Origin of the sequence: Enterococcus sp. DIV0806c (assembly GCF_051710905.1) — a bacterium.
GTDB lineage: Bacteria > Bacillota > Bacilli > Lactobacillales > Enterococcaceae > Enterococcus_B > Enterococcus_B mundtii.
Window position 1 is genome coordinate 3143015 of sequence record NZ_JBIOLO010000001.1, and the last position, 57671, is coordinate 3200685.

The 57671-nt window shown below is 38.7% G+C and carries 39 protein-coding genes, 10 tRNA genes, 3 rRNA genes and 1 other annotated feature (2 of these 53 running past the window's edge); of the genes, 11 read left to right on the plus strand and 41 right to left on the minus strand.

Annotation, left to right across the window (positions count from 1 at the left end; genetic code table 11):
- On the minus strand, positions 1 to 99 hold the start of the coding sequence (gene rpoC, locus IGK77_RS14505) for a DNA-directed RNA polymerase subunit beta' (RefSeq protein WP_019722521.1). Its footprint begins 3555 nt before the window's first position; only the first 99 of its 3654 coding nucleotides appear in the window; it begins with the start codon at positions 97 to 99; its stop codon lies beyond the left edge, outside the window.
- A gap of 80 nt (positions 100 to 179) precedes the next feature.
- Positions 180 to 3797, minus strand: coding sequence for a DNA-directed RNA polymerase subunit beta (rpoB, locus tag IGK77_RS14510; RefSeq protein WP_010733925.1), 3618 nt, complete (start codon positions 3795 to 3797; stop codon positions 180 to 182).
- A 475-nt stretch (positions 3798 to 4272) separates the two neighbouring features.
- Between rpoB and IGK77_RS14515 the strand changes: the two genes are divergently transcribed.
- Entirely contained in the window at positions 4273 to 5256 is a 984-nt protein-coding gene (locus tag IGK77_RS14515) for a biotin--[acetyl-CoA-carboxylase] ligase (protein ID WP_074800989.1), read from the plus strand.
- Between the two features lie 774 nt (positions 5257 to 6030).
- Here IGK77_RS14515 and IGK77_RS14520 read toward each other — a convergent pair.
- Positions 6031 to 6264: a hypothetical protein gene (locus tag IGK77_RS14520; RefSeq protein WP_071867572.1), complete on the minus strand. Its 234-nt coding sequence runs from the start codon at positions 6262 to 6264 to the stop codon at positions 6031 to 6033.
- A 303-nt stretch (positions 6265 to 6567) separates the two neighbouring features.
- On the opposite strand from IGK77_RS14520, the gene IGK77_RS14525 reads away from it, so the two are divergent.
- The 3 genes from IGK77_RS14525 (at position 6568) to IGK77_RS14535 (ending at position 10160) form a co-directional block, all read left to right on the plus strand.
- Positions 6568 to 7929 carry a hypothetical protein gene (locus IGK77_RS14525; protein ID WP_438713230.1) on the plus strand — a complete coding sequence of 454 codons (1362 nt, stop codon included), beginning with the start codon at positions 6568 to 6570 and terminating at the stop codon, positions 7927 to 7929.
- Between the two features lie 287 nt (positions 7930 to 8216).
- Positions 8217 to 9089 carry a hypothetical protein gene (locus IGK77_RS14530; RefSeq protein ID WP_071867575.1) on the plus strand — a complete coding sequence of 291 codons (873 nt, stop codon included), beginning with the start codon at positions 8217 to 8219 and terminating at the stop codon, positions 9087 to 9089.
- Positions 9090 to 9314: 225 nt separating this feature from the next.
- Positions 9315 to 10160: a hypothetical protein gene (locus IGK77_RS14535; RefSeq protein WP_071867576.1), complete on the plus strand. Its 846-nt coding sequence runs from the start codon at positions 9315 to 9317 to the stop codon at positions 10158 to 10160.
- Between the two features lie 626 nt (positions 10161 to 10786).
- Here IGK77_RS14535 and IGK77_RS14540 read toward each other — a convergent pair.
- From IGK77_RS14540 to IGK77_RS14555, 4 genes are all read right to left on the minus strand, one after another.
- A complete protein-coding gene (locus tag IGK77_RS14540) occupies positions 10787 to 11776 on the minus strand; it encodes a polyprenyl synthetase family protein (protein ID WP_074800996.1) in 990 nt (329 codons plus the stop codon).
- 22 nt (positions 11777 to 11798) lie between these two features.
- Positions 11799 to 12365 (minus strand): Gx transporter family protein, encoded by a 567-nt coding sequence (locus IGK77_RS14545; RefSeq protein ID WP_010733918.1) that lies wholly within the window; start codon positions 12363 to 12365, stop codon positions 11799 to 11801.
- 12 nt (positions 12366 to 12377) lie between these two features.
- Positions 12378 to 12788 (minus strand): NusG domain II-containing protein, encoded by a 411-nt coding sequence (locus tag IGK77_RS14550; RefSeq protein WP_010733917.1) that lies wholly within the window; start codon positions 12786 to 12788, stop codon positions 12378 to 12380.
- 242 nt (positions 12789 to 13030) lie between these two features.
- Positions 13031 to 14962: an NAD(P)/FAD-dependent oxidoreductase gene (locus IGK77_RS14555; RefSeq protein WP_074800999.1), complete on the minus strand. Its 1932-nt coding sequence runs from the start codon at positions 14960 to 14962 to the stop codon at positions 13031 to 13033.
- A gap of 305 nt (positions 14963 to 15267) precedes the next feature.
- On the opposite strand from IGK77_RS14555, the gene pplA reads away from it, so the two are divergent.
- From pplA to menA, 3 genes are all read left to right on the plus strand, one after another.
- Positions 15268 to 16206 carry an extracellular electron transfer flavoprotein PplA gene (gene pplA / locus IGK77_RS14560; RefSeq protein WP_071867579.1) on the plus strand — a complete coding sequence of 313 codons (939 nt, stop codon included), beginning with the start codon at positions 15268 to 15270 and terminating at the stop codon, positions 16204 to 16206.
- Between the two features lie 229 nt (positions 16207 to 16435).
- Positions 16436 to 17533 (plus strand): FAD:protein FMN transferase, encoded by a 1098-nt coding sequence (locus tag IGK77_RS14565; protein WP_071867580.1) that lies wholly within the window; start codon positions 16436 to 16438, stop codon positions 17531 to 17533.
- A gap of 12 nt (positions 17534 to 17545) precedes the next feature.
- The gene (gene menA / locus IGK77_RS14570) at positions 17546 to 18499 is read left to right on the plus strand and encodes a 1,4-dihydroxy-2-naphthoate polyprenyltransferase (protein WP_071867581.1); all 954 of its coding nucleotides are present in this window, start codon (positions 17546 to 17548) and stop codon (positions 18497 to 18499) included.
- Between the two features lie 55 nt (positions 18500 to 18554).
- On the opposite strand, the gene IGK77_RS14575 is transcribed toward menA, so the two are convergent.
- From IGK77_RS14575 to IGK77_RS14625, 11 genes are all read right to left on the minus strand, one after another.
- Positions 18555 to 19178 carry a hypothetical protein gene (locus IGK77_RS14575; protein WP_074801002.1) on the minus strand — a complete coding sequence of 208 codons (624 nt, stop codon included), beginning with the start codon at positions 19176 to 19178 and terminating at the stop codon, positions 18555 to 18557.
- On the minus strand, positions 19179 to 20114 hold the full coding sequence (locus IGK77_RS14580; RefSeq protein ID WP_074801005.1) for a hypothetical protein: 936 nt from the start codon (positions 20112 to 20114) through the stop codon (positions 19179 to 19181).
- Positions 20115 to 20173: 59 nt separating this feature from the next.
- Positions 20174 to 23263 (minus strand): lysozyme family protein, encoded by a 3090-nt coding sequence (locus tag IGK77_RS14585; protein ID WP_438713231.1) that lies wholly within the window; start codon positions 23261 to 23263, stop codon positions 20174 to 20176.
- Between the two features lie 27 nt (positions 23264 to 23290).
- The gene (locus IGK77_RS14590) at positions 23291 to 25633 is read right to left on the minus strand and encodes a VirB4-like conjugal transfer ATPase, CD1110 family (RefSeq protein WP_071867584.1); all 2343 of its coding nucleotides are present in this window, start codon (positions 25631 to 25633) and stop codon (positions 23291 to 23293) included.
- A complete protein-coding gene (locus IGK77_RS14595; protein ID WP_071867585.1) occupies positions 25630 to 25980 on the minus strand; it encodes a PrgI family protein in 351 nt (116 codons plus the stop codon). Before IGK77_RS14595 ends, IGK77_RS14590 begins: the two co-directional genes overlap by 4 nt.
- Positions 25981 to 25989: 9 nt before the next feature.
- Entirely contained in the window at positions 25990 to 26814 is an 825-nt protein-coding gene (locus tag IGK77_RS14600) for a hypothetical protein (protein WP_071867586.1), read from the minus strand.
- A 34-nt stretch (positions 26815 to 26848) separates the two neighbouring features.
- Complete coding sequence (locus IGK77_RS14605) at positions 26849 to 27076, minus strand: hypothetical protein (RefSeq protein ID WP_019722809.1); 228 nt, start codon at positions 27074 to 27076, stop codon at positions 26849 to 26851.
- Positions 27077 to 27491: 415 nt separating this feature from the next.
- Positions 27492 to 29189 carry a VirD4-like conjugal transfer protein, CD1115 family gene (locus IGK77_RS14610; RefSeq protein ID WP_071867587.1) on the minus strand — a complete coding sequence of 566 codons (1698 nt, stop codon included), beginning with the start codon at positions 29187 to 29189 and terminating at the stop codon, positions 27492 to 27494.
- 54 nt (positions 29190 to 29243) lie between these two features.
- A complete protein-coding gene (locus IGK77_RS14615) occupies positions 29244 to 32093 on the minus strand; it encodes a hypothetical protein (RefSeq protein ID WP_074801007.1) in 2850 nt (949 codons plus the stop codon).
- Positions 32094 to 32126: 33 nt separating this feature from the next.
- Complete coding sequence (locus IGK77_RS14620; protein WP_071867589.1) at positions 32127 to 32468, minus strand: hypothetical protein; 342 nt, start codon at positions 32466 to 32468, stop codon at positions 32127 to 32129.
- A gap of 154 nt (positions 32469 to 32622) precedes the next feature.
- Complete coding sequence (locus IGK77_RS14625) at positions 32623 to 34044, minus strand: helix-turn-helix domain-containing protein (protein ID WP_071867590.1); 1422 nt, start codon at positions 34042 to 34044, stop codon at positions 32623 to 32625.
- A gap of 476 nt (positions 34045 to 34520) precedes the next feature.
- On the opposite strand from IGK77_RS14625, the gene IGK77_RS14630 reads away from it, so the two are divergent.
- Positions 34521 to 35951 (plus strand): helix-turn-helix domain-containing protein, encoded by a 1431-nt coding sequence (locus IGK77_RS14630; protein WP_074801010.1) that lies wholly within the window; start codon positions 34521 to 34523, stop codon positions 35949 to 35951.
- Positions 35952 to 36033: 82 nt separating this feature from the next.
- On the opposite strand, the gene gor is transcribed toward IGK77_RS14630, so the two are convergent.
- The 18 genes from gor to IGK77_RS14720 all read right to left on the minus strand — a co-directional run bounded on the left by gor (position 36034) and on the right by IGK77_RS14720 (position 48904).
- Entirely contained in the window at positions 36034 to 37380 is a 1347-nt protein-coding gene (gene gor, locus IGK77_RS14635; protein WP_074801013.1) for a glutathione-disulfide reductase, read from the minus strand.
- A gap of 144 nt (positions 37381 to 37524) precedes the next feature.
- Positions 37525 to 38766, minus strand: coding sequence for a peptidase U32 family protein (locus IGK77_RS14640; RefSeq protein WP_071867593.1), 1242 nt, complete (start codon positions 38764 to 38766; stop codon positions 37525 to 37527).
- A gap of 18 nt (positions 38767 to 38784) precedes the next feature.
- Positions 38785 to 39708: a peptidase U32 family protein gene (locus IGK77_RS14645; protein WP_074801031.1), complete on the minus strand. Its 924-nt coding sequence runs from the start codon at positions 39706 to 39708 to the stop codon at positions 38785 to 38787.
- Positions 39709 to 39932: 224 nt separating this feature from the next.
- Complete coding sequence (locus IGK77_RS14650; RefSeq protein WP_074801017.1) at positions 39933 to 42407, minus strand: ATP-dependent Clp protease ATP-binding subunit; 2475 nt, start codon at positions 42405 to 42407, stop codon at positions 39933 to 39935.
- 7 nt (positions 42408 to 42414) lie between these two features.
- A complete protein-coding gene (locus IGK77_RS14655) occupies positions 42415 to 42882 on the minus strand; it encodes a CtsR family transcriptional regulator (RefSeq protein WP_010733901.1) in 468 nt (155 codons plus the stop codon).
- 165 nt (positions 42883 to 43047) lie between these two features.
- Positions 43048 to 43121: transfer RNA gene (locus tag IGK77_RS14660), tRNA-Arg, on the minus strand.
- A gap of 62 nt (positions 43122 to 43183) precedes the next feature.
- Positions 43184 to 43257, minus strand: a tRNA-Pro gene (locus tag IGK77_RS14665).
- A gap of 17 nt (positions 43258 to 43274) precedes the next feature.
- Positions 43275 to 43348 (minus strand) — tRNA-Arg (locus tag IGK77_RS14670).
- Positions 43349 to 43358: 10 nt separating this feature from the next.
- Positions 43359 to 43444, minus strand: a tRNA-Leu gene (locus tag IGK77_RS14675).
- A gap of 17 nt (positions 43445 to 43461) precedes the next feature.
- Positions 43462 to 43533, minus strand: a tRNA-Gly gene (locus IGK77_RS14680).
- A 10-nt stretch (positions 43534 to 43543) separates the two neighbouring features.
- Positions 43544 to 43616 (minus strand) — tRNA-Thr (locus tag IGK77_RS14685).
- A gap of 26 nt (positions 43617 to 43642) precedes the next feature.
- Positions 43643 to 43724: transfer RNA gene (locus IGK77_RS14690), tRNA-Leu, on the minus strand.
- A 7-nt stretch (positions 43725 to 43731) separates the two neighbouring features.
- A tRNA-Lys gene (locus tag IGK77_RS14695) sits at positions 43732 to 43804 on the minus strand.
- A gap of 3 nt (positions 43805 to 43807) precedes the next feature.
- Positions 43808 to 43880 (minus strand) — tRNA-Val (locus IGK77_RS14700).
- Positions 43881 to 43892: 12 nt separating this feature from the next.
- Positions 43893 to 44008, minus strand: a 5S ribosomal RNA gene (gene rrf / locus IGK77_RS14705).
- An 89-nt stretch (positions 44009 to 44097) separates the two neighbouring features.
- Positions 44098 to 47012 (minus strand): 23S ribosomal RNA (locus IGK77_RS14710).
- Positions 47013 to 47193: 181 nt separating this feature from the next.
- Positions 47194 to 47266 (minus strand) — tRNA-Ala (locus IGK77_RS14715).
- A 77-nt stretch (positions 47267 to 47343) separates the two neighbouring features.
- Positions 47344 to 48904, minus strand: a 16S ribosomal RNA gene (locus tag IGK77_RS14720).
- Together the 16S, 23S and 5S rRNA genes with 10 tRNA genes alongside form the textbook arrangement of a ribosomal RNA operon.
- A gap of 883 nt (positions 48905 to 49787) precedes the next feature.
- On the opposite strand from IGK77_RS14720, the gene IGK77_RS14725 reads away from it, so the two are divergent.
- From IGK77_RS14725 to serS, 3 genes are all read left to right on the plus strand, one after another.
- Positions 49788 to 50477, plus strand: coding sequence for a response regulator transcription factor (locus IGK77_RS14725; RefSeq protein ID WP_010734587.1), 690 nt, complete (start codon positions 49788 to 49790; stop codon positions 50475 to 50477).
- Positions 50464 to 51669 carry a sensor histidine kinase gene (locus IGK77_RS14730; RefSeq protein WP_176285327.1) on the plus strand — a complete coding sequence of 402 codons (1206 nt, stop codon included), beginning with the start codon at positions 50464 to 50466 and terminating at the stop codon, positions 51667 to 51669. Before IGK77_RS14725 ends, IGK77_RS14730 begins: the two co-directional genes overlap by 14 nt.
- A 24-nt stretch (positions 51670 to 51693) precedes the next feature.
- Positions 51694 to 51906: a binding site (T-box leader), on the plus strand.
- Positions 51907 to 51956: 50 nt separating this feature from the next.
- Entirely contained in the window at positions 51957 to 53228 is a 1272-nt protein-coding gene (serS, locus tag IGK77_RS14735) for a serine--tRNA ligase (RefSeq protein ID WP_074801145.1), read from the plus strand.
- 69 nt (positions 53229 to 53297) lie between these two features.
- Here serS and guaB read toward each other — a convergent pair whose 3' ends face one another.
- The 5 genes from guaB to IGK77_RS14760 form a co-directional block, all read right to left on the minus strand.
- Positions 53298 to 54782 carry an IMP dehydrogenase gene (gene guaB, locus IGK77_RS14740; RefSeq protein WP_010734584.1) on the minus strand — a complete coding sequence of 495 codons (1485 nt, stop codon included), beginning with the start codon at positions 54780 to 54782 and terminating at the stop codon, positions 53298 to 53300.
- A gap of 278 nt (positions 54783 to 55060) precedes the next feature.
- Positions 55061 to 55399 carry a hypothetical protein gene (locus IGK77_RS14745; protein WP_074801143.1) on the minus strand — a complete coding sequence of 113 codons (339 nt, stop codon included), beginning with the start codon at positions 55397 to 55399 and terminating at the stop codon, positions 55061 to 55063.
- Positions 55400 to 55629: 230 nt separating this feature from the next.
- Positions 55630 to 56325, minus strand: a complete 696-nt coding sequence (locus IGK77_RS14750) for a DUF1129 domain-containing protein (RefSeq protein ID WP_019722878.1) — start codon at positions 56323 to 56325, stop codon at positions 55630 to 55632.
- Positions 56326 to 56405: 80 nt separating this feature from the next.
- Positions 56406 to 57506, minus strand: a complete 1101-nt coding sequence (gene ychF, locus IGK77_RS14755) for a redox-regulated ATPase YchF (RefSeq protein WP_010734581.1) — start codon at positions 57504 to 57506, stop codon at positions 56406 to 56408.
- A gap of 8 nt (positions 57507 to 57514) precedes the next feature.
- Positions 57515 to 57671: the 3' portion of a DUF951 domain-containing protein gene (locus tag IGK77_RS14760; RefSeq protein WP_010734580.1), read on the minus strand. Its footprint extends 35 nt past the window's final position; 157 of the gene's 192 nt are visible here — the last part of the coding sequence; its start codon lies off the right edge, out of view — the gene reads right to left on this strand; its stop codon occupies positions 57515 to 57517.

The following is a 57671-nucleotide window of genomic DNA, read 5'->3' on the forward strand; positions in this document are numbered from 1 at the left end:
CGTCTCAGGTTTTTTTACTTCACCGTAAGACCAGCTTCTGATTTTTTCGGGAGAAGCCAAACCTATTTGCATACTTTCGAATTTATTTACATCGATCAAAAGGGGTTCCCTCCATTTCGTTTAATGGCAAAACCGTAAGGCGGCTGATCTTCGACCGCCTCACAGTATCTCAGACCGGATTAGTCTAAATTATCTTCTGCGGTTTCAAAGTTTTGGATGATATCTTGTCTTTCATCTTCGACTTGTTCAGCAGCTTGTTTTTCTAGTTCTTTTGCTGTTTGTTGTTCAGCGAATTTTGTCAAAGCATCCACTGTGATCAAATCATCGTCTTCGTCATCCATGTCGCGAAGTTCAATCTCGCTGTCTTGGATGTCTAGGACACGCATGTCTAATCCTAGTGATTGTAATTCTTTAACTAATACGCGGAAGGATTCAGGTACACCTGGTTTTGGAATTGGTTCACCTTTGACGATTGCTTCGTATGTTTTCACACGTCCGACTACGTCATCTGATTTGTATGTCAAGATTTCTTGTAAGGTATAAGCCGCACCGTATGCTTCCAGTGCCCAAACTTCCATTTCCCCAAAACGTTGTCCACCAAATTGCGCTTTACCACCTAATGGTTGTTGCGTAACTAGTGAGTAAGGTCCAATTGAACGTGCATGTAACTTGTCGTCAACCATGTGAGCAAGTTTGATCATGTACATCACACCGACAGACACACGTCCGTCAAATGGTTCACCTGTACGTCCGTCATAAAGAACAGTTTTCGCATCGCTAGCCATACCAGCTTCACGAACTGTTTCCCATACGTCTTCATCACTTGCACCATCAAATACTGGTGTTGCAACGTGGATGCCTAATTGACGGGCAGCCATCCCTAAATGCAATTCCAATACTTGTCCGATGTTCATACGTGATGGTACCCCTAGTGGGTTCAACATGATGTCGATCGGTGTTCCATCAGGTAAGAATGGCATATCTTCTTCCGGCATAATACGGGAAACAACCCCTTTATTACCGTGACGTCCGGCCATTTTATCCCCTTCATGGATTTTACGTTTTTGAACGATATACACACGAACTAACATGTTGACACCTGGTGATAATTCATCGCCAGCTTCACGAGTAAAGATCTTCACATCGTGAACGATCCCGCCTCCACCATGCGGTACACGTAGAGAAGTATCACGTACTTCACGTGCTTTTTCACCGAAGATCGCATGCAATAATCTTTCTTCTGCTGAAAGTTCAGTTACCCCTTTTGGTGTTACTTTACCGACTAATAAGTCACCGTCTTGGACTTCTGCCCCAATACGAATGATCCCCATTTCGTCTAAGTCTTTCAATGCGTCTTCACCGACGTTCGGGATTTCGCGAGTGATTTCTTCAGGTCCTAATTTTGTATCACGAGCTTCTGATTCATATTCTTCAATATGGATCGATGTGTACACATCGTCTTTGACAAGACGACGACTCATGATGATCGCATCTTCGTAGTTGTATCCTTCCCAAGTCATGAAACCGACTAAGACGTTTTGTCCTAGAGCCATTTCGCCTTGTTCCATTGATGGTCCGTCTGCCAAGGTATCCCCTTTTTCGACTTTCTCACCTAAATGAACGATTGGGCGTTGGTTGTAACTTGTTCCAGAGTTTGAACGACGGAATTTTGTCACTGAGTATTTGTCTAATGCGCCATTGTCGCGACGTACGCGGATCTCAGAAGCATCAACAAATTCAACTACACCATCGTGTTTACATAGTAACGCAGCTCCTGAGTCATGAGCTGATTTATATTCCATACCAGTACCAACCCAAGGTGCTTGTGGATTGATCAATGGCACTGCTTGACGCTGCATGTTGGCACCCATCAAGGCACGGTTGGAGTCATCGTTTTCCAAGAAAGGAATACATGCTGTCGCTACCGCAACTACTTGTTTCGGTGAAACGTCCATATAATCGACTTTATCGATCGATACTTCTAAGTTTTCACTTTGGGCACGAGCCATGACGATTTCTTCAGCAAATGTACCGTCATCATTCAACTTACTGTTTGCTTGGGCAACGATATAATGGTCCTCGATGTCAGCTGTTAAATAATCGATTTGCTCTGTCACACGTCCTGTTTCACGATCAACACGACGATAAGGCGTTTCGATAAAACCAAATTTGTTTACTTTCGCGTAACTAGATAAACTATTGATCAACCCGATATTTGGTCCCTCAGGCGTTTCGATCGGACACATACGGCCATAGTGGGAGTAGTGAACGTCACGTACTTCATAGCCGGCACGGTCACGAGTCAAACCACCAGGTCCTAAGGCAGAAAGACGACGTTTGTGTGTCAATTCGCCCAATGGATTGGTTTGGTCCATGAACTGAGACAATTGTGAAGAACCAAAGAATTCTTTGATACTTGCAACAACTGGACGGATATTGATCAATTGTTGTGGTGTCAATGTTTCTGTATCTTGGATCGACATTCTTTCACGTACGACACGTTCCATACGTGCTAATCCGATACGGAATTGATTTTGTAAAAGTTCTCCGACAGAACGGATACGACGATTTCCTAAGTGGTCGATATCGTCCACGTTGCCGATGCCTTCCATCAAGTTCAAGAAATAGCTCATTGAAGCAACGATATCCGCTGGACGAACAGTTTTCACTGTTGTGTCTGGATAGCCGTTACCGATCACGTTAACTTCACGTTCTGGGTCTTTTGGTGAAAAGACTTTGATCACTTGGACAGTCATTGGATCAGTGACTACGCCATCTTCTGTTGGGTAGTAAGTCACTGAGTTCAAACCATTGTCGATGAACGGTGCTAATGTTTCCATCACTTGATGGGTCAAAGCTGTTCCTTTTTCAACAATGATCTCGCCTGTTTCAGGATCAACCAACGTTTCAGCTAACGTTAAGTTCAATAGACGTGTTTTCAAGTCTAATTTTTTGTTTACTTTGTAACGACCAACATTTGCTAAGTCGTAACGTTTTGGATCAAAGAAGCGGGCATTCAGCAAGTTACGTGAACTATCTGCTGTTTTTGGTTCGCCTGGGCGAAGACGCTCGTAGATGTCTTTTAATCCTTCTTCTGTTCTAGAATCACTTGCATTTTTGTGTAAATCTTTTTCGATCGTGTTACGTAATGTTTCACTATCCCCAAAGATTTCAAAAATCGTGTCATCTGAACCGAAACCTAATGCACGAACTAACACCGTCAATGGAATCTTACGTGTGCGGTCGATACGTACATAAGAGATGTCTTTTGCATCAGTTTCCATTTCTAACCATGCGCCACGGTTAGGGATCACAGTTGAACCGAATCCTTCTTTACCGTTTTTGTCTACTTTCCCATGGAAGTAAACACCTGGTGAACGGACTAATTGGGAAACGATAACACGTTCCGCACCGTTGATGATGAATGTACCTTGCTCTGTCATCAATGGGAAATCACCGAAGAATACTTCTTGCGCTTTGATTTCACCTGTCTCACGGTTTGTTAAACGTAAAGTCACATGTAATGGTGCAGAGTAATTTGCGTCATGTGCGCGTGCTTCTGCTACTGTGTACTTTGGTTCTTTCAATTCATAATCTACAAATTCCAAAGAAAGATTGCCATTGAAGTCATCGATTGGCAAAATATCTTCAAACATTTCTCTTAGTCCTTCATCCAAGAACCATTGGTACGAGTCTGTTTGAATTTCGATCAAATTTGGTAATTCCAACACTTCACTGATTCGTGCGAAACTTCTACGTTCGCGATGTTTTCCGTATTTTACTACGTGTCCAGCCAAGCTCTTCACCCCTCTAAAATGTCATTCAAAAAGACTACCCGATCAATTGTTACAATAATATTAAAAATATTATATTTAGGTAACAACAGACATTTTTTGCGGCTTTTAGGCAAAAAAAAACCAAAAATAGAACGTTCTCTTGAGTACTTGCCTACGTGAGCTTCTACTTTTGTTTCCTTATATTAAAGCCGAAACGGACAATATTTCGTTTCTGCCTTCGCTTCATCAGATAGTTTTTGCAACTTCATATAATACACTGTTTAAACGTAAAAGTCAACACTTCCTGGCGTTTCCTGTAAATTTTCGTAATTGTTTCTTAATCTTTCTTTTTGTTTCAATTTCGTCCAATCCTAATTGATTGATTCTTTTCTACAAAACCTCTTTGTCTTTACAGATACTAAAACAAAAAGGATGGCACACTGTCCTCATTCGATCATAAATCTGCTAATATATATAGTAGAAAGGAGTTTGATCCATGACGACAAAAGCCAAGGTACTACACCTTTTAAAAAGCACGCCCACATTTTTATCCGGAGAGAAAATCGCGCAACAGCTGAATGTTTCTCGGACAAGTATTTGGAAAGCCATCAAAGAATTAGAAAAAGAAGGGTTTCGCTTTGAGCACCAAGCAAAAGGATACCGTTATCTCCCATCCGATGTGTTAGATGCTACAGAAATCGCGCAAGAATTACGCCCTTTTGACGTGCAAGTGAACGTGCTAGCTCAATCTGAATCCACTATGAAAGATGCGAAATTTGCTTCTGGCATCGACACGACGAAACCTAGTTTGTTCGTTGCTGACACGCAAGAACAAGCCCATGGTCGTTTTGGGCGTTCCTTCTTTGCTCAGCCTGGCCAAGGAATCTATATGAGCCTATTATTACATCCACAAAAACATTTTGAGGAATTGCCACAATATACGTTGATCGCTGCCAGTGCTTGTGTCAAAGCAATCCAAGAATTGACAGGAAAACAGGCAACCATTAAATGGGTCAACGATATCTACCTTGAAGGGAAGAAGATTTGTGGCATTTTATCCGAAGCAGTGAGTGATATGGAAGCTGGTGAAATCCGTTCGGTGATTATTGGTGTGGGCTTGAATTTTTCGATCCCTCAAACGCAATTTCCTGATGAGATCCAGCAAAAAGCGACCTCCTTGTTTCCTGATGGTGAAGCATCGATGACTAGAAATCAATTGATCTGCGCGATTTGGAAACATTTCTTTAGGTATTTAGCCGACCCTTCGCACACCTATTTTGATCTTTACACAGAACGGTCATTTGTCCTAGGTAAGTCTGTCAGCTTTACCCGACAAGGAAAATCTTATCAAGGAATTGCCCAAGCAATCGGTCCAAAAGGAGAACTGATCGTAGATACGCCAAACCAGCGCTTCCAACTACTCTCTGGTGAAGTCAGCTTAACAGAAATCGATGGGCTACCATCAGCAAAAAGAGGCTAGTTCGTTTCCTAGCCTCTTTTTTATCAATGGTGGATTTGTCATGCTCGCTTTATTTTCATAAGCTTGATGTCGCGAGAAAACATGCAAGCTTCTTTACGATGTACTATATTTTTTCTACTATGTGCTTGGTTCTATGTTTGAGGTCCTACATGATGTGTTTCATTTTACTTCTGAGTCTACATCTAATTTCTATGTTTGTTCTATGTTTGTTCTATGTTTTAACTATATGTTTTAGTTCTATATGTTTGTTCTATGTTTTAGTTCTATGTTTTAGTTCTATATGTTTGTTCTATGTTCGATTCCCTATTTTAAATAGGATAGTACTATGTGCTATTGTCAGTAGCAGTAGAACAATCAAACTACTGCCTGTCAATACTAATGGACACCTGATAACATTTGCCTACGCTTTTATCTAGATGCTCTGTCGCAATCTGTGATGCACGTCGTCAAGCAATTGAGACCGAGTAACTATTTTTCCCCGAAATAGTTTTCGGCAATCAAGTGGTGTTCTATGTGTGTGTTGTTTCCTCTATTTACTACTTCTAATTCATTCATAAGCGTATCTATTGAAGACCAACGATCGCTTTCTCAGCTTCTTCCTATACAGAACCCTCTTCCATTTAACGCCCCCTTTTTTGTTTTGCTGTCGTTCTGTTTGTATCATAACGCACAAGAAAATGAATGAATTGTTTTGTATTGAATTACAACATTTTTTATTTCCACATTAAATTCAACGATCTCTTACTGGCTCATCCCAACCTCAATTAACTATTCTCAAATTTTGCAAAATTGTAATTGATTTGCTTTAGAAGAAGAAAAATATTCGATCTTCAAGTTGAATTTTTTTACAATCAAACAGCGGATCAAAAATTTATCTGCCGCAGACAAAGGTTGCTGATACTCTTCTTCAATATCACGAAATGAAAAATTTCTTTTCTTCTCACTTAATTTTGTTACGATTTCAATCACCGTTAATTGCGTTAATTCTGATGTATATTCTTTTCTCACAGCTGCTCTCCTTTATTCATAGCGTTCTTTAATCCAGAATATAGCATGGAATTTTTCTTGTTGGGGACAATTTTTTTCCAAAAACAAAAAAAGATTGTTTTAAATAAACGAATCGATCCATTTGAGTAATTTAATCCATAACATGAACGAAAGTCACCTCTGCTCTGCAATCCATCCAAAATAACATCTTTTAGCAAAAGATCAATACTAAAAATTTACATATTATAGAAATAATCGGTACATACCAACAGTTGAAAAATGATATTTTTTTTATATATTAATAAAGATAACTGAGGAGAAACAATGGAGAAACTTAAAAAAAATATAGAGGTGACAAGATTTTTAAATACAGCCATTAGAGATGGTGTTTTAAACCCACAAGCAATCGGTCAAGAAAGTTTATCTCGCTTGAGATTACACATATTGATAAAAGAGCAATCGTTAACTATAAATTTAAAAGCGCCGAATCTTTCTGACAACGCCTTTCATAGGATCAGTAAACAATTAGATGTTGTGAAAAGATTCTCACAACAGACAACATCGATCACAGCTGAAAATATCCAGTTGTCTGCTAAACAAATCGACCAGAAAATTGAACGTTTAAACGAAAAAGACAGCGAGTTGAATGAACAAATCAAGGAAATTAAAAGTGAAGTAAAAAAATATTCGAGCAGAACAGCCAATCCGGATCAATATAACAAGGCAACAACAAAACTCAATAACGTAAATAAAGAACTAAACAATAATCGAAATAACATCTACAGTCATCGCGCAATGAAACTTGTCCTAAAAGAACAAGAACGCCAACAAGCAAAAAGCAATCATCGAGAATCCGTTGATCAGTCGCCGAAACGACAATCCGTTTCTCAAGTAAAATCTGAACCTCGTCAGTCCGTTGTACAAAAGCTTTCTACGCCCCGGCAATCACTCGCACAGCAACAGGAAAAACGAACAGAAAAAATAGACAGCCTGACAGAAAAGATCATGAATACAGAAAAAATAATACAGGCGCTTGCAAAAGAAAGAGATGGTCTCGTTAGCAATCCTAACGTAAAAGAAGAATTCGCTATATACACTGAAGGTATCCAACTTCATCGAAAACAAGCAGATAATCTTTACCATCAACTGGGGACTATTGATTCAAAAATTGCAACGAAGTTAGAAAAAAAATTTGCTGATTCCCCTTATGGCAAAGTCGCTTGTCCACTAACACCTAAAGAAATTTCTGCAATCAAAGTAGCGAAGGCCAATGAAAAGTTCAATCAATCTTACCGCAACTCATCTCCTGAACCTAAAATGAACAAAAAGCTAAGAATAGACACGGGAAAAACCCTGTCCGAAAGCGAAAAAATAGCTGAGAAGAAGAAGTTGATGCAAGCAACTAAACATAATTTGCAGAAAATCGAGAAAAAATTACAAAAGTACCAAAATCGTAAAAAAAATATTTTCGGTCTGATTGCGAATGCCTTTCAAAGAAAAAAAATCCAAAGTTTAAAAGATAAGAAAACTGATTTGATAAACACTCTCGAACAACCGCAAAAAGGTATCCTAAAACCAACATTTAAAGAACAAGTAACTGACGCTCATAATAAACAAGAACAACAAATGAAAAATCAAAAACAGCGTGGAGATCGAACACAATCCCCTGGTTTTAGCAGATCATGATCATCGCCCACACAGATAAAGATTTTCTAGCTAAAGTGGTTCAAGTAATCCATATATTTATAGTTAGTTATTTTATTTACTTTGTTTCATTACAAAAAGATACACGAAATCCCAAAGAGGAAGTTCTATCATTCGATCAATATACATGTTTTATCATTCATTTTACAACGTTTTACAATTACACGTTTTATATCAAAAATTTTTCTTAATAGAAATTATCGGCACTGTATATCAATGAGAAAATGTTATGTTTGTTTATATATAACCAATAAGAAAAGGAGATAGATATGGCTAAGAATGAGCAAGATAAACAACCTATCACACAGGGGGAGAAAACAGCAATCACTCAACTGTCGAATCAAATTATCAACTCTGAAAATAAGATCGAAGAGTTAAAAGGAAAACGAGAGGCACTTGGGGACATTTCGAAATCTTCAGAAAAATATCAAGAACTAACAGAAGCTATCAGAACCCATAGAAAAAGAGTTCATGTTTTGTATGAAAAAATCGAAAAAATTTCACCCCCACATGCCGACAGATTGGAGAAATACATAGATAACCATTTCAGCCAAGACAAAAACGTCACGAAGAGCAATGAGAAAATCGTTAATGAACCTATCTATGAAACCATTCCTGGAGATAGGAAAAATAGGATGAAAGAGGTCGATGTCCCAATCACATCAAAAAGGGCTCGATCAAAAGAAGAAATTCAGTCGGCTGTTAAATCTGCTAATGATAAATTCAATGAAGCCCATAAAGATATATCTTCAAAATCATATGATAAAAGAGAGAGAACAATCGAAATCAAAAAACAACCTATTAAGGATGATAGGAGTCAAAAACTTACGCTAGATAAAGCCAACAAAAAGTTACACCAAACGGAAAAAAACCTAGCTACTTTCAAAAAAAGAAATAAGACGTTAACTGGCAAAATCATGAATTTATTTGGTGGGAAAAATAAAGAAGAATTAATGAACCAAAAAAAATTATTGATTGATCAAATTAAAATTTTAAAAGGAGAACCTGTAAAAGGAATTCTGAAACCGCCGTTGACTGAGAAGTTAGCTAACGCACAGGAAAAGGTCAAAGCTAACGCCCAAGAAAAAGCAAATCCAACACTAAATAATCGACCAAAAACTAATCCTGCTCTTTCAAAGTAAAACAACTTTAAACTAAATAATCTAGGATATTGACCAAAAAATAATGGTCAATATCCTTTTTTATGCTACCAAACAAGCTTTTCCCTTCTTTGTTTTCTCGCTCATGTTTCAAGAGCAAGAAATGGTCACACTAATTTTCCTTACTTAGAAATTATCGGTATAAATCAAGAAGATTAAAATGCTATTTTTGTTTATGTAACCAAGACAAGAGATGAGGAACTAATTATGGATAATCGTAAAGAAAACAATATGTCAGTAGAAAAGATGAGACAGCGCTCAAGGGAATTAAGTAAGCACCTACCAAAAAGTCCAGGTACAGAAATCAAACAACTGACAAAAAGCCTGATGAATACAGTAGCTCGGATTCACGAGCTAAAGGGAGAAAGAGAACAGCTTACCGATCGTTCCACATCTTCAAAAAAATATAGAGAACTAACCACTGGCATCAAAAATAATGAACAAAGAGCGCAGGATTTACTTGATAAAATCGACAAGGTGTCACCAAAACAAGTGGATAAACTGGTAGAACGATATACAGACTCTGCTGAACCGGTCTACAAAACGATGTCTGATGATACGAAAAGCAGGGAAAAAGATGTGCCACTCCCTGAAATACGTGACCGCATAAAAAAAGAAGTGCCTGATGCTGTTGTGGAAGCGAATCGTAAGTTCAATGAAATACATAAAAGTATTTCTAAAGAACCTTATGCGAATCGACAGCAAAAAGTAATGTTTGATACAAAAAAACTAGCAAATGGAATAGATAGAAAAGTGGATTCCAATAAAAATTCTCACAGGAGAGATGAACCGATCTACGAAACGATTCCTGAAAATGCTAAAAGTAATGCGAAAGGGACTGAACCTCCCAGAAAACGTGACCACACAGATAAAGCAATTGGGAAGTCTAGTCATAAGTTACAGGCCACATCATTACAAAAAAAGAGTTTACCTGAGACTCAGAAACTTACATTGAAAGATAGGATCAATCATGCACACCACCAAAAGGAAAACAATCGTCTAAACCAAACACTAAGCAATCGACCACAAACTAGCCCGAGCCTTGGAAGATAAAAAATAAAAAACCAGAGAAATCCTTATCAGTCAAGACTGCATAAGGCTTTCTCTGGTTTTTATCGACTCATTTATTCTTGTCATTCAGCGACATTTCCCCCAAAATGTTAACACTACTGATTGTCAGAATAAACAAAAAAATGAATGTTTTAACTACTTGTTTTGTCCATGGTTCACTCAATATTATGTATTATTTCTTATGTGCTTTGATTTCCCTCCTTTATTCTTCCTCCGTCATTTTATGTACTTACGTCCATAAATAAAACGATGTAAGCTCCTGTTCGATAAACGATCCATGTCCATTCTATTAATGGTTCATGTTTTTAAGAGCAACAAATTACTGATACGTATGGAACTACTAAATGGAAATCAGTAACCATGCGATACCTATTATTTAGCATACCTCTTTCTTTCAGAGGGTGCAAAACCACTTTTTCTGTGCAAAGAAAAAAATGAGCTTGGGACATTAGTCACCTTGCATCCCCTAGAACCGAATAAACGGTGTTCCAGAAGTAACTCCTTCAGAAATAAGCGTGAAACCCCAAAAAATTTGAAAAACAATTTTCGGGGTTTCACGCATATTTCTCGGAGGTGAACACTTCTGTCACAACCTCATTTTATATAACTTAGTCTACTCGTCTTAGAATCAATGACGTCAAAGTTTCTAATGTTTCTTTTGTTTGTACCGAAGTATTTGGTAATTTTTTTATTTCTTTTAGTGCTTGTTTCGTATAGGATTCTGCCAACTTCTGGGCGCTTTCGACCCCTTGTGCCTCAACAACTAGTTGTTGAACCTTCTCAGCTTCTGCTTGTGTCATTTGTTTTTCTTTGGACAAATATTCAAGTAATTCTGCTTTTTTGTCTGTTTGTAACGCATAGATCAAAGGGAGTGAATACACCCCTTGACGAATATCTTCAAGTACAGGCTTACCGATATCTTCGCTCTGTTTTGTATAATCTAAAATGTCATCAATGATTTGAAAAGCCATACCGATCGCTAAACCGATATCCCCGGCTTTTTTTGCAAAACGCTCGCTTGTCCCACTTTCATATGCCCCTACAAAACAACTCAATTGAAACAGTTCAGCGGTTTTACCAGAAATATTCTGTAAGTATTCCTCAACCGTCAACTGGGTATTGTATCTATCATCCATTTGCCCAAGCTCGCCATTCAATACTTTTTCCATACTTCGTGCATTTAATTGCATACTCTTTAAGGAAGAGGTATATTCGGATAAAAGTTTGAAACAACAAACAAATAAATAATCCCCGGCATAAACAGCGACACTATTGCCAAAACGGCTACGTAAGTTGGGCTGTCCTCTGCGTAAGTCAGCTTCATCAACGATATCATCATGGATCAACGTAGCAATGTGTAGCATCTCAATAGATGCTGCCAACGAAATAGCTTTTTCGCGATCTTGCTCCGGCCCAAATTGAGCAAATAATAATTGATACGCCGGACGCAGTAACTTTCCACCTGCATGAATCGTTTCTTTTATCGCTTCTTCTACTGGTTTGTTTTTCAGCCGAACAACACTTTCCATTTTTTTTAGTGTTTGGTTCAATTCCACTTGGATCGTTGGATAGTCCACCCACATTTGATGTAACTTCATAAAAAAACTCCTTGTATAACGCTTATTTTTTCAGAAATACCGATTGCCATTGACTATTAGTCTGCCGATCATAGTCTGCTTGGAATCGCTGAAGTGTTCTCACGTGTTTCAGCAGATAATTAGCAGCTATCCCTATAGCCAATCCTGATAGAATGCCTAGAAATGATAAAATCGGTAAGTAGAGCATGACTGTCCATGATTGAGCGATAAACGACGCGGTCAATAACTGACCAACATTATGCATAAATCCACCTGTTGCGCTGATCCCAATAATGCTAACCCTTTTAGGACCCAGTTGTTTGACTATCAACATACCTACATAACTCAATAACGCACCACTCATACTGTAAAGAAACGTCGAAATCGTGCCGCCTAATAACGTGGTTAAAAATAAACGCAACCAAAGTAATAAGAAGCTATCTCGTTTTTTCATTGTAAAAATTGCCACAATCGTAATCAAATTAGCCAATCCTAGTTTTGCACCTGGCGCAAAAGCGAAAGGATAAGGAATCATATTTTCCAATAAACCGATGATCACACCTTGGGCAACTAATAAAGATATATAGATCATTTTTTGTAATTTACTCATGACGTGAACCGTCTAATAAATCAGACTGTCTTCCCCACTCCCGTCTGTTGATCGCACTTCGATCACTAATTTGTGAGGCAAACAAACGATTGTTTCACCATTATTCGTTGCCCAGCCTCGGCGAACGCAAATCTGGTCGTCGCAGTCTGCTTCTTTGATCCGAATTCGTTCCCCATCAATCTCAATCACGTTTTTATCACCATGATCATCTTCGTATAAATAGGTATAAGCTTTGGTTTCAGTTACCAACGGAAAAGTCTTGATTTCTGTTCCATCGACTCGTAGCACCGCTTCTTTATTTGGTGTTGCATCCACTTGTTGATAACTAAAGATGACAACCGGTAAGAATGAGAGCATGACTAACAAAAGAATAATGATGATATCCCAAGGTTTTAATAAACTTTTTTGAATAAATTCTTTCAAGTACTCACTCCCTTTTTCTCCTCATTTGATTGCTCCAATTTTACCATGAATAACGAAGGTTGTGAATGAGAGGCACAACTCAGCTAATCGAAGGATTTGATCCATTCATCATTTCTATACGAACCTATTTAAGAAAAAGACGAGCTTGGAATGTTTGCACACCCCAAGCTCCTCCTTATTTCTTCTCATGTCATGATTTTAGTTGCTAAAATCATTTTGATTGTTTGAATTGTTAACTTTCTCTATTCGCCGTAACGTGCCTTTGGTTTCCCGTACCACCAATTACCGAGTGTTTTTTGTAACCAAGGAATCACCCAACGATCCAAACCGATCGCACGACCTGAACCATTCATCAATGCAAAAGCCACAAAGATGAACCAGATGTTTACCCAATAGAACATACCAGAAATACAGAAAGTGATGACTAAGACAATCGTTGTTGCACTACATAACCAAGTGAATAAACCGGCAATCAATGCTAACGCTAACGCGATTTCAAAGAAGACCATGAATTTTTGGAAGAACATCGCTACATCGTTATTTGGCATGATGACTTGCATGATGCTGTTAAACCAGTCTGGTGATTTATCGATCACTGCCATTGGTTCTTCACCATACGCATAGCTCAAGCCAAAATGTGCCGCTTGTGTTGCTGCTTCTCCAGTTGTTGCACCTGCGCCACTCGCAGCTGTTGTTGCATCACCTGCTGCTGAAGCACCACTTGCTACATCTGCTACATTGTACTCCCAAGTCCAAGGGAACACACTGTTACCAGTAAACCATGAACCTTCACCAAACCACGTGCTTGGTTTTAATACTTCACCATTACCGATCATTTTCTTAGAAGCTTCGACTAACCAAACGAGACCGTAGAAGATTCGTAATGGGACGCTCCATAAAACATTGCCGTAACGAGAAGAATGACCACGAGTCACATTGCGATCATCTTTGATATGGAAGAATTCGTGCATCATATATTGGAACATATAATAACCTGAACGGATATCAAAGAAATATTTCAAGTTGACGATATGCTTCATGATGATTGCTAAAAAGCCACTTAAATGGATTTTGTCAAAAAGGTTCGCTACACCCCATTTTGCGCCAACTGAAACCATGAATCCTTGATAATTGCCTTTGAATTTATGTTTCTCGCCACCTTTGATCGAAGCCACGATATTCGCTGCAGCTGTATGACCAGTTTGTTCTGCGGCTTGAACGATCTGTGGTGTTGGTGTATTAGGGAATTCTTCGTAATACACTAAGTCACCAATGATATAGATATTTTGTTCTTCATAGCCTTTTGCTTGCATATATTCGTTTGCTACTAAACGTTGACCGCGTGCAGTCTCTAATCCGAAATCAGCCGCATCTGTTGTTCCTTTGACACCTGCTGTCCAAATCAATGTATGCGTAGGCACTTCACGACCGTCTTTTAATTTGATATGGTCAGGAGCGACTTCAACGATTGGCGCATTTAATAATAGCTCAACATTCTTTTTATTTAAATAACGTTCTGCTTTGGCTGCATCATTACGATCCAACATATTCAAAATCGTTGGCATTGCTTCAACAACCATTAGTGTAATCTCATTTGGATCTAGTTTGTAGTCTTTGGCTAAACGATCTTTCCAATCTACTAGCTCACCGATCATTTCGATTCCCGTAAACCCAGAACCACACACAACAAACGTCAACATTGCTTTACGCAATTTTTCGTCTGGTTCTAATGCTGCTTTTTCGACTGTTTTCTCAATGTGCTTACGAATCTTAACGGAATCTTCAAATGACCAAAGAGTAAAGCCGTTTTCTTTCACACCTGGCGTACCAAAATCATTTGGTTCACCACCCATACCTAAAATCAATTGGTCGAATGGATAAGCGCCTAATTTGGTTTTGACGATTTTTTTCTCTTTGTCGATGCCGATTACTGTATCAGTAACTAGATCTACATTTTTTTGTCTTGCAAATAATCGTTGTAAATCGTACTGGATCGCCTCTGGTTCCACACGTCCGCCTGCAACTTCGTGAAGTTCTGTCATCATCGTGTGGTACGAATGACGATCAATCAATGTGATTGTTACGTCTTCTTTTTTCAGTTTCTTTGCTAAGTGTTTTGTAGCTGAAACACCTGCATAACCAGCACCCACAACGACAATATTTTGCTTTGTCATTGAATATCCGCTCCTTATTTTTCATCTATATAAATTATTAATAGTTGATCGTTTTTTCAATTTGATAATGATTACACAATCTTTATACATTATATAGATGTTTTATATATTTGTCTAACACCTTTTTATGTTTTTTTTGTTACAATAAAAACGCCTGTTTTTCACGAAAATTCCAGAAAGAAAACGCTCAATTAAATCACTTCCGTTATTTTTGTAAAACGGTTGACTTATTGATGATATCCATTAGAATGTATAATGAATCACAAGGAATTTGTGGACAAAAAATGAAATGGCGGGGTTAAAAAATGAAGAAAAATCGGTTTGTTACGGGGTTTGCGGTATTAGCATTCTCAACATTATTGCTAGGAGCTTGTGGATCAGATAACAATGATAGTTCAAGTAGTACATCTTCTTCTACTTCTACTGCACAATCTTCTACAACAGAAACTAGTACAACAGAATCATCTAAGGAAATCGTTGCTGGTGGAGAATTACAAGACGGTACATATAAGTTAGAAGAGAAAAACTACTCTAATGGTTACCGTTCAGTCTTTGAAATGGTCGTGAAAGACGGTAAGATCACTGAATCAAATTTTGATTACATCGATGCAGATGGCAAATCAAAACAAGATGACACAGAATACAACGAAAAAATGGAAGAGAAATCTGGTACAAATCCAGAAATGTTCATTCCTGAATTAAATGAGCAATTGCTAAGTGCACAAAGCGCAAGTGGTGTAGAAGTTGTTACTGGTGCGACACATTCATCAGAAAGTTTCCAAAACTATGCACAACAATTGATCCAAGCGGCTCAAGCAGGTAACACAGAAACGATTGAAATCGACAATGGTGCTGAACTTAAAGACGGCACATACAAATTAGAAGAGAAAAACTATTCAAATGGCTACCGTGTACAATTTGAATTGACAGTTGCAGATGGCAAAGTTACTGACTCAAACTTTGATTACATCGATGCAGATGGCAAATCAAAACAAGATGATACAGAGTACAACGAAAAGATGAAAGAAAAATCTGGTACTGACCCTCAAACTTACATCCCAGAATTAAACGATGAACTTGTTTCAGCAATGGGCGAAGAAGATGGTTCTCCAGCAGATGTTGAAGTGATTACTGGTGCAACACACAGTGCACATTCATTCATCATGTACGCACAACAATTAGTGAATGCCGCTGAAAAAGGTGACACACAAACAATTGAAGTCGACAACATTGTGACAAAATAAACTTTGTCCTACAAAAGGCTCATCTGCCTTTACGATAATACTTTTGGAGATGTGGCAACTGTCACATCTCTTTTTCTATTCTATTCTATATAAACGTACATCCCCCGAAAAAAAGATGTTCATTCCTGCCAGATTATATTAGAATACAAAGCATGAGCTTACTTTTTGATTTCACTAAGAGAGTTCTTTTATGTGAAATAAGCAATAGATAAAAAGAAATGAGGAATAGATGTTGAAGAAACGATTACTCCCTTTCGTCTTGCTCTTGTGCCTACTGACTATTGCGGGCTGTAGCACAGATCAAACAACGGAAGGAAAACAAGAGAACAACACTTCACTGCTTTCTGACCCTTACACAGATGAACAATTTTTACTTGGTACTTACGTGCGTATCCGTATCTACGATGAAGGGAAAGAAGACGTATTAAAACCTGCTTTTGACCGTGTCAAAGAGTTGGGCGATAAAATCACGATCAATCAAAGCGGCTCCGAAGTTGATGAAATCAATCAACAAGCAGGAATCCAACCAGTCAAAGTGTCCGATGATGTGTACCGTTTATTAAAACGAGCATATGAGTATAGCGAAGACTCACATGGAGGCTTTGATATGGCAATCGGTCCAATCACACAACTCTGGCGTATCGGTTTCGATGATGCCCGTAAGCCATCACAAGCAGAAATTGATGAAGCATTGAAGTTAGTCGACTACCATAAAGTCCAATTCAATGATGAGGAAAAGACTGTTTACTTGCAAGAAAAAGGCATGATCCTTGATCTAGGGGCAATTGCGAAAGGGTTCATTACCGATGAAGTCGTCAAAGTCTTGAAAGACAATGATGTAACGACTGCGATCGTCGATCTAGGTGGGAATGTCTATGTTCTTGGACACAGTCCTAGAGGAGAAGATCAAGATTGGACAGTCGGTATCCAAGATCCGAATCTTGCCCGTGGATCGATCCTCGGCTCGATCAAAGAAAGAAATAAAACATTAGTCACATCTGGAATTTATGAGCGCTATTTAGAAGTCGATGGCGTGAAATATCATCACTTGTTTGATCCAAAAACTGGTTATCCATTTGACAATGACATTGCTGGTGTCACGATCATCACAGACCAATCGATCGATGGTGACGGACTATCTACTGCCGTCTTCGCCATGGGTGTAAAAGATGGATTGGCTTACATCGAGGATAAACTGAATGACGGAACGGAGGCGATTTTTGTTACAAAAGATGATAAGGTCTATGTGACAGACCCAATCAAAGACACTTTCAAACTCGCTGAAGATTCAAAATATACCATGGGCAATCGTTCTGAATTAAACTAAGGAGTAACTGATATGACACTAAAAATCTTTTTAGAAGTAGTTGAACTACGTACGAAAGTCGCTAGTGTATTTCCTTTTGCGATAGGGGTTTTATTCTCTATCGCTTTTTTTCACGAAATACAGTGGTTGAACACTTTACTGTTTTTTATTGGTATGCTTGTCTTTGACTTAGCAACTACCGCAATCAATAACTATATGGATTATGAAAAAGCACATTCGGAAATTTATAAATATGAAGAGAACGTCATTGGACGGACTGGTATTTCACCAAAGCTCGTACGAAACATGATTTTGGCCATGATTGCTTTTGTCTTAGTCATCGGTATATTACTGACATTGAGGACCGGTTGGTTATTGTTGCTGATGGGTATGATTTGTTGTTTTATCGGAATCTTTTATACTTTTGGTCCTATCCCTTTATCACGTATGCCATTAGGAGAGATTTTCAGCGGTTTTACCATGGGTTTAGGGATATTTACGATGGTCATCTATATCAACACTCATCGTAGCGATCTATTTGATTTAACCCTATCTTTAACAACTGGCACCTTCAATTTATCTGGCAATATCTGGGCAGTAGCCGCCATCTTTCTTGCAGCACTCCCACTTGTTTTTACGATAGCAAATATTATGTTAGCGAATAATTTACGCGATTTGGAGCGAGATATTGAAAATCATCGGTATACGTTAGTTTTCTACATTGGTCGTCCAATCGGGATCATGCTGTTTCAACTTTTGATGTATGCGTGCTACCTGATTCTTTTAATAGGACTGATCAGTGGTATATTTCAATGGCCGATTCTTCTGGCTTTCTTGACTTTACCAAAAATCCATCTTAATCTCCAACTATTCAAAGAGAGTCTACCGCAGCCTATCAGTTTTAGCTATTCGATCAAAAATATGATTTTGTTCAACAGTAGTTATGCACTTGGTTTATTCGCAACGATTCTTCTCAATCAACTGTAGACATAAAAAACAGGTGGAAATTCTCCACCTGTTTTTTGGTCTATGGATCTACGGTCTATCTCGTTGGTAATGGTGCCCCTTTTGCTAGTGGGTTTCTTGCCAAGCCATGACTTCTTAATGAATCATTGTGTAGTTTTGCTTGGCTACTCGCTCTACTCGTCATTGCGGAAAGTCTCGGCTTTCCATCTGGAGTGCCTCCTTTTTCAGCTGAATTACTTCTAGACAGTAAGGGCTTTTCAGCTGAATTTCGGCCATGGGACATTGAGGCAGTCCCTTGCTCCCTTGTCAGGTGGTCTCTACTAATGACAAGTTTACGTTTGACAAAGTTCCAGGCTTTGGATAAGTTTCCTTTTTCTTTTGGACCTTTGTCTATTAATTTTTCTCGCCCATCTGCGCGATTTTGCTGAAATGTTCTGAATTTTTGCCTTAAAAAATTCCAAGCTCTGGCTAAAATTCCTTTTTCTTTTTGACCTTTTTCTTTTAGATCTTTATTTTTCGGATTTTCTCGTGCTTCTTTACGGTTTTTTCGAAATACTTGGACTTTTCGATATACTTTTATTCCTAATTGTAAAACTTTTTTTACGAATCTATAGAGCCAAATTGGGCCTTTTTGAAACATTCTTTTAAAAATATTCTCGAGCTTATCGATTTCTGGATCTTTATCTGTGTTATTATGCATTTAGGTCACATCTCTTTCTGTTATAGTGACTGTATTGCCCTCTTCATCTGTGGTTTCTTGTGTTCTTGAGGTGTCTGAACGACTCGTCCCATCTTGTGTCATTTGTACAGACTCATAGGGCTTTTCAAATAGAGTGTTCCATTGGAAGCTTCCTTCATTTCCGAGTAACCTGTATTGATTCGCTTCTTCAGTGATTCTAAAAGTGATTGTTTTTTGTAGATTCCCACTGTCTGTTCGATTGACGATAAAGTTGGCACCCTCATGATCAGTATCAAATGAAACAATTCGATACTCAAACGTTACTTCTTCATCTGATCTCCCTTCTTCAATTTTTTTCTGAGTAAATGTGTCTTCTCCAAACACTAACGTAAAGGAACGATTGTTGTTCGTATTTTCCCATGTTCCTTGCATCAAGATATCCATCCACATTTGTGAAACTGCTCGTTGCGCGGCTTCAATCTGTTCAGAAATTTCTGCTTCTAACTGCGCTTTTACTTCTTCTGTAGGATAAAGATACAAATCCTCCCCATCCTCTTCTCGATATAAGATCGTGTTGCCCATCTTGGTTTGTAGGGCAAATTCTTTGGTTTGCTTATTATCGTTTTCTAAAACTACCTGTCCACTTGTATTTAAATAATAGATCCCTGATTCAAACCAATCACTGGAGACTTTATATGTTCCATCAGTTGCTAATTCGATTTCTGTATCATCTGGTAGATTAGAATACCAGGTACCACTGTAGATCGTCGCGTTAAAACGATCTCTTGACTCTGTTGTTCCTTGTTCTTCTGTCGTTGAGTCTGCTGATTGATCTGTATTTGCTTGTGTAGTATTCATTAATGAATACCCCACGAGCCCAGCAACGACAACAACAAATAATCCAAGTCCGATAATTATTTTTTTACCTGACTCTGTTTCTAAAAAATTTTTTAACATACTTCCTCCTTTCAAGATATCCTCTAAACCATCTATCAATTATTTTCAGTGTTATCTTCTTAAGGCAGGCCATATCCTGAAATAACATTACTCCCAATAGCGTAAGTTCTTCTTCTTACTAGATTGTCAGAGTTACCTTCGATGACCTGAATAATATTTCCGCCAGAATATTCAACGATCCCTACATGATCTTTTCCTGTTCTTCCACCAGACCAGTCAAAAAATACAAGGTCGCCAGATTGAGGAACATAGTTTTCATCATGTGTTTTGAACTTATTATTCGTTTCAAACCATTCTTTCATATCAAGAACATTTGCTGTATTCAATACTCGGCCTTGTTCCAAGTATCCCGCTTCATTCGCTATCCAAGAAACGAATACGGCTGACCACTCTATTCGATTGTTGAATCCAGCCCATCGCCAATACTTCTCACCATTCGGATTTCCCAATTCTCTTCTAGCGAGCTCAGCTAATCTGCCTGTATCTGCCATGATATTTCTTGTAACCATTGCGGTATAGAACATATTGCCAAAAACGTAGCGCCAGTTATAGCCCAATCCTTGTGCGACGATATGGTTGAAAGGAATGGTCTGATTATTACTTTTCATTTGTGCATATAAGCGCGCATCTTCAAAGGAATACGGTGCATTTCGATTGATCAGATCATCAAGATACGCTTCGCCATAATTATAGGCTTGGACCGCTGCCAGACCATTGAGATTATTGCTTTGTGCTTTTTTGAGCAGATAAGCAAAATATTCGACGCCTTTTTCAATTGATTCCTCTGGTGTAGTGATTCGTTCTGGAGATGATAGTGCCAGTTGCGCATTCATGATATCTGGCTGAATGGCTTCATTTCCACCAGATTCCACCCATATCATGGATAAAATCGCATTCGTATATGCTTCAATGCCATGTTTACTCGTTTGTTCCGCAACTCTATTTTGCCATTTAGTAACGGCTAATGGGGGATTGATTAGATTCCCTCGTAGCCCGCCACCATTACGCATATATGCTAAGTTGGTATCCGTACTAAAAACTAAATTATTGATATAAATCGCTGGATAAACATCAGGATCTTTATGCCAGAAGCGATATTCTTTCATTGCAACTAATAAATTCCCATCAAACTGATTTCTTGTATAGCCAATCAAATCACCTGCTTCTAAGGTTCTTCCTGGCCTCACTACCGGATCAATATTGACATAATACGCATAATATAGACCTGTATCCGTTTCTATCGCTGTCGTTACAGGCGCTGAACCATCTGTATGACCAGCCTGATAACTATAGTTGATACTTTCCACTGTCTCAAAGGTGGTGGCATAAACAGGGGTTCCAGGTTCTGCTTCCAAAGCGATTTGGTAATGTTGCGTATTGGGATCACGTCCACGATAGCCAAAATTATCCACCACATTTGCATAGCTCATCTTACCAAATGGATTAGCCATGAAAATTTTATCTTCAAAGCGATCTTTCTCCATGATTGGGTAATATTTATCTACTTCATCTTCATCAAAAGCAATGACTCGTCCATAGTAATCATCCTCACCTGAATAACGTATATCCACATAGATATCTACTTCAGGATCCGAATCGAACATTTCACCAATCGTTTGTACATTGATTTTGACGGTAGCAACATCTTTTCTCTCACGTTTTACTTCTGTATGCTCTTCACCTGTTTCTTTATCGACCGTTATCACAACGGTTTCAACTTCTTTGTCTTTTTCAATGACGGTCGTGTAGTTGTAGACCATATCATGTAACGCGTGGATTTCATCTTTTACAGTGAATACTTTGATTGGTTCAGGTGATAATGGATGTGGTGCCTCATGAAAAACGGCATATGTGCTATCCCTTAATGACCACGGAATCCAGACACCTGTTTTTTCTGCTACTCTTTTTCGATAGGTAGCAATGGCAATATTATCGATATCATAATCTTCAAATTTTGCATTCAAATAGTAGATATAGTTATCTCCGTTGGATATATACATAAATTGCTCTGGGTCCGATTCTATCCCGTTCACTTCAAAATAAACCTCATCATGCTCCGGGTCATCAACTAGTCGATTGTACGTATCATATACCTCTTTGTTTTTATAAGTATCTAACCACGTGACATAGTTGTATGCTTCGGTAATCATCATCGACTCTGTTTTTACGACAAATAAACTTAAAATCGTTGTCCAAAAAGAAACGAAGATCGAAATGATCGCAATAACCACTGCAACAATCAAGATGACTACGATCAATTTCAATAAGATAGGTAACTTTAGAATAATAAATATGGTGATAAGCATACCAACCAAATTTAAATTACCCTCTTCATCTCGCCCAACTTTATCAATAATCAAGTCTTTGATTTTATTTTTAAAAGGATTTTTAGGCGAAATTTGATCTTTCAACATATTATCTAATTTGGCCCGCATATTCCTTTTAGCTGCAACATTCTTTTTTCCTTCTTTTCGCTTATTGTTTCTTTTCTTTTTTTCAAGCTGTTCATTTTTAGACAGATGTAACGCTCTTTTTTGATTTTTATGACGTATCTTCGATGTAGTAGAGCTAATTTTTTCTTGTTGACCTGCTTGGTTTTCTAGCTTTACTTTACTGATGTATCCTTTATAGGTAGCATTTTTCTTTTGTCGGTCACGAATCTTTTGATGACGCTTCTTTTTATTAAAAATTGCTTGAGTATTCGCTTTTTCTTTTTTTTGTTCTGTGTTGTTATTAGTAACAGAAGCAGGAGCGATGGTTGTATCGACTTTATTAGGGCGCATCATTAAGTCATGTTGCTGTTGCTTTAGCTCATCTCTTCGACTCTCTCGAATTCTTTGTCGGCGACTGATGCTCTGGGTGTTGACCGTTTTACCTTTATCGATGCTATCGAAAGATTCCTTATTCACATTATTTTTATCGTTTTTACTTTGTTTTCTCTGAAAAATTGCTTGTTGCGATTTTCTTTTGATATGAGGATTGTTCCCCTTTAATAACTTCAACAGCTTTTTTCTTCGAGAAGTACTAATGGAATTACCTTTTTTTAAAGATAGTTTACTACCTTTCACTACCATTTTTTTGTTATTTTTGCTAGTAGTTGTAGCGTTCTTACCTGCCCTGTTCTTGTCTAAAATTTTTGAATCAGCCACTTTCCTGTTTCCTTTCCCGTATGCCTATCAAGTTTCTCCAGGTTTCGTTGACATCATCTTATAGAGCTGTGTATCTTTAGGGAAATGATCATAAAAGGGTAACGTTGTATCCCCAAACACCATAAGACCATACCCTTCTGGAGAGTTCACTACGTATTTTTCTTGTTCTTCTGAAATATCAAACAGTCTAACTAGCTGTGTACGGTCTGATTTCGCTTGATTCAACATCATGATAAAATCGCTATTTGACAACATCCGTCGAGCTAAATCGGACAATAGTAAGGTTTCGACGTTCTGGGTAATGCCAGTCGGGATCGCTCCCCATTTTCGTGCACGACTCCATAGCTCAAAGAAGTAATTCTCAGAATATTCATTCGTAAACAAAAGCTGCATCTCATCAATATATAACCACGTGCGAACACCTCGTTCACGGTTGGTCGTGATTCGATTCCATACTTGGTCTAATACAATCAGCATCCCCATCGTTTTCAATTGTTTCCCTAGGTCCTTGATATCATAGATCACTAAACGCTTGGTAATGTCGACATTCGTTTCTGCAGAAAAGACCGACAAACTTCCTTCAATATAGATTTCTAGATCCATGACTAATTGCTTGGCTTCTTCTTCTTCTTGTTCTTTCAAGATATTATAAAAGTCAATGAATGTTGGTGTACGATCATTCAACACTTCATACGTTCGACGACACACACGGTCAATCAATGTTTTTTGTGCCGAACTTAGCCCCAAGGCGCCACCAATGATCAGGTCAAATAACGAAATCAAAAACTCAGATTTTAGCACGACTGGATCAGTATCATCTCCATAGTTCTCATTGATATCCATGGGATTGATCGTTGTGGGTGAATCACTAGAGATTTTGATGATCTCACCGTTGAAATTTTGACCAATGACAGAATATTCTCGCTCAGGGTCAATAATGATAACTTCATCATCTGCATCGCGTAGTAGTACATTGACGATTTCACGCTTGACTGAGAAACTTTTACCAGAACCAGGTGTTCCTAGAACAAATCCATTCGGTGCTTTTAATAATTTTCGATCGAGTGAAAGGATATTTTTTGAAATCGCATTGACACCATAATACTTCCCATTTTCTTGAATCAAATCCGAAATCGTGAATGGGATAAAAATGGCGGTACTCGCTGTTGAAAGTGTTCGATCTAATGGAATCGCATTGATTCCCAACGGTAATGTCGCATTCAAGCCATTTTCTTGCATGAACTCTAATTCAATGAGTTTAAAACCGAAGCGACGAGACACTGAGTTTATTTCATCATGGACTTCAGCTAACTTTTCTTTCGTTGGTGAATGGAAATAGACAGATCCTGTTAGCGCATATAATTTTTGTCCTCTATTTTGCAGATCATCTACCAGACCTTTGGCTTCTGTTAGTGAGTAAGAAAGTTCATAAGAGAGCATCTCAAAGTCATACCCACTTTGTAACGCCTTCTTCTGCTCATCCACTTTTTGTTGTTCCATAAAAGCCAATTTCGTCTTCACTAAATCAAATGCTTCATCTTGATCCATTGGTTCAATATGTAAAGATACAACAATTTCACGAGGAATTTCTAACATTTCAAAAAGAAAAGTATCTGATAATTCAGAAGGAAATTCTTGTAAATATAATGTTTTTGCATAGTGATCATCAATTTTTACGTGGTTTTTGTTTTCTTTAAATTCCATGACTTCAGGTAGTACCTCATCGACTTCTGTTTTAACCGTCTTGTCATTCGTTAATAATATTTCGGAAATCATATGTAATAATTTTGTTTTTTCTACCTTTTTTGCTTGACTACCTAAGCGACTAGCAAACATTTCAAAACGATCTGCTACCATATCTAATTCTTTTTGCGCAATCTCCAATGTAGGATGCTTCTGTACAAAGGTAAATAAGATCGTTTTTTTGAAACCATTTTTTTCTTCATCTAATTTCCTTGAAATGACTTGATTCATTTCTTCACGATATGAATCGAGGAAATCATTTTTTGCTTTGTAATAAAGAACCGATTGCAAATCAGCAAGCGGTCGTTTCTTTTTATAAACAGTTAGTTGTAATTTTGTTTTACTACTCAATGAATTTAAAAAGTCGCAGTATTGAGAGAAAATTTCAATTTGATGATCGTCAGAAGATAATTGATAATTGATATCTTGTAATTCAAGCGTCAATGAATAGGTGAATTCATCGATTTTACAAATACCACTTTCATAAATCTCTTCAAACCTAAATGTATCCCTAAAAGGATCAATATCCTCTTTCTTCTTTGATTTAGGTTTACTAATAAATTCTTTCTCCTCATCTTTTGGTTTTTTAGTTGGTTTTAACGCTTTGAGCGCTTTTAACTTCATCATGTTTCTTGCCCGCCTACATCTTCGATTTCTTTATTTATTTCTTCCTTAGGCTTCTTTTTTCGTGTCCCTGGTGCCACGTGGTATTTGAAAAATTGTTTAAGATAGATATCAAATGTCAAGCCATTTCTCTTAAACCAGCCAAATGAAACGATTGGAATGGATGCAAGAATCATAAACCAACTTGTGATTTCCATAGGAATCTTTAATCCGGCAATGAAAATCAAACTAATCATGACGTTTACTCCAGCTGCAATAGCTAAACAAAGCAGCTGCTTTAAATTCATTCCTGCAATGACCTTTTCTTTATATTCTTTAATATCCTTTGGTACCTTTACCTCAACTGCCATAGTTCCTCCTTACGATGCTGACATCAATGTTTTTGCCCATCCTTTAGTTTTATTTACAGAAAGCAATAAAGCAATCATGTAAACTGTCAAACCTAAAATAATCCCAAAAATTCCTGAACCAACTTCTTCCATGATACGATGGAAGATCGTCGGATAAATCACCAATACTAACGCGATGAATGTTCCCTGTAGACCGAGTGCAGCGAAATTTTTGAAGAAACCCTTGCTCATCACTGAAAACTCTTGGCTTGGTAAGGCACTCATCGGAATTGGCGCCATTGCACAAAATATATACATCTCCAAAAAGCGAAGATAAATGGTGACTTGGACCAATACACGAACAACAAGTGATGCTAAAAATAGGATACACATCACGAGTAATACGACTAATTGTGACCACCAACTTAATTGAGAGACCGCTTGTCTCACTGCATCTGCTGTATCTCTTACAGCTGAAGCATTTCCAATTGTTAAAATCCTAGTGGTTAAATTGCCGGCAATGATAACCATACCATCTAAAATATTTTGAATTCTTAAAATAACTATGTAACAAATGACAAATTTGATCAATGCTTTGATAATCATCTCAAATCCTAACATGGGAGCTCCGCCTGCACCTTCAACCTTCGTTGAGATTTTCTGAAACTCTAAAAGAATAAAAATTGCTAGAATGGATAAAGCAAGTGGCCCAACTACGTGTTGCTGTAGTCGTTCCACTAAACTGTAGGCATCATATATGTAACTTCGTAAATCCATTCCTAAAACATTTTTTAGATCGTCCCCATTAAGAAAGGTCATGATTTGCTCAAAGATAGTCATAATTGCAGATTCCATATGCTATACTCCTACTCTTTCCTTTGCTTAACGATTATGGTAAAAACGATCCAATGTTGAATGAAGTAGCAAACCAACCTGCAGCGACTAGAATCAATCCACCACCAACAATCTGCCAAATCCCTTGTTGTAATTGAGGGCCATTTTTATCTTTTAACGCACCAGCTAGGATAATTGTTCCCCAAATCAACCATAGTCCACCACCAATTAATGTAAACTGTGAAACTAATCCAAATACTTGTTCTAATAATTGTGCATTCATAATTTTGCTAATCTCCTTTTTTTGTAAAAATAATTTTTTATTTTATTTCTTAAATTTAGTATATGCGAAATTCTCTGTCTCCATGTATCAGTTATTTCTTCCATTAGAAATTTTAGAATAAATACGGCCCGTTCCTTTAGTAGATAAACTGGATAATCGCCTATTAGCAAATGAATTTTGTTTTAGGACTAGAACTATCATTTACAATTAACCTTCGATAATAAACCGCCTACATGTTATTATTCTTACTGGCTATTTCTATATTGCTTCAACATACGATGAATGAGATGGACAAATTTTATTGTTCTTTTCAGTGCTCCATCCTTTTTAGCTAATAAAAAGCACCACATTCTCAGTCTAACATTCGAATGAAGGTGCTTTCTATTTATTATGAGTGACTCATTGATCGAGCTAGCTAAGCAGATAGATTTCGTTCATACATATAGGAATCTGTCACATCGCCTAACTTCTTATAGTTTTTATGTTTCACAATATCATATTTCTTTGATAAAAACGGATGGACTCCGCGAATTTTTAAAATACATTCCTGTCCTTTGAGACTCGCCACTTCATCGGGGTCCATCAAGTTCCTTCCTAATTTCTGGAAGTTCTCACTAAAGGAACCATTGCTCCCTTTGGTGACACTTGTATTTCTTTGTTCAATCGTTTGTTTCCCTAGCAATTTTGAGATATATTCGTGCGTACTTTGTTCCATTCCGCCTAAATATAAAAAGACATCACTGGTCCCAATGATCGTTTCCCACGTATCTTTATACAAGGTTTTTAACTGGCTAATATTTTGTAAAATGACATTCGTAGAGATTTCACGACTTCGAATAACCGAAATCACTTTTTCAAAATCAGGAATTTGTCCAATATTAGCAAACTCATCCAAGATACAACGGACATGACAAGGTAATCTTCCCTTATACACGTTATCTGCTTTATAAACTAACATGTCAAACAATTGCTGATACATCATACTCGCTAAAAAGTTGAAACTGGTATCTGTATCAGGCAATAAGATATATAGGATCGTTTTGACATCACCAACTGTATCTAGCTCAAGTGTATCTTGTGAAACAAGTTCCTTGATACTTGGAATATCAAATGGTGACAATCGCACGCCTAGACTGACTAAGATACTTTTCGTCGTTTTATCACCAGAAAGTTTAAAAATCTTGTACTGTGATACCGCAAAATTTGTCGGATCTTTTTGTTCTAACTCATTGAATAAAATATCTAGTGGGCTGACATAGCCAGGCACATCTTCTTCAATATCTGCTAAACGGACTAATTCAATTACGTTTCCTAACGTCCGATCTTCTGCAGTTACTTCTTGGATCAAATAGCTAAAAATGGCCATCAATAAGGCTGTCTCAGCTTTTTCCCAAAAATCATCTCCACCTTTTTTATCTGGGTTAGTCGTATTTTTGATTAGATTGTTCACGATTTTTAAGATATCATCCTCTGTTTGGATATACTGAAACGGGTTGTATTGATGCGTGTCTCTTCGGTTGATCAAGTCAAAAATCTTGATTTGATAACCCGCTTCTTCAAACATTTTGCCTGTTTCGGCTAATAATAAGCCTTTAGAATCACTGACGACATAGGAGGAATGCATTTGCATCAAGTTAGGTTTTACATAAAATCGTGTCTTACCACTACCGGCTCCTCCAACCACAACGACATTTTTATTTCGGTTGAAATTATCGTTTCGTGTAATCTTCATACGTCCTGATAATGATAAGCTTTCGCTCTTCGTCAACAAGATATTGAAGTCTTTTTTCTTATCAAGAAATGCACGGATGTCGCTGTACTTTCCCCATCGTGCACTTCCATATTCTTCATTGGGGCGTGTATTCTTCTCATCAAACGTCTTATATAAGACAAAAAGTACATAGGAGATAGCAGCAACCGCTGCTATCCCTAACGACGTCGGTTCATAAGAAAATTGAGGGGCAAATCTAGAAAGTTCTTCAAATGTTCGGTTGAATGCTGTTAGTAAATTATCTGCAAATGATAAATTCCCAGTATTCTCTGCTAAAAATAAATAACCAATACGATTACCCACATAAAGCAGAATACCAATTACTAACACATGCACTACCATAAGCTGCCGGGAATTTTTCAAATTTTTTTATTTCCTTTCAGTCAAAGTTATTTTTTATAATTGTGTCGTTTTAGCTTTCTTGTTATTATTTTGAATTTGTGCCTGTGCTTGCTGACTACGTGCTCGGTTATTTCGCTCATTTGATAATTGCAATGAGTTTCTTCTTAATGACTCAAAACTTACTTGTCGCCCGATGTCCGGACTCGTACCGGAAAAACTTGCGCGACGTTCGATCGCCGGATTTGCTCTGTTTGTCAATGCGACTGGTTCTTTCGAGCCCGATGGTGTTGGTTCTACTTTCGTTTGTGAGGTGCTTGGTTGAGACTGTGTACTATCTCTCGGTTTCATCTCAATGACTTTCGATTCTTTCGCCGTCTCAGAGGTTCGTTCAGATCTTTCTGTCATTTTTTGTTGCTCATTGGACTGAACATGCTCAGGTGCTTTCGCTTTTTCATCAAGACCTGCGATTACAGATACTTTCTCCCTAAATTCTTTTGAATCTAACGATTGACACTTCCCTAGCTCTTGGCATTCTAGAATTTTTTCGTTAACTTTTTTTTCAAATGCCAAATCCTCTCTTTTGGCTACACGACTTTCAATTCGTTTGAACACAAATTTGTCTAATAATTGGATACCGATTCCAATACTGACACCAATCAAAGCCACGGCACCTAACTGCATCAAGAATGGGGCAGCCATAGAGGTTGCAAGCATTGGCACTAGCGCAGATAGGGCAAACATTCCACCTATCCCTAGAGCCAGTGGCACAGCCAACATGATAAACAAGGATAATTTATTCTTCATGACATAATCAAACATCCGCTTCGGCGCATGACGGACTGTTTCCCAAGCACGTTTGGCTCTTGATTGTTTTTCTTCTATTTCAGCTGTGTTTGCACCTTCTTTGGTTGGTGCTTCCATCGCTACAACTTTGTCTTTGCCTTTGAGATCCTTAGAAGTTAACCCTTCTTTTGTTACTTCAGATTTCGCTATTCCTTCTGCTAATTTTTCATTTACCGGCGTTGCTTCTTTCATTTGTTCCGCTGGCTGTTTTTGTTTTCCAAAAGGTAATTTTTCGCGTACTTTCGACAATCCACGAGCAATTGGACCAAATACTCTTGGGAACTTCTGTACTAACTTATTGAATGCTTGCGGGATTTTCTTCTTCGCATAAATAATTGCTTTTGACCCAAAAAAACTAGCAGCGACAAAACCAACTGCAGCGTTCACAAACTGTTGCCCAAAAACAGCCATAGCTGTAGACGGTAATATGGAACCTACCCATGACATACCTAGTGGTAACATGGCAATCGGCCATAGATTCAGCAACCATCTAGCTGCACGGATTTTTCGAGAATTTCTGAAAAATGATTGTTTTAATTTTGAATGATCTAATTCACTCAACTTCTTCGTTTGTTCTTTTATTCCACGAGTTTCTTCTTGTAAGCCTTTGATATCTTTATCCATCTGCTTGATACTTTCAGCAGATAAATCTTTGGTCATTTTTTGCAGTTTTTCAGGATCAGCTAAAACCGCTTTAAGTTCCTTTAAAAACTGCACATCCTCGGTCGTATTGCTCTGCTTGATCCGCTTCAATAAAACATCGGTATTCTTGTTTTTAGCTTCAATCAAGCCAACTTTTGCTTGAAGATTTTCGACATATGCTTTGATAAGCTCGGCTTTTTTACTTTCCAGATTTTCGCTTACAACAGGTTCTTTTTTAGGTTCTTCCACTATTGGTTTCTGTAGCTTCGTTTTTTCTGGCGCCTCGTTCACGATCACATTGACCTCGATCGGAGGCGGGTTTTTTTCAACATTAGCACGATCGACTTGATCTTTTTTTGGTTCTTCCGCAATCACTGGAGTTGGTTCGCGTTCAATCGTAGGTGTAACAACAGTCGCTTCGCGATCAGCCTTACTTAGGACAACTGCTTCCTTTGCTTGCTCCGCTTTTACTTCTACCGAACGAACAACTTCTATTTCCACCTTATCGGTATAATCAATCAGCCCTTTTGTTTCAGCAATTTCATTCTGAAATCCTTCTTTTATTGCACTAATTGCTTGAAATTTTGATACTAACATTTGTTCCGAATCATTTTTATTTGCCGTAAATTCAGAAAAAGAATTGGAACGTCGCAGTGGTTTTTCAGGCAAAGGTTCTAGTTGATCTGTGTTGATCGCGACCTTCTCTAACTTATCCTTTAATTCTTTTTGGACGATCTCAATTTTTTTAACCTTATCCTCGGCTGATTGGACCTTTTGTTCAAGAACTGTCTTTTTACTTCTCTTTATTTTACCAATTTCAGCCCTTAACTTATTGACCTCGTCTTCTTTTGCTATTAGTCCTGTTCTATGGACAGTCAATTCTTTTTTAAATTCATCTTTTTTGATTAATGCGAGAAAGATTGCTGCATCAACTTTTTGGTCTTTTGTATTCACTTTTAAAACACTTTGACCATCCCCATATTGATTTAATTCTTTTTGATGACTTTCCAGAGTTGCTTGCACTTTTTTTAATTTCGCTTGATCTTCAATATACTTAGCATCGATATTCTGTTGGTCAGAAGAAGTGATAGTTCCAATCCCCTTGATCGTGGCTATGTCCCGTGTCAGACGAATAATTTCTTGTTGTAAATCATTATTTTTCAACTCTTTGGCAATATTTTCTTTCTTCTCATTGACCAATTCCTTAGAAGTCGTATCATAATTTATTTCTTTGCTTTCATTTCTTATTTTTTCATCAATTGGCGATCCAATGATCCTTTTGATAGTCGCTTCGTTGTTATATGAAAATATAGACAGAAATGATTCATTGATGTTACTTTGATTATTTTCTTTAAGCTTATCTTCTCTAAGCTTTCTTTCTGTAGACATATCTTCTAGAGGCTTATCTTCTATAGACATATCTGTCTCACTCCCTTCTCATCTTGATTTACATTATCTCGAATGTCCTGTCATTAGAGATTGACCAGAATAGGTACCAAGACGATTCGTTTGTTTTTGTGCTTGTGACACCCGCGTGTTCAATCGACTATCTTTTGACATGCTTGAATGAACAGACGTACGATCTAGATTGTTTTCTCTTTGCTGTGAAGCTAATTTATGTGAACGTGCAAGTGCTCTCTTTTGTGCCCTTTTTTCCCAGCCTTTTTTGATCATTTTTCCAATGAAATTACCAAGTACTTTGGTGACTAACCAAAGTACTTTAAAAACTAAAGATAACACTTTGAATGCTGCACTATATACCCCAAACAATAATAAAATCGCTAACTTATTCAACTAACTTTCCAGCTCACTTTCTCCATAATATACCTATCCTAACCAATACTAACTAGTGGGTGCTTTAAGCGTACCTGAGTTTCGACTGCCACTACTATCTATTTTTTCAAAATTGATAAAAAGATGAAAAAAACGTCCCACATAACGATTTTTATTAAGAAGAGTAAAGACACTGCTCAAAATTATTCCAAAAAATAGAAGTAGGAACTTTAGAGATTTTCAAAATTTCGGACGTGATCCGATCAAAATTTAAGGATAGATCAGTCAAGATCAAATCATATTGATTAATTAATTGATAATCGATAGAAAAAACGTCCTTCTCATAGATATCAATATTTTTTAAAAATGGATGCTTATGTAAAATCAAATTTTTATATAAAAGAGATAAGCCAATTTCTTGAGAACTTAATAATAAAATCGATTTCTCTTGTATTTTTGGTTCAATCATCCGTAACAAATCATTTGAAGAAATGATTAATTCGAGTAATAGTTCTTTATGTAATAGTTCGCTTTGTTCGACAAAATTTAATTGAGCAATTTGCAAAGATTTTTGATAGGCTTGCCAGATCTTAGGGTTGTTCTCCATCATTTTTTTATAAAATATATCTGCATAGCTTACTTTGAAGATGGCTAATTCTTTATAAAAATTGATGAAATCAAAAAAATATTCGATTTCCGTAGTGTTGATCGGCATGTCAATCGCTAATAGACTGTAAAAGCTTTGAAGAAATTTTTCAATATTCTGCTCTAATCTCTGATCACGATGTTGGACCTCTGTAAACATTAGACCAAAATAGGAAGTGAGAATATTGGAAACATTTTTTTGTGTGACATTGAATTTATATTTTTGACTCATCAACGTACAAAAGACTGTATCACTTTGGATGATCTCCAAGATGGTACCTACGATTTGCTCATTGTCGATCAATTCTTTCTCGGGAATAAGATGTTTATTGCCAATTCGAATAATTGATGAATAAATATAATACACCGAATAAATCACTTTAGGTGTGCTAACCATTCTTTTTTGTGCCTTCAAACAACGTCTGAGCATCTGATAAATCGTATCGAAGTAAGGAAATTCTTTTACTTTATAAATTTCCTTGAACATACTAGCAAATAAACGTCGAATCTCAATTTCATTTCCAGTAATCGTTAATTTGTTCTCTAAATTAATTTGGACATTGATTTTTTCTTTCAAGAAATATGTATTGATTTTCGCGACAATTCTACGAATACTCGTTTTACTTAAAAATAATTTTGTCGCAATCTCAGATAGAGAAGGTTCTGTAATGAATATGTACTTTAAAATTTTCACATTTGTTGAATTATTAAGTATCCTGACAAATATATCATCCAAATTCAATTTCTTCGGTATCGAAAGCGATACCTCTTTGTATTGATTGGTTTCAATACGAGCAGGAAAACAAGTGGTATTGAAACTATCGATATCTGCCGCAATCGTTTTATCTGTAATACTCAATTCTTTGGCCAGATTACTAATATTCGATGACTCAATATTTAGCAAATAAAGCAATGAAATTTGTCTCTCTAATTGTTTCTCAAGTACACCCATAGTCAACAAGCTCCTTTCTTTTTAAAAAACCTATAATGTATCGTACAGCTTTTTCGATAATTTCTTAATATTAGTTTTTCTGTTTTATTAAAAACAAGTTCAATGATCACATCGCTTGGATGTTATAGTTAAAGATTTGTAAGTGAAATAGACCATTTAGTCCATCGATAGATGTTATTCTTAATTTTTTTTTGCTAGATAAAAAAATTTAAATCATAGAAATAAAAAAACATGTATCAGAAAATTTTACTTTTGCGTGTGTCAATTGACTACTTCTAGTTATTTAGATTATCATATACTGTTTTTTTTAAAATAATACTTATTAAATAATGAAGGCAATCTCACTTTTAAATAACCACCGATTAGAATAAAAAGAAAAACTCGAATAATTAGAAAAGTATGATAAAATAATGTTTATAATATGAATAAAGGATGTGAAAAAACAGATTTTCTTTTTTTTAGGAGATCTGAAAAGTATGATAAAACGAACAAATATGCTTGAAAAGACTTCTGAAAGGCAGATCAAACTAGCTTTACTCTTAGGTATGGCCGCCATTGACTGTTCGACTTTAGCAGAACAACTTGGGGTAACAAAAAAAACATTATTGACCGATATTGTGTTTTTTAACCATACATATGCACCAGTTTGTATCAGCACCGATAAATATCAAGTAGCTTCTTTACTATTACCACCAGAGATCAATTTGGAAGATTTAATCAAACAAATACTCAATCAATCAACGAATGTACAAATACTACAGATGATTTTTGAAGTAGAGCCAACGTTATCTAAATTAGCAAATAAACTATATTTAAGTGAAACAAGTATTCGCCGGATCATTGCAAATATCAATACTTATTTCAGCGAGATCAATGCGCCATTATCCATACATATCTCCTCAAAACTCAAAATCATTGGGGATGAAAGTTACATCAGGCAATTCTTCTGTAGTATGTTTCGTGAGCAATATACGCCACAGCAATTGCCCCATTTTTATCACATATTCGATGTGTTACAACGTTACTATAAAAAGCAAGCAACACATCAAACAATTAGTACATATAAAGTTATTATAAATAGTTTTTATCTTTACACAGCAATCATTCGTATCGGACAAGGCCATTTGATCTCAGAAAATAAAGGAAATCCAATCAATGATCCTTCTTTTTTTGAAATAATAAAAAATAATACAGTGTTTTGCTCAATCATTGAAAAAGAATACGGCTTTAATGTCACCACCACAACCGTATCAAATCTATTAGATAAAAAAATCTATTTCCCTTGTATTCAGTCAACACCCAGCAGTCATGGAGAGTACCAACGGATTCAACAATTCTCGGAATACTTTTACCGTTCACTGTCCCAAGACTTCTCTTTGAATCAAGATGGTATTCAGAAATTAAGTGAGCTGATCAATTACAATAAAAACCGGCAGTTCTTTAAAACAACCTATCTACAGATTTTATCTGAAATCCTGTTTACACATTCGCCACAAATACTTAAAGCGTACAATCAAGCCATTGACCATGCTGGATTAATGATGATCAAACGGAATCAATTACTCTATGAAGAGTTATTGTTAGAATTGATCTCGTTATCGCCCTCTTTATTGACGACCGTTTTTCCTTACAAGAAAAAGGTATCGATTTTGATTGTTTCTTATCAGGAAGAAAGGACACTTGCACTGTATAAGCAACTGTTATTCAAAAAAATTCCTGCGATCCATATGATCCATACATATACTGATAATATTTTTCAAGTAAACTACGATACAGTAAATCAATACGATTTAGTTTTAACAGACATCGAGCTGAACCAAGCTAAAACGAAAGCTAAAACCATTAAAATTTCTAAAATACCAACAACCTCTTTTTGGAATAACATTGAAACAGTTCTTTATACATAGTTTTACCCCCATAAATTAGAAAAAGCAGACGAATATTCCGTCTGCTTTTTCTGTATGTGCATTTTCTCCACTTGCTAACGACTTAACGCATGGTAACAAATTCTTCTGCACCTGTTGGATGAATGGCTACTGTATTATCAAAATCTGCTTTTGTTGCACCCATTTTGATAGCTACTGCAAAACCTTGTAGCATTTCATCAACACCCACGCCGATGGCATGCAATCCAACGATTTTTTCTTCTTCACCCACACAGATCAATTTCATTTCACATTTTTGTCGATAATCGTTCAAGGCAAAATACATTGGTGTGAATCGTGAACGATAGATTTTCACTTGTCCTTCACCGTATGTCGCCAACGCTTGCTCTTCTGTCAAACCGATGGTTGCAATCGGTGGATGAGTAAAGACGACTGTTGGAACTAAATCATAGTCTAAATACGAATTTTCTTTTCCATTGAATAGTCTTTCTGACAAACGACGACCTGCGGCAATCGCTACTGGCGTCAAGTCGATTTTACCAATTACATCACCAATGGCATAGATGTGTGAATCGGTTGTATTTTGGAATTTATCCACTTTGATAAATCCTTTTTCATCTAATTCAACGTTCGTTTTTTCGATTCCTAATGCATCTGTATTCGGTACACGTCCGCCAGCAAATAACACACACTCTGCCATTAATGTTTCCCCATTTTCAAAGGTAACGGTGTAGACATCCCCGTTCTTTGTTATTTCACGAGCCGTAAAGTTTGCATAAGTGTGGATTCCTGCTTCTTGATACATCTCAATCAAGTTATCAGATAACATTTTATCAAACGTACGTAATGGACGTTCTTTACGATAAGCCCACATCACTTCACTTCCCAAGCCATTTAACACACCTGAAAGTTCAGCTGCAATATAACCCGCACCTAATACGATCGTCGATTTTGGTAATTCTGTCAATGCAAAAAATCCGTTTGAATCAATGGCATATTCTCCGCCAGGAATCGTCATCTTGCTTGGCTTGCCACCGGTAGCAATCAAAATATGATTTGCTTGATAGCTTTCACCGTTTACTTCAACGGTTTGACTATCTACAAAGCGAGCATAGCCTTTGATTGCTTCAACGTTATTACTATCTAAACCTCTTTGATAAGCGCCATGAAGGAAATCAATGTATTTCTCGCGTTTCTCTACTAGTTCTTTAAAGTCAACATGTTTAACGTCCGCTTGGATACCATAGCTTGAAGCATCACGTTCGATTGTTTCTAATATCGTGCTTGCTTGCCACATGACTTTTTTTGGAACACATCCGACATTGACGCACGTTCCACCTAGTTCATTGCCTTCAATCAATAATACTTTCGCTCCATGCATACCGGCACGATTCGCTGAAGCAATGCCTCCAGATCCTCCGCCAATGACAATATAATCATATGTTTTCATCTTGTTCCTCCTTTTAGCAGCTGATGCAACATCCTATCTCTTATTTTTCAATAAACTTTTTATCAGCTCTTACAAAAAATAAGTGTAGCACGTTTCTAGTCATTCTGTTGACGAGATGCTCATTTCGCTTGATTGCTTAAAAAATTATTTTCTTTTTCTAATCATATCTCCAGGTTTAACTGGTTGTGCGACTGGCATGGTCAAAATCATCATAGGATTTGGTGCGCGATCAATGGATTCTCCTTCTTCATTGTGCATCATCTCAACCATTTGACTGAAGTGAGTAAATCCAGGCCCATAAAATTCGATTTCATCCCCTACAGAAAAGAGGTTTCTCTGACGGATTGTCGCTTGTTTCGTCTCCTCGTCATAAGATAAAACTTCTCCGACAAATTTGTATACAGGGATCTTACGACGTTCACCAAATAATTGTTCATTTTCGCTAGGTGTATCGTAATAAAATCCTGTTGCCAATTCTCGTTGAGCCACTTTCCATAACTCATCGATCCATTCTTGTTTGCACACATAGTTTTCAGGATCTTCCATATAACTATCTACAGCTGCTTTATAGACATTTGCGACAGTTGATACATAATGGATCGACTTCATTCGACCTTCGATTTTAAAACTATCTACGCCATTTTCAATCAAGTCAGGAATATGTTCGATCATCGACATATCTACTGCACTCATCGAAAACTCTTCTTCGATCTCGCCAGCATCTGTCAAAGAGTTTCTCTCTTGTCCAAATGGCAAATCATACAATTCATATTTCCAACGACAAGATTGTGAACAGCCTCCACGATTGGCATCCCGCATCGACATATGATTCGACAACGTACAACGTCCTGAATAAGAGATACACATTGCTCCATGGATGAATGCTTCAATCTCTACATCAGTATGTCGACGGATCTCAGCGACTTCTTCCATCGAAACTTCCCGAGCTAAAACTACACGTTCCAAGCCTTCTTCTTTCCAAAATTCTAATGTTTCATAGTTGGTAGCAGAAGCTTGAGTCGATAGATGGATAGGTAAGCCAGGGGCTTCGGTGGCACAGATCTCAATAAGTGCTGGATCAGAGACGATCACTGCTGAAATCCCCACATCGCGCAGGTTACGGAAAAATTCACCGGCTCCTTCGTCATTTCCTTCATGTGTGACCATATTTGCTGCTACATACACTTTCGCTTGATGTTCTTTTGCGAATGCAACGCCTTCTGCCATTTCTTCATAGGTAAAGTTTCCTGCGCGACTACGTAACCCATAAGCATTACCACCAATATACACAGCATCTGCGCCATAATGGATAGCTGTTTTTAGTTTTTCAAGCGTGCCGGCTGGTGCTAAAACTTCCGGACGTTTTAATTTTCTTTTTGTTGTCATTTTATTTCACCATACTCCTTACTTGATAGATTCAGGATCAATATAAAAGAAACCTGTATCAAGTCCTCGATTCGTTGGATGTAATCCATTGATCTTATTCGTCATTTCTTGTGCTAACGTTTCTGTCCATGTGTCTGCTAATAATGCTTTTTTTGCCTCAACAAATAATTTAGTGATCTCAACAAATGCTTCACCAGGCGTAAAAACGCCATCTAATTTCCAGGTACGGAAATGATGGGCATAAAGCTGTGGGAGTTCATTACTTAAATTGATGTCATTATTCGCAAAAATATGCGTACCATGTGAATCTTCATAAATCGAATAATGTGTATCTTCTTTTTTAGGTTCAGCGAGAAAGAGTCCTCTTTCACGATCTTTTTTTTCGTCCTGTTGCGTGTAGTTATAGTAATTCTGTAACAATGGACGTTTCGATTGATGGATGCATGTAGCTCCATACACAAGAGTTTCGACAGGTATCATCAACTTGTTCTCCATCTCTTTCATCTCATCAAATGGCACTTCTCGTGCTAAAACAGCAGAAATCGCTCCTTTTTTTGCCCAAAAATTGATTTGTCGCGCACTCGTCACTAATGTTTCTGCATCAAAGACATAAGGAATGTTCAACTCTGGATTTTTTCTCATGGTATAAATAATCCCAGTATCACCAACTGTGATCTTATCCACATTGATTTCTTTTAAAAAAAGCAGATACTCTGGAACTTTTTTCATTTTTTCAGGATGAATGATCCCATTGACAGCTATATTTACTTTTTTACCGTACCGATGTGCCAGCGCAACTAATTCGCGTTGTTCTTCTCTTGTAAAAGAAGCTGGTAAGCGTAGACCGAAGCGTTCTTCCCCAAAATATAAGGTATCCACTCCTGCTTCAAGCAATTCTTCTGCTTGTTTCATTGATTCTATAGTAGTTATGATTTCGATCATCATTTCCTCCTCCTACAACTCCATAATAGTAGCACAGCTCTGAAAACTTTCCAATACTTCTTACATTTATTATTGATTGTAACGATACTGTAAAATAATTTCTGTTTTATACAATGTATCCCTATTGATTTAGAAGTAGCTCTTTAGGAAAACAAAAAACCCAAAAAATCAAATGATTTTTGGGTTTCTGGCTTAGCTATTTCTGTTGGGATCTCACTCTGTCATTATACTTTAGTAGTTATTTTCTTAGGTTCACGCACATTTACTGTGATTTTGCCCTTCGAAGCGCCAACAGTGATTTGATCGCCTAAATGGATTTCTCCTCCAAGCAAAGCTTCGCTCAAACGATCTTCTACTTCTTTTTGTAATGCCCTTCTTAGTGGCCGTGCACCATACTCTGGATCAAAACCGACTTTTCCAATCACATCAACTGCTGCTGGTGTGATTTTCACTAAGATATCTTGTTCTTTCAATCGTTTGACGATCGATTGACTCATGATTTGAACAATCGCATGGACTTCATCTTTTGTTAATGAATGGAAAACGACTGTCTCATCGATACGGTTCAAGAATTCAGGGCGGAAAGCTTTCTTCAGCTCTTCAAGTATCCGTTTTTGCATCGCTTGATGATCTTTAGTAATATCTTGGACGTTGAATCCAACATTTTTTTCCTCACGGATTTGAGTAGCGCCAATATTAGAAGTCATGATCATGATCGTATTTCTAAAGTCTACTTTTCTTCCTTTAGCATCTGTTAAATGACCATCATCTAACACTTGTAATAATAAATTGAAGACATCTGGATGAGCTTTTTCCACTTCATCTAGCAAGATAACTGAGTAAGGTTTTTGACGAATTTTTTCTGTCAATTGTCCACCTTCATCATAACCCACATAGCCTGGAGGCGAACCGATCAAACGACTCGTACTATACTTCTCCATGAATTCAGACATGTCGACACGAATCAATGCGTCCTCTTCACCAAACATCACTTCTGACAATGCTTTCGCAAGTTCTGTTTTTCCGACTCCTGTTGGACCTAAAAACATGAAGGAACCAATCGGGCGATTTGGATCTTTTAAGCCACTACGCGCCCGTCTGATCGCACGAGAAACAGCTTTGACCGCTTCATCTTGTCCTACAACACGTTCGTGAAGTAGTGCTTCTAGTTCCAGTAATCGTTGACTTTCTTTCTTTTCTAACTGTTGCAATGGTACACCTGTCCACTCCGAAACAACAGTAGCTACATCTTCTTCAGTCACCCGATCCGCAAAGCCATTTTTATGTTTTGCTTCAATCGCTAAACGTTTTTCTAGTTTTTTCATTAAGCTTTTTTCTTGTCTACGTAAATGCGCAGCTGTTTCAAAATCTTGTTTTTGAATCGCCTGTTCTTTTTCTTTATTCACTTGATCGATTTCTTGTTTCAGTATCGTCGTTTCTGACAAATCGTCCGCTTGTTCCAATCGAACTTTCGCTGCTGATTCATCAATCAAGTCGATCGCTTTATCTGGTAACTGTCTGGAAGTGATATATCGAACAGAAAGATTGACTGCCGCTCGTACTGCTTCATCGGTGATCTCCACATGATGATGTTCCTCATAGCGTGAACGTAAACCACGTAAGATTTCTTCCGCTTCATCTGCTGTCGGCTCATCTACTTGGATACGTGCAAAGCGTCGTTCCAATGCCGAGTCTTTTTCAATGTATTTTTGGTATTCGTCTAATGTTGTCGCGCCAATCGTTTGTAATTCTCCACGTGCTAACGCTGGTTTCAAAATATTCGATGCATCGATGGCACCTTCTGCACCACCAGCACCAATCAATGTGTGTAATTCATCAATAAAGAGAATAACTTGACCATCATGATAAATTTCATCAATGACTTTTTTCATTCGATCTTCAAATTCTCCCCGATACTTCGTCCCAGCGACTAACGCCCCCATGTCTAACATCATCAAACGTTTTGCTTTCATTTCTTCAGGTACTTCACCTAAAATGATTTTTTGAGCCAATCCTTCTGCAATCGCAGTTTTACCGACACCGGGTTCTCCAACTAAAACAGGATTGTTTTTTGTTCGGCGACTAAGTATCTGGATCAACCGTTTGACTTCTCTTGAACGACCTACGACTGGATCTAACCTGTTTTCTTTTGCTAACTTAGTTAAGTCTCTAGCTAAAGAATCTAACGTAGGAGTACCTTGTGTCATTGCTCGCTTTTCTTGTGGATTGCGACGACGAATACCACCGGTACTACTTTCCGTACCCATCGTACGCTTCAATGACTGACGAACTTTGCTCAAACTAATCCCCAAGTTGATCATGATACGAGTAGCCATGATACTCTCATCTTTTAATAGACTAAGTAAAATATGCTCAGTTCCTACCTTTTGTGTACCCATTTTATTCACTTCACTATTTGCCAAAGCAAAAATTTGTTTCATTCGAGGAGAATAAGGGAGAAATACACCTTTTGCATAAGTTTTCACTGTACCATAACCGACTAAATGCTCGATTTCTTCATAAATATCTTTTTCATTCAATTTCATATCTCGTAATACTTTCCCAGCAATCCCGTTGGGTTCGATCACTAAAGCCAATAATATATGTTCTGAACTTACCGCTTGATGTTTGAAGCGTTTTGCTTCTTCTTGGGCAATTTCTAACACACGTTGTGCTCTTTCTGTAAATATTTCTGCCATTTAAATTTCACTCCCCATCTTCATAGCTTAATCGTTCTAAAAAGGCTCGTAGAATTCGAGCACGTGTATAATCTTCTGTCTCATTGATGTTCAACGTATTTTTAGCAATCGCACTCAACATCAAGTTTCCTTCTTTTTTGGTAATGATTTGGTCTTCATATAGTTTCTGAATAATGGCGTAGGCATTTTTTTCATTAATCGTTTCGCCAAATAGCAAGTTGATTCGTTCAAGCATTTGTTTTTTATCCGACATTCTCACTTTTGCAATGCGGATATACCCACCACCACCACGTTTACTCTCAACCAGATAGCCGCGTTGAATCGTAAATCGTGTATTGATCACATAATTGATTTGTGAAGGAACGCAGTTAAATAGATCTGCCAATTCAATCCTTCGAAGCTCGATCATCTCGTTTTTTTCCAGGATCTTTTTTATATATGATTCAATTAGATCCGAAGTATTTTGTTGTGCCATCCCACTCATTCCTTTGACTAATATTGACCTTAATTATAGCGAATTTACAGGTAGAATGAAAGGAGAACGCTTGTTAGATATTTGATTCGAAGAATAACGATAAAAGACCATTTATTTATGTAAATAAAAAAAACTAGGAATTCAATGAAGTCCCAGTTTTTCCAACGCGCCCAAGAGGAGTCGAACCCCTAACCTTTTGATCCGTAGTCAAACACTCTATCCAATTGAGCTATGGGCGCATATTCAATTAATTAAAAATAATCATACAATAGAACGTATGACTTTGCAACAAATAAAAAAATCGGGAAGACAGGATTCGAACCTGCGACCCCTTGGTCCCAAACCAAGTGCTCTACCAAGCTGAGCTACTTCCCGAAAAAATAAAAAGACTACGCGCCCAAGAGGAGTCGAACCCCTAACCTTTTGATCCGTAGTCAAACACTCTATCCAATTGAGCTATGGGCGCATATTTGTAATGCCGAGGACCGGAATCGAACCGGTACGGTGATCACTCACCGCAGGATTTTAAGTCCTGTGCGTCTGCCAGTTCCGCCACCCCGGCGCGTAGTACATTGGCAAAGCGGAAAACGGGGTTCGAACCCGCGACCCCCACCTTGGCAAGGTGGTGCTCTACCACTGAGCTATTTCCGCATATTTACGATGCCGGCTAAAGGACTTGAACCCTCGACCCTCTGATTACAAATCAGATGCTCTACCAACTGAGCTAAGCCGGCGTAAAAAAATAGAATAAATCATATGATGCGGGTGAAGGGACTTGAACCCCCACGCCGTAAGGCGCTAGATCCTAAATCTAGTGCGTCTGCCAATTCCGCCACACCCGCAAAAATATGAGCCGTACAGGGCTCGAACCTGTGACCCTCTGATTAAAAGTCAGATGCTCTACCAACTGAGCTAACGGCTCATATGGAGGTTAACGGGATCGAACCGCTGACCCTCTGCTTGTAAGGCAGATGCTCTCCCAGCTGAGCTAAACCTCCAAAAATAACAAAGCGTGGCGGCGTCCTACTCTCACAAGGGGCAACCCCTCACTACAATCGGCGCTAAGAAGCTTAACTTCTGTGTTCGGCATGGTTACAGGTGTATCCTTCTCGCCATCGCCACCACACTTGGTGTTATCTATATTGAGTAAATCTTGTTCACTCAAAACTGGATTTGAAGTATCAGTAAGAAACTCTCCGAGTTTTTCATTTTATTTTGGTTAAGTCCTCGATCGATTAGTATCAGTCCGCTCCATACATCACTGTACTTCCACTCCTGACCTATCTACCTGATCATCTCTCAGGGATCTTACTTTCTTAAAGAAATGGGAAATCTCATCTTGAGGTGGGCTTCACACTTAGATGCTTTCAGCGTTTATCCCTTCCCTACATAGCTACCCAGCAATGCCCTTGGCAGAACAACTGGTACACCAGCGGTAAGTCCATCCCGGTCCTCTCGTACTAAGGACAGCTCCTCTCAAATTTCCAACGCCCGCGACGGATAGGGACCGAACTGTCTCACGACGTTCTGAACCCAGCTCGCGTGCCGCTTTAATGGGCGAACAGCCCAACCCTTGGGACCGACTACAGCCCCAGGATGCGACGAGCCGACATCGAGGTGCCAAACCTCCCCGTCGATGTGGACTCTTGGGGGAGATAAGCCTGTTATCCCCAGGGTAGCTTTTATCCGTTGAGCGATGGCCCTTCCATGCGGAACCACCGGATCACTAAGCCCGACTTTCGTCCCTGCTCGACTTGTAGGTCTCGCAGTCAAGCTCCCTTCTGCCTTTACACTCTTCGAATGATTTCCAACCATTCTGAGGGAACCTTTGGGCGCCTCCGTTACTCTTTAGGAGGCGACCGCCCCAGTCAAACTGCCCATCTGACACTGTCTCCCACCACGATAAGTGGTGCGGGTTAGAGTGGCCATAACGCAGGGGTAGTATCCCACCAGCGCCTCCATCGAAACTAGCGTTCCGACTTCTACGGCTCCTACCTATCCTGTACATGCGGTACAGACACTCAATATCAAACTACAGTAAAGCTCCATGGGGTCTTTCCGTCCTGTCGCGGGTAACCTGCATCTTCACAGGTACTAAAATTTCACCGAGTCTCTCGTTGAGACAGTGCCCAAATCGTTACGCCTTTCGTGCGGGTCGGAACTTACCCGACAAGGAATTTCGCTACCTTAGGACCGTTATAGTTACGGCCGCCGTTTACTGGGGCTTCAATTCGTACCTTCGCTTACGCTAAGCACTCCTCTTAACCTTCCAGCACCGGGCAGGCGTCAGCCCCTATACTTCATCTTACGATTTTGCAGAGACCTGTGTTTTTGATAAACAGTCGCTTGGGCCTATTCACTGCGGCTGATCTGACGATCAGCACCCCTTCTCCCGAAGTTACGGGGTCATTTTGCCGAGTTCCTTAACGAGAGTTCTCTCGCTCACCTTAGGATTCTCTCCTCGACTACCTGTGTCGGTTTGCGGTACGGGTCGTTGTTTTCTCACTAGAAGCTTTTCTCGGCAGTGTGACGTCAGGAACTTCGGTACTATTATTTCCCTCCCCATCACAGCTTGTCCTTAAAGTTAGAAGCATTTGACTCCTATCAAGACTTACTGCTTGGACAGACATTTCCGATCGTCTGCATTCCTTAGCCTCCTGCGTCCCTCCATTGCTCAAACAAAAACAACGAGTACAGGAATATCAACCTGTTGTCCATCGCCTACGCCTGTCGGCCTCGGCTTAGGTCCCGACTAACCCTGGGCGGACGAGCCTTCCCCAGGAAACCTTAGTCATTCGGTGGACAGGATTCTCACCTGTCTTTCGCTACTCATACCGGCATTCTCACTTCTAAGCGCTCCAGCAGTCCTCACGATCTACCTTCAACGCCCTTAGAACGCTCTCCTACCAATACACCTAAAGGTGTACTCCACAGCTTCGGTAATATGTTTAGCCCCGGTACATTTTCGGCGCAGGGTCACTCGACTAGTGAGCTATTACGCACTCTTTAAATGGTGGCTGCTTCTAAGCCAACATCCTAGTTGTCTGTGCAACCCCACATCCTTTTCCACTTAACATATATTTTGGGACCTTAGCTGGTGGTCTGGGCTGTTTCCCTTTCGACTATGGATCTTATCACTCACAGTCTGACTCCCGGATATGAATGAATGGCATTCGGAGTTTATCTGAATTCGGTAACCCGAGATGGGCCCCTAGTCCAAACAGTGCTCTACCTCCATCATTCTCAATTCCGAGGCTAGCCCTAAAGCTATTTCGGAGAGAACCAGCTATCTCCAAGTTCGTTTGGAATTTCTCCGCTACCCACACCTCATCCCCGCACTTTTCAACGTACGTGGGTTCGGTCCTCCAGTGCGTTTTACCGCACCTTCAACCTGGACATGGGTAGATCACATGGTTTCGGGTCTACGACTACATACTCAAACGCCCTATTCAGACTCGCTTTCGCTGCGGCTCCGTCTCTTCAACTTAACCTCGCATGCAATCGTAACTCGCCGGTTCATTCTACAAAAGGCACGCCATCACCCATTAACGGGCTTTGACTTGTTGTAGGCACACGGTTTCAGGTTCTATTTCACTCCCCTTCCGGGGTGCTTTTCACCTTTCCCTCACGGTACTGGTTCACTATCGGTCACTAGGGAGTATTTAGCCTTGGGAGATGGTCCTCCCGGATTCCGACGGAATTCCTCGTGTTCCGCCGTACTCAGGATCCTCCTAGGTGCCTTCCAAATTTCATCTACGGGGCTTTCACCCTCTCTGACTGACTTTTCCAAGTCATTCGACTATCTGAAAGAACTACCATATCGGAGTCCTACAACCCCAATGAGCAAGCTCATTGGTTTGGGCTTTTCCCGTTTCGCTCGCCGCTACTCAGGGAATCGAATTTTCTTTCTCTTCCTGCAGGTACTTAGATGTTTCAGTTCTCTGCGTCTACCTCGTATACGCTATGTATTCACGTATACGTAACATCCTATAAAAGATGCTGGGTTCCCCCATTCGGAAATCTCTGGATCATAGCTTACGTACAGCTCCCCAAAGCATATCGGTGTTAGTCCCGTCCTTCATCGGCTCCTAGTGCCAAGGCATCCACCGTGCGCCCTTATTCACTTAACCTTATCAACCTTGCGGTTGGGTTTTGATCTTTCTTCTAGCGATAGAAGTCCAATCAAGAAAAATAAGCAATTGAACTTATTAAAAAACTCATTCAACGCGGTGTTCTCGGTTTGTATTACTTACATTTTTACTTCAATATCCAGTTTTCAATGAACAAGTATATAACAACATACGTTGTTAATGGAGCCTAGCGGGATCGAACCGCTGACCTCCTGCGTGCAAAGCAGGCGCTCTCCCAGCTGAGCTAAGGCCCCGGGTTACATTTTGAGTAGACCTCTCAAAACTGAACAAAGTATCGACAAACGTGTGTAGTCTCCGTAATATTCCTTAGAAAGGAGGTGATCCAGCCGCACCTTCCGATACGGCTACCTTGTTACGACTTCACCCCAATCATCTATCCCACCTTAGGCGGCTGGCTCCAAAAAGGTTACCTCACCGACTTCGGGTGTTACAAACTCTCGTGGTGTGACGGGCGGTGTGTACAAGGCCCGGGAACGTATTCACCGCGGCGTGCTGATCCGCGATTACTAGCGATTCCGGCTTCATGTAGGCGAGTTGCAGCCTACAATCCGAACTGAGAGAAGCTTTAAGAGATTAGCTTAGCCTCGCGACTTCGCGACTCGTTGTACTTCCCATTGTAGCACGTGTGTAGCCCAGGTCATAAGGGGCATGATGATTTGACGTCATCCCCACCTTCCTCCGGTTTGTCACCGGCAGTCTTGCTAGAGTGCCCAACTAAATGATGGCAACTAACAATAAGGGTTGCGCTCGTTGCGGGACTTAACCCAACATCTCACGACACGAGCTGACGACAACCATGCACCACCTGTCACTTTGCCCCCGAAGGGGAAGCTCTATCTCTAGAGTGGTCAAAGGATGTCAAGACCTGGTAAGGTTCTTCGCGTTGCTTCGAATTAAACCACATGCTCCACCGCTTGTGCGGGCCCCCGTCAATTCCTTTGAGTTTCAACCTTGCGGTCGTACTCCCCAGGCGGAGTGCTTAATGCGTTAGCTGCAGCACTGAAGGGCGGAAACCCTCCAACACTTAGCACTCATCGTTTACGGCGTGGACTACCAGGGTATCTAATCCTGTTTGCTCCCCACGCTTTCGAGCCTCAGCGTCAGTTACAGACCAGAGAGCCGCCTTCGCCACTGGTGTTCCTCCATATATCTACGCATTTCACCGCTACACATGGAATTCCACTCTCCTCTTCTGCACTCAAGTCTCCCAGTTTCCAATGACCCTCCCCGGTTGAGCCGGGGGCTTTCACATCAGACTTAAGAAACCGCCTGCGCTCGCTTTACGCCCAATAAATCCGGACAACGCTTGCCACCTACGTATTACCGCGGCTGCTGGCACGTAGTTAGCCGTGGCTTTCTGGTTAGATACCGTCAAGGGGTGAACAGTTACTCTCACCCTTGTTCTTCTCTAACAACAGAGTTTTACGATCCGAAAACCTTCTTCACTCACGCGGCGTTGCTCGGTCAGACTTTCGTCCATTGCCGAAGATTCCCTACTGCTGCCTCCCGTAGGAGTTTGGGCCGTGTCTCAGTCCCAATGTGGCCGATCACCCTCTCAGGTCGGCTATGCATCGTGGCCTTGGTGAGCCGTTACCTCACCAACTAGCTAATGCACCGCGGGTCCATCCATCAGCGGCACCGTAAAGCGCCTTTCAAAACGAAACCATGCGGTTTCGATTGTTATACGGTATTAGCACCTGTTTCCAAGTGTTATCCCCTTCTGATGGGCAGGTTACCCACGTGTTACTCACCCGTTCGCCACTCCTCTTTTCCCGGTGGAGCAAGCTCCGGTGGGAAAAGAAGCGTTCGACTTGCATGTATTAGGCACGCCGCCAGCGTTCGTCCTGAGCCAGGATCAAACTCTCATAAATAAAAGTTAGAACAATCTTTCGATTGTTAAGCTCAATTGTTTGCTAGCATATTGCTTGCTTGTTAAAAATGTTTGTTGTCTTGAATTGAATCAAGACGCCCTACACATTTGGTTTGTCTTACTTTGTTCAGTTTTCAAAGGTCTACGTGATAAATGAAACACAACTGTCTCAACTTATCGTTTGTGATTGCCGTAGCAACTTTTATATCTTAGCAAACTCTCAAATGATTGTCAACTATTTTTTAAAAGTTTTTCGAACTCTTTTTTCACGAGGTCGTTTTAGCAACTCACTTATAATAACTTGTTGTTTGTTATTTGTCAATCACTTTTTTTGTCTTTTTCTTTGCGAAACTAACTTCAATCAGTGAATCACCCAAAAGCAACTTCGTTATCTTATCATGTGTCAACAAACATGTCAATCACTAATTTTAAGAATCGATTTGTTTGTTTTCCGTTCTTTCGAACAAATAATAATATACCAACATCAATTTTGAAAGTCAACTAAAAAAAGGCTGATTTATCAACATTTTTAAGAGAGTCGATCATTAAAAACAGGAAGCACAAAATCATTCGTTTTTTACGTGTTTTTTCTCCTATTTAAACTAGTTTCACTATGATAATGTTCATCTTTTCATTTGTTTGATCAAATTTCTTTTTTCTTACTATTATTGTGTAAGTGTTCTCAATTTATTACTTCGTTTAAATGATGTTTCTCCTTGATTTAAATCACTTTCTATTTTTGACTCCTCTTTTATCTTAGATTTCCCCCCTTCTCCCCCCTCTTCTTCTAAAATTTTCCTTAACAAAGCGCTGCTTTTATCTATTTATCTTTTTTTTTGCTAAAATATTAAGAGTAAACACATTAATCGATGGAGGATCTATTTATGAAAATATTAATCGCAGATGACGACAAGGAAATTGTTGAATTACTTAGTATCTACGTACACAATGAAGGCTACGAAGCAGTAAAAGCCTATGATGGAAAAGAAGCATTATCAAAAGTACGAACAATCCCTGATATTGAATTACTTATTCTAGACATCATGATGCCTGAAATGGATGGCATGCAAGTGGTCAAAGAATTAAGAAAAGAATCACAAATCCCTATCATTATGTTAACAGCGAAAACGACTGATATGGATAAAATCAAAGGGTTAGTTGCTGGTGCAGATGATTATGTGACGAAACCATTTAATCCTCTTGAGGTAATGGCTCGTGTAAAATCTTTGTTACGTCGCACAAAAATGCAAGTGACGCCGGATCAACCGGATGTCCTAGAAGTAAATGCCTTGATCATCAATAAAGACTCACATGAAGTCAAAACAATCGATGGAAAAGAAATCCAACTGACTGCCTTAGAATTTGGTATTCTATATCTTCTTGCAAGTCATCCTAACCATGTATTCAGTGCAGATGAAATCTTTGAGCGTGTCTGGAAACAAGAAAGTATTGTCTCTGCTAAAACAGTAATGGTTCATGTTAGTCATTTAAGAGACAAGATCGAAGAAGCAACAGGTGGAGAAAAAGTCATTCAAACCGTTTGGGGAGTGGGCTATAAAATTGATGCAAGATAAAAAAGTGATCGAAAAACGACGCCGGATCAATCTGACATCTAAAGAAATCAGTGAATTATTAGCAGAAGGAATCATTACGATCATCCTTCTGCTTCTATTGAATGTAGCGATGTTGGTCATTATCAGTTCGATCATCAGTAGTTCACCTTCTTTGACAAATGCTATTTGGGATTCTAAAAATATTTTTGCCCAGCGTTTAGATAGTGATTTGTTTTGGAATGGTCGAAACTTTATTTTTCCTGTTTTCTTTCTATTAGATGTTGGTGTATTATACTGGCGATTGATTCGTCGCTACCGACAAATGCAATTACGACATATCATTAGCGAATTGCATTATATCGCTAATGGCAATTATGACCATCGTATCCCTTTCGAATTAAGTGGCGATCTTAGTCGTGTAGTCAAAAGTATCAATGGCTTAGTGGATAGTACGGTGGCGGCGATTGAAGATGAACGTAAAATTGAAAAATCAAAAGACGAACTGATTACAAACGTCAGTCATGATATTCGCACACCTTTAACATCAATTATTGGCTATTTAGGTCTTATTGAAGATGGTCAGTACCAAACAGAAGAAGATCTGTTGAAATATACCCATACTGCTTATGTCAAAGCGAAACAAATGAAATCATTGGTAGAAGATCTGTTCGAGTATACCAAGGTACGTCAGCCGGCGGTTCCTGTGAATTTTTCTGCATTTGATTTGATCCAATTGATTGAACAATTAGCAGCTGATTTTGAACTAGAAGCTTCTAAAAAGGATATCCAAATTTTTGTTGAATCTCCAATCAATTCACTGATCATGGATGGTGATACCGAAAAGTTAGTTCGCGTATTCAATAATTTATTAACGAATGCCCTAAAATATGGCAAAGGAGCTACTAAAATCATCATTGAAATTGAACAACTTGGTTCAGAAGTCATCGTTGTTGTCAAAAACAATGGTACCATGATTCCCCAACAAGCCATTGACAATCTATTTGATCGATTTTACCGCGTGGAAGAATCCCGTTCACAAGAAACTGGCGGAACAGGGCTTGGTCTAGCCATTGCACAAAGTATCGTAGCATTACATGGTGGCTATATCTATGCGAAGTCAGATCAAGATTGGACGTCTTTTATCATGCATTTCCCGCTTAAAAAAAATGAAAAGTTAGTCGGCAATCTGACAGAACATATTGACGGAAACTAAATTTTTCGCTATTCTTAGGATACAAATAAAGAAAACAGTGAACCCAGTACATTTTATTTTTTTCAAGAGAGCTGATGGTTGGTGCAAATCAGTAAAAAATAATTTCGAAGTTCCAGTTCACCTATTGTGCCTTTCGAAATAAGAAAGGTCGGTAACAGCCGTTATCTGTTTACAAGTGCAGTCTCAGTAGACTGAACTTGGGTGGTACCGCGAAACTCAAACCAGTTCGTCCCAAGATATTTCTTTGGATGAGCTGGTTTTTTTTATACAAAAAAGGAGGAAAAGAAATGTTAGATATTAAAATGATCCGTCAAAATGTTGATTATGTACAAGAAAAATTAACGTCACGTGGCGTTAAAAAAGAAATCTTAGCGGAGTTTGTGGAGTTAGATGAATCTCGTAGAAAATTGTTGGTTGAAAGTGAAGAATTGAAAAAATATCGTAATGATGTATCTGCTGAAATTGCCCAATTAAAGCGTAATAAAGAAGATGCAACTGCGAAGATCGCTGAAATGAAAGAAGTCGGTGGGAAAATCAAAGCACTAGATGAAGAAGTTGCACAAGTTGATGAAAAATTACAACAAATCGCTACAACTCTCCCAAATTTGCCTCATGACACTGTGCCGGTGGGTAAAGATGAAGAGGATAACGTGGAAGCTCGTCGTTGGAGTGAACCTCGTCAATTTGCTTTTGAACCAAAACCTCACTGGGAAATTGCTGAAAATCTAGGTATTCTTGATTTTGAACGTGGGGCAAAAGTATCAGGAAGCCGCTTTGTTTACTATAAAGGATTAGGTGCTCGCTTAGAACGTGCCCTTTATAATTTTATGTTAGATCAACACGTCTATGAACATGGCTATACTGAAATGATGACACCTTATGCTGTCAACAGCCAAGCCATGTTTGGTACTGGTCAATTTCCTAAATTTAAAGAAGATGTTTTCCAATTAGCTGATACAGATTTAACCTTGATCCCAACAGCCGAAGTTCCTTTAACAAACTACTACAGCAATGAAATCTTAGCAAAAGAAGATTTACCTGTTTACTTCACTGCACTTAGCCCAGCATTCCGTTCAGAAGCAGGTAGTGCCGGTCGTGATACTCGTGGATTGATTCGTCTTCATCAGTTCAATAAAGTAGAAATGGTGAAATTCGCTGATGCAGAACATTCATATGAAGAACTTGAAAAAATGACCGCTGACGCAGAGGACATTTTGAAGAAACTACATTTACCTTACCGTGTTATGACATTATCAACTGGAGATATGGGCTTCTCAGCAGCGAAAACGTACGATTTAGAAGTATGGATCCCTGCACAAGATACGTATCGTGAAATCAGTTCTTGCTCAAACTGTGAAGATTTCCAAGCGCGCCGTGCGATGATCCGTTACCGAGATGCTGATGGAAAAATCCATTATGCACATACATTAAATGGTTCTGGTTTAGCAGTTGGCCGTACGGTTGCTGCCATCCTTGAAAACTATCAAAATGAAGATGGTTCAGTCACAGTTCCAGAAGTACTCGTGCCTTACATGGGGAACCTAAAAGTAATCAAATAAACAATAAAGCAGCTAAGTGATTCGTTGGCACGAATTGCTTAGCTGCTTTTTTATGATCAAAAAGTTTGATTATGATTCTACAGAATAGTTTGGTGCTTCTTTCGTAATTTGTACATCATGCGGATGAGATTCTTTCAGCCCACTGCCACTCATTTGAATGAACTGTGCATCATCTCTTAATTGTTTTAGGTTTGCTGATCCAACATAACCCATCCCTGATTTTAAACCACCAATCATTTGGAAGAGAATGTCTGCCACGCTTCCTTTGTACGCTACGCGGCCTTCAATACCTTCTGGCACTAACTTATTGGCTTCATTCGTGCCACCTTGGAAGTAACGGTCTTTTGATCCTTTTTCCATGGCGCCTAATGAACCCATTCCACGATATGTCTTGAAGCGACGACCTTGATAGATTTCAAATTCACCTGGAGATTCATCAGTACCTGCCAACATACTACCTAACATGACCGCATGTCCACCCGCTGCTAAAGCTTTGACGATATCACCAGAATATTTAATCCCACCATCTGCAATAATGGTTTTTCCATATTGGCGTGCAACTGAAGCTGCATCGTAAATAGCTGTTAATTGAGGAACACCCACACCCGCAACCACACGTGTCGTACAAATCGAACCTGGTCCGATACCTACTTTCACCACGTCAACACCTACATCGTATAAAGCTTTTGTTGCTTCTGCTGTTGCTACATTACCAGCAATCAATGTTGCATCTTTAAATGTGGTACGAATTTCTTGGATTTTACGGATCACACCTGCGCTATGTCCATGCGCCGTATCAATGACAATGGCATCTGCGCCAGCATCAAGTAAAGCTTGTGCACGTTCAAATGTGTCGCTAGTGACACCAACTGCGGCAGCTACCAACAAACGACCATGTTCATCTTTTGCTGCATTTGGAAACTCGATCACTTTTTCGATATCTTTGATCGTGATCAAACCACTTAATCGGCCTGCATCATCAACGATCGGTAGTTTTTCGATTTTATGTTGTTGTAAGATTTTTTCTGCATCTTTTAGAGAAGTGCCTACTGGGGCTGTTACTAAGTTTTCTTTTGTCATGACTTCACTGATTTCGATATGGAAGTCTGTAACAAAACGCATATCACGGTTTGTAATGATTCCTACTAATTTGCGGTTTTCCAATGTTTCAACGATTGGCACACCACTGATACGGTATCTGCTCATCAATTCTTCAGCATCTGCGACCAAGTGTTGTGGTGTCAAGAAGAATGGGTCAATGATTACGCCACTTTCAGAACGTTTCACTTTACGTACTTCATCTGCTTGTTCGCTGATTGTCATGTTTTTATGGATGACACCTAGGCCACCCTGTCTTGCCATAGCAATCGCCATTTTGCTGTCAGTAACTGTATCCATACTTGCACTGATGATAGGAATATTCAATTTGATATTTTTTGCTAATTGTACACTCATATCCACTTCGTTTGGTAACACGTGACTTTCTGCTGGTATCAATAAGACATCATCAAAAGTAAATCCTTTTTTCGTGAACTTTGTTTCCCAGTTGGACATTTTTAGTACCACTCCTCTTGTTTAGTTTATCTACTAAAATAATCGATTTTCTTTTGTAAGTCAACAACTTCTACTAATCCCTTGTTTTTTCTAAGGAACTACTCAGTGAATCCAAAAAAAAAGAACGTACCAGCATAATGAAGCGTCTCCTAATATTTGATCAAAATCAAATGTTAGTTAGCGCTTTCGTCTTACACTGCATGTTCTTTTTTCTTACTCAATATTTTTACTAAACTGAAACGAGTACACTTCAAGAAAGAAAAGATGCGATTCACTTTTTAAACATTTGCTTCGATCGATTCTTTGATCTTTTCAATCTCATTCAAATAATATAGTTTATAGGGAATGCTTAAGCCTTTTTTCTTCGTCTCTTCGTCAAGATACTTTTCATCGACATCTGTATACACAAATAAATCAGCAGTTAGTGTCTCCGGCTTTCTTGTATTATAGCTAATGAAATCCAGCTCGATTTCTGGCCCTAAAACAGACCGCATTTCTTTTTGAAACTTTCTTCCATGCCCAAGAATAAATTGTCCAGTTTTGATTCCGGCATAACCAAAAAGAGGCACTCCGTCAGCATTGATAGAAAATATCCATTTGACTTTTTTCATATTCATTCACCCCTCCTCGTTTAACTATCTCGCTCAACATGTTTTTTAATATCAGTGATTGTCTCTTCTCTTTGAGAATAACACTATTTTTTATAATAATAAAAAATAATCTTTCAATCTCATGATTGCCTTTATGAGATGGATAGAAGATAAAAAAAAGAATGTGCCAGCATGACGCTGCACATTCTTTTTTTATTTATCTTCTCGTAAGTCACATAATTTCTAGGTCCAATGAACTATCTTCTTGGAACAGAAAGACTCCCAACGATGCCATATTTTTTCTTTAAGTAGTAACGCAACGCAAGAGCCGCTGCACCGATGATGATGATCACCACTGGATCTAATAATGGGTTAACAATTGGTGGCAATAAGGTTGTTGCTGAAAAAGCAATGACCCAGATCAATGTCGTTCCACCTAGAATCAACAAGGTTTTACCCATCCCTGGTTTTTTACTGCGATCAGCACCTGGATACTCGTATTGGTAAATATACTTGTACATCAAGTAAAAGACCCATCCACCAATAGCTGAACCTAGTACAAGTGTGGTGATTCCATAAGCAGGCGTTGTTTCACGTGAAAACAATCCAGTGATTGCGATCATGACACTCAATAATCCGAGTAAGAGTAATGTATTGTCCAACCACATCAACGTTGGCGTCGAAGAAGTTTTCACTTCAACCGGTTTATTGATGATTGCTTCTGTTCTTTCAGATACCGTTCCAAATAATTGGCGGGCTGTTTTCCCACCTTTTTGTTCGGATACTAAAACGGGTAACATCTCATGCAAAGCCGTTACTTTTTCTTCTTCTGATAAATTCGCTGCTTCTAGCGACTTCTTTAAGTCAAAAATATATTGTTGATTACGTTTTGTTAGTTGTTCTTCTAACTGCGCATTTTCTTTTACGATTTCGCGTAACTGTTCTGCTTCCATTATTTTACAGTCCTCCTTAGACGCTGACGGTTGTCACAAAAGACATTTTAACATATCACATACACCGTATGATAGCCTTTTTATACATTAAAACGGAATAACATAACGTCGCCATCTTGAACGACATAGTCTTTCCCTTCTAATCGTACACGTCCTGCTTCTTTCGCTGCGTGCATCGTTCCGTATTGGTCTAAATCTTCAAATGAGACTGTTTCTGCACGGATAAAGCCACGTTCAAAATCGGTATGGATGATTCCTGCAGCTTGTGGCGCTTTGATTCCTTTTTTGAACGTCCACGCACGAACTTCTTGTTCACCTGCTGTAAAGTATGTTGCTAATCCTAATAGGTCATACGCCGCACGAATCAATTGATCCAACCCTGACTCTTCAATGCCTAATGCTTCAAGAAACTCTGCTTTATCTTCGTCGTCCAGCTCAGCAATTTCTTCTTCTGCTCTGGCGCTAACGACAATAACTTCTGCGTTTTCTTCTGCAGCAAAATTGCGGACTGCTTGAACATATTCATTCGCATCTGCATTTGCTACTTCATCTTCTGCCACATTCGCAACATACAAGATCGGTTTAGTTGTTAACAAGAATAAAGATTTAACGATTTTTTGTTCTTCTTCTGTAAATTCGATCGAACGTGCTGAACGTCCATCTTCTAATACTGGTTTGATTTTCTCCAACACCGCTAATTCAGCGACTGCATCTTTATCTTTTGTTTTTGCAATTTTTGCCACACGTGTATAGCGCTTCGTCACTGACTCTAAATCTGCTAAGACAAGCTCTAGATTGATCGTATCAATATCTGCTAAAGGATCGACGCGTCCTTCTACGTGTGTGATGTTGTCATCGTCAAAACAACGAACAACATGACAGATTGCATCTACTTGGCGAATATGACTTAAAAATTGGTTTCCTAATCCTTCACCTTTACTTGCACCCTTAACGATTCCAGCAATATCTGTAAATTCAAAGGTTGTTGGTACAGTTTTCTTTGGTTTTACTAATTCTGTTAAACGTTGTAAACGCCAATCAGGTACTTCAACCATTCCAATATTTGGATCAATAGTCGCAAAAGGATAGTTGGCAGCCTCTGCTCCCGCCTTTGTAATTGCATTGAACAAAGTTGATTTTCCTACGTTGGGTAAACCCACAATTCCAGCAGTTAATGCCATAAATTCATTCACTCTTTCTCTACATTTTTTTCAAGTACTTTTTTCATTTTTTTCTCAAATTCTCGACGGGTCATCATCACGATATGACCGCAATTCATACATTTGATTTTGATATCAGCGCCCATTCGGATGATTTCCCAACGGTTCGTTTGACAAGCATGAGGT

Excerpts from the sequence above, each read along its gene's own strand:
- IGK77_RS14515 (WP_074800989.1), top strand. The coding sequence starts at position 4,273 with ATGACGACAAAAGCCAAGGTACTACACCTTTTAAAAAGCACGCCCACA.
- IGK77_RS14525 (WP_438713230.1), top strand. The coding sequence starts at position 6,568 with ATGGAGAAACTTAAAAAAAATATAGAGGTGACAAGATTTTTAAATACA.
- IGK77_RS14530 (WP_071867575.1), top strand. The coding sequence starts at position 8,217 with ATGGCTAAGAATGAGCAAGATAAACAACCTATCACACAGGGGGAGAAA.
- IGK77_RS14535 (WP_071867576.1), top strand. The coding sequence starts at position 9,315 with ATGGATAATCGTAAAGAAAACAATATGTCAGTAGAAAAGATGAGACAG.
- IGK77_RS14540 (WP_074800996.1), bottom strand. The coding sequence starts at position 11,776 with ATGAAGTTACATCAAATGTGGGTGGACTATCCAACGATCCAAGTGGAA.
- IGK77_RS14545 (WP_010733918.1), bottom strand. The coding sequence starts at position 12,365 with ATGAGTAAATTACAAAAAATGATCTATATATCTTTATTAGTTGCCCAA.
- IGK77_RS14555 (WP_074800999.1), bottom strand. The coding sequence starts at position 14,962 with ATGACAAAGCAAAATATTGTCGTTGTGGGTGCTGGTTATGCAGGTGTT.
- pplA (WP_071867579.1), top strand. The coding sequence starts at position 15,268 with ATGAAGAAAAATCGGTTTGTTACGGGGTTTGCGGTATTAGCATTCTCA.
- IGK77_RS14565 (WP_071867580.1), top strand. The coding sequence starts at position 16,436 with ATGTTGAAGAAACGATTACTCCCTTTCGTCTTGCTCTTGTGCCTACTG.
- menA (WP_071867581.1), top strand. The coding sequence starts at position 17,546 with ATGACACTAAAAATCTTTTTAGAAGTAGTTGAACTACGTACGAAAGTC.
- IGK77_RS14575 (WP_074801002.1), bottom strand. The coding sequence starts at position 19,178 with ATGCATAATAACACAGATAAAGATCCAGAAATCGATAAGCTCGAGAAT.
- IGK77_RS14580 (WP_074801005.1), bottom strand. The coding sequence starts at position 20,114 with ATGTTAAAAAATTTTTTAGAAACAGAGTCAGGTAAAAAAATAATTATC.
- IGK77_RS14590 (WP_071867584.1), bottom strand. The coding sequence starts at position 25,633 with ATGATGAAGTTAAAAGCGCTCAAAGCGTTAAAACCAACTAAAAAACCA.
- IGK77_RS14595 (WP_071867585.1), bottom strand. The coding sequence starts at position 25,980 with ATGGCAGTTGAGGTAAAGGTACCAAAGGATATTAAAGAATATAAAGAA.
- IGK77_RS14600 (WP_071867586.1), bottom strand. The coding sequence starts at position 26,814 with ATGGAATCTGCAATTATGACTATCTTTGAGCAAATCATGACCTTTCTT.
- IGK77_RS14605 (WP_019722809.1), bottom strand. The coding sequence starts at position 27,076 with ATGAATGCACAATTATTAGAACAAGTATTTGGATTAGTTTCACAGTTT.
- IGK77_RS14610 (WP_071867587.1), bottom strand. The coding sequence starts at position 29,189 with ATGGTAGTGCATGTGTTAGTAATTGGTATTCTGCTTTATGTGGGTAAT.
- IGK77_RS14615 (WP_074801007.1), bottom strand. The coding sequence starts at position 32,093 with ATGTCTATAGAAGATAAGCCTCTAGAAGATATGTCTACAGAAAGAAAG.
- IGK77_RS14625 (WP_071867590.1), bottom strand. The coding sequence starts at position 34,044 with ATGGGTGTACTTGAGAAACAATTAGAGAGACAAATTTCATTGCTTTAT.
- IGK77_RS14630 (WP_074801010.1), top strand. The coding sequence starts at position 34,521 with ATGATAAAACGAACAAATATGCTTGAAAAGACTTCTGAAAGGCAGATC.
- gor (WP_074801013.1), bottom strand. The coding sequence starts at position 37,380 with ATGAAAACATATGATTATATTGTCATTGGCGGAGGATCTGGAGGCATT.
- IGK77_RS14640 (WP_071867593.1), bottom strand. The coding sequence starts at position 38,766 with ATGACAACAAAAAGAAAATTAAAACGTCCGGAAGTTTTAGCACCAGCC.
- IGK77_RS14645 (WP_074801031.1), bottom strand. The coding sequence starts at position 39,708 with ATGATCGAAATCATAACTACTATAGAATCAATGAAACAAGCAGAAGAA.
- IGK77_RS14650 (WP_074801017.1), bottom strand. The coding sequence starts at position 42,407 with ATGGCAGAAATATTTACAGAAAGAGCACAACGTGTGTTAGAAATTGCC.
- IGK77_RS14655 (WP_010733901.1), bottom strand. The coding sequence starts at position 42,882 with ATGGCACAACAAAATACTTCGGATCTAATTGAATCATATATAAAAAAG.
- IGK77_RS14725 (WP_010734587.1), top strand. The coding sequence starts at position 49,788 with ATGAAAATATTAATCGCAGATGACGACAAGGAAATTGTTGAATTACTT.
- serS (WP_074801145.1), top strand. The coding sequence starts at position 51,957 with ATGTTAGATATTAAAATGATCCGTCAAAATGTTGATTATGTACAAGAA.
- guaB (WP_010734584.1), bottom strand. The coding sequence starts at position 54,782 with ATGTCCAACTGGGAAACAAAGTTCACGAAAAAAGGATTTACTTTTGAT.
- IGK77_RS14745 (WP_074801143.1), bottom strand. The coding sequence starts at position 55,399 with ATGAATATGAAAAAAGTCAAATGGATATTTTCTATCAATGCTGACGGA.
- IGK77_RS14750 (WP_019722878.1), bottom strand. The coding sequence starts at position 56,325 with ATGGAAGCAGAACAGTTACGCGAAATCGTAAAAGAAAATGCGCAGTTA.
- ychF (WP_010734581.1), bottom strand. The coding sequence starts at position 57,506 with ATGGCATTAACTGCTGGAATTGTGGGTTTACCCAACGTAGGAAAATCA.